Annotated in this window: 56 protein-coding genes, 7 tRNA genes and 1 other RNA gene (1 of these 64 running past the window's edge); 42 read left to right on the top strand and 22 right to left on the bottom strand. The window is 46.1% G+C overall.

What is annotated here, in order from left to right; genetic code table 11:
• The 5 genes from IT393_01250 to IT393_01230 all read left to right on the top strand — a co-directional run.
• Positions 1–185, top strand: the 3' portion of a protein-coding gene (locus tag IT393_01250) for a tyrosine recombinase XerC (protein ID MCC7201279.1). 796 nt of this gene lie to the left of the window's left edge; only the last 185 of its 981 coding nucleotides appear in the window; its start codon lies beyond the left edge, outside the window; it ends in the stop codon at positions 183–185.
• A gap of 63 nt (positions 186–248) precedes the next feature.
• A complete protein-coding gene (hslV, locus tag IT393_01245; protein MCC7201278.1) occupies positions 249–779 on the top strand; it encodes an ATP-dependent protease subunit HslV in 531 nt (176 codons plus the stop codon).
• Positions 780–922: 143 nt separating this feature from the next.
• On the top strand, positions 923–2,254 hold the full coding sequence (gene hslU, locus IT393_01240; GenBank protein MCC7201277.1) for an ATP-dependent protease ATPase subunit HslU: 1,332 nt from the start codon (positions 923–925) through the stop codon (positions 2,252–2,254).
• A gap of 12 nt (positions 2,255–2,266) precedes the next feature.
• Entirely contained in the window at positions 2,267–3,130 is an 864-nt protein-coding gene (gene argB, locus IT393_01235) for an acetylglutamate kinase (GenBank protein ID MCC7201276.1), read from the top strand.
• A 16-nt stretch (positions 3,131–3,146) separates the two neighbouring features.
• Complete coding sequence (locus IT393_01230; protein ID MCC7201275.1) at positions 3,147–3,437, top strand: PilZ domain-containing protein; 291 nt, start codon at positions 3,147–3,149, stop codon at positions 3,435–3,437.
• Here IT393_01230 and IT393_01225 read toward each other — a convergent pair whose 3' ends face one another.
• Positions 3,438–4,235, bottom strand: a complete 798-nt coding sequence (locus tag IT393_01225) for an undecaprenyl-diphosphate phosphatase (GenBank protein ID MCC7201274.1) — start codon at positions 4,233–4,235, stop codon at positions 3,438–3,440.
• A 106-nt stretch (positions 4,236–4,341) separates the two neighbouring features.
• On the opposite strand from IT393_01225, the gene IT393_01220 reads away from it, so the two are divergent.
• The 10 genes from IT393_01220 to glgB all read left to right on the top strand — a co-directional run bounded on the left by IT393_01220 (position 4,342) and on the right by glgB (position 15,510).
• A complete protein-coding gene (locus IT393_01220; GenBank protein ID MCC7201273.1) occupies positions 4,342–4,926 on the top strand; it encodes a MarC family protein in 585 nt (194 codons plus the stop codon).
• Positions 4,927–5,229: 303 nt separating this feature from the next.
• Positions 5,230–6,432, top strand: coding sequence for an alginate export family protein (locus tag IT393_01215; protein MCC7201272.1), 1,203 nt, complete (start codon positions 5,230–5,232; stop codon positions 6,430–6,432).
• A 344-nt stretch (positions 6,433–6,776) separates the two neighbouring features.
• Positions 6,777–6,986, top strand: a complete 210-nt coding sequence (locus IT393_01210; protein MCC7201271.1) for a hypothetical protein — start codon at positions 6,777–6,779, stop codon at positions 6,984–6,986.
• The gene (locus IT393_01205) at positions 6,964–7,710 is read left to right on the top strand and encodes a hypothetical protein (GenBank protein ID MCC7201270.1); all 747 of its coding nucleotides are present in this window, start codon (positions 6,964–6,966) and stop codon (positions 7,708–7,710) included. Before IT393_01210 ends, IT393_01205 begins: the two co-directional genes overlap by 23 nt.
• 57 nt (positions 7,711–7,767) lie before the next feature.
• The gene (locus tag IT393_01200) at positions 7,768–9,006 is read left to right on the top strand and encodes an ammonium transporter (GenBank protein ID MCC7201269.1); all 1,239 of its coding nucleotides are present in this window, start codon (positions 7,768–7,770) and stop codon (positions 9,004–9,006) included.
• A gap of 54 nt (positions 9,007–9,060) precedes the next feature.
• Entirely contained in the window at positions 9,061–9,399 is a 339-nt protein-coding gene (locus IT393_01195) for a P-II family nitrogen regulator (GenBank protein MCC7201268.1), read from the top strand.
• 11 nt (positions 9,400–9,410) lie between these two features.
• Positions 9,411–11,162: an NAD+ synthase gene (locus tag IT393_01190; GenBank protein MCC7201267.1), complete on the top strand. Its 1,752-nt coding sequence runs from the start codon at positions 9,411–9,413 to the stop codon at positions 11,160–11,162.
• A gap of 34 nt (positions 11,163–11,196) precedes the next feature.
• Positions 11,197–12,609 carry a type I glutamate--ammonia ligase gene (gene glnA, locus IT393_01185; protein MCC7201266.1) on the top strand — a complete coding sequence of 471 codons (1,413 nt, stop codon included), beginning with the start codon at positions 11,197–11,199 and terminating at the stop codon, positions 12,607–12,609.
• 221 nt (positions 12,610–12,830) lie between these two features.
• Positions 12,831–13,283 (top strand): RDD family protein, encoded by a 453-nt coding sequence (locus IT393_01180; GenBank protein MCC7201265.1) that lies wholly within the window; start codon positions 12,831–12,833, stop codon positions 13,281–13,283.
• A gap of 7 nt (positions 13,284–13,290) precedes the next feature.
• A complete protein-coding gene (gene glgB, locus IT393_01175; protein MCC7201264.1) occupies positions 13,291–15,510 on the top strand; it encodes a 1,4-alpha-glucan branching protein GlgB in 2,220 nt (739 codons plus the stop codon).
• A gap of 188 nt (positions 15,511–15,698) precedes the next feature.
• On the opposite strand, the gene IT393_01170 is transcribed toward glgB, so the two are convergent.
• Entirely contained in the window at positions 15,699–16,943 is a 1,245-nt protein-coding gene (locus IT393_01170; GenBank protein ID MCC7201263.1) for a DNA helicase UvrD, read from the bottom strand.
• A 55-nt stretch (positions 16,944–16,998) separates the two neighbouring features.
• Here IT393_01170 and IT393_01165 point away from each other — a divergent pair.
• The 3 genes from IT393_01165 (at position 16,999) to IT393_01155 (ending at position 18,885) form a co-directional block, all read left to right on the top strand.
• Positions 16,999–17,073 (top strand) — tRNA-Val (locus IT393_01165).
• A gap of 71 nt (positions 17,074–17,144) precedes the next feature.
• Entirely contained in the window at positions 17,145–18,308 is a 1,164-nt protein-coding gene (locus IT393_01160) for a class I SAM-dependent rRNA methyltransferase (GenBank protein ID MCC7201262.1), read from the top strand.
• A 34-nt stretch (positions 18,309–18,342) separates the two neighbouring features.
• Positions 18,343–18,885 carry a cytochrome c3 family protein gene (locus IT393_01155; protein ID MCC7201261.1) on the top strand — a complete coding sequence of 181 codons (543 nt, stop codon included), beginning with the start codon at positions 18,343–18,345 and terminating at the stop codon, positions 18,883–18,885.
• Between the two features lie 33 nt (positions 18,886–18,918).
• Here IT393_01155 and IT393_01150 read toward each other — a convergent pair whose 3' ends face one another.
• From IT393_01150 to smpB, 6 genes are all read right to left on the bottom strand, one after another.
• Positions 18,919–19,470: a hypothetical protein gene (locus IT393_01150; GenBank protein MCC7201260.1), complete on the bottom strand. Its 552-nt coding sequence runs from the start codon at positions 19,468–19,470 to the stop codon at positions 18,919–18,921.
• Complete coding sequence (locus IT393_01145; GenBank protein MCC7201259.1) at positions 19,446–19,634, bottom strand: hypothetical protein; 189 nt, start codon at positions 19,632–19,634, stop codon at positions 19,446–19,448. The genes IT393_01150 and IT393_01145 overlap by 25 nt, the downstream gene beginning before the upstream one ends.
• Before the next feature lie 461 nt (positions 19,635–20,095).
• The gene (locus IT393_01140) at positions 20,096–20,557 is read right to left on the bottom strand and encodes a hypothetical protein (protein MCC7201258.1); all 462 of its coding nucleotides are present in this window, start codon (positions 20,555–20,557) and stop codon (positions 20,096–20,098) included.
• Between the two features lie 440 nt (positions 20,558–20,997).
• Positions 20,998–21,332, bottom strand: a transfer-messenger RNA (tmRNA) gene (gene ssrA, locus IT393_01135).
• 177 nt (positions 21,333–21,509) lie between these two features.
• Positions 21,510–21,950 carry a hypothetical protein gene (locus IT393_01130; GenBank protein ID MCC7201257.1) on the bottom strand — a complete coding sequence of 147 codons (441 nt, stop codon included), beginning with the start codon at positions 21,948–21,950 and terminating at the stop codon, positions 21,510–21,512.
• Positions 21,951–22,241: 291 nt separating this feature from the next.
• Positions 22,242–22,694: an SsrA-binding protein SmpB gene (gene smpB / locus IT393_01125; protein MCC7201256.1), complete on the bottom strand. Its 453-nt coding sequence runs from the start codon at positions 22,692–22,694 to the stop codon at positions 22,242–22,244.
• A gap of 142 nt (positions 22,695–22,836) precedes the next feature.
• Here smpB and IT393_01120 point away from each other — a divergent pair.
• The 3 genes from IT393_01120 (at position 22,837) to IT393_01110 (ending at position 28,226) form a co-directional block, all read left to right on the top strand.
• A tRNA-Leu gene (locus tag IT393_01120) sits at positions 22,837–22,921 on the top strand.
• Positions 22,922–22,929: 8 nt separating this feature from the next.
• On the top strand, positions 22,930–25,602 hold the full coding sequence (gene glnD, locus IT393_01115) for a [protein-PII] uridylyltransferase (GenBank protein MCC7201255.1): 2,673 nt from the start codon (positions 22,930–22,932) through the stop codon (positions 25,600–25,602).
• 71 nt (positions 25,603–25,673) lie between these two features.
• Entirely contained in the window at positions 25,674–28,226 is a 2,553-nt protein-coding gene (locus IT393_01110; protein ID MCC7201254.1) for an EAL domain-containing protein, read from the top strand.
• 109 nt (positions 28,227–28,335) lie between these two features.
• Here IT393_01110 and IT393_01105 read toward each other — a convergent pair.
• Positions 28,336–28,412 (bottom strand) — tRNA-His (locus tag IT393_01105).
• Between the two features lie 120 nt (positions 28,413–28,532).
• A complete protein-coding gene (locus IT393_01100) occupies positions 28,533–29,936 on the bottom strand; it encodes an HD domain-containing protein (protein ID MCC7201253.1) in 1,404 nt (467 codons plus the stop codon).
• A gap of 174 nt (positions 29,937–30,110) precedes the next feature.
• On the opposite strand from IT393_01100, the gene recQ reads away from it, so the two are divergent.
• A complete protein-coding gene (gene recQ, locus IT393_01095) occupies positions 30,111–31,925 on the top strand; it encodes a DNA helicase RecQ (protein ID MCC7201252.1) in 1,815 nt (604 codons plus the stop codon).
• Between the two features lie 29 nt (positions 31,926–31,954).
• On the opposite strand, the gene IT393_01090 is transcribed toward recQ, so the two are convergent.
• The 5 genes from IT393_01090 to IT393_01070 all read right to left on the bottom strand — a co-directional run bounded on the left by IT393_01090 (position 31,955) and on the right by IT393_01070 (position 34,346).
• Entirely contained in the window at positions 31,955–32,608 is a 654-nt protein-coding gene (locus IT393_01090) for an HD domain-containing protein (GenBank protein MCC7201251.1), read from the bottom strand.
• Positions 32,609–32,680: 72 nt separating this feature from the next.
• Positions 32,681–32,757 (bottom strand) — tRNA-Arg (locus IT393_01085).
• Positions 32,758–32,825: 68 nt separating this feature from the next.
• Positions 32,826–32,902: transfer RNA gene (locus IT393_01080), tRNA-Pro, on the bottom strand.
• 149 nt (positions 32,903–33,051) lie between these two features.
• Complete coding sequence (locus IT393_01075) at positions 33,052–33,696, bottom strand: HAD-IB family hydrolase (GenBank protein MCC7201250.1); 645 nt, start codon at positions 33,694–33,696, stop codon at positions 33,052–33,054.
• The gene (locus tag IT393_01070) at positions 33,693–34,346 is read right to left on the bottom strand and encodes a CDP-alcohol phosphatidyltransferase family protein (GenBank protein ID MCC7201249.1); all 654 of its coding nucleotides are present in this window, start codon (positions 34,344–34,346) and stop codon (positions 33,693–33,695) included. The genes IT393_01075 and IT393_01070 overlap by 4 nt, the downstream gene beginning before the upstream one ends.
• Positions 34,347–34,418: 72 nt before the next feature.
• Between IT393_01070 and IT393_01065 the strand changes: the two genes are divergently transcribed.
• From IT393_01065 to IT393_01045, 5 genes are all read left to right on the top strand, one after another.
• Complete coding sequence (locus IT393_01065; protein ID MCC7201248.1) at positions 34,419–34,517, top strand: AURKAIP1/COX24 domain-containing protein; 99 nt, start codon at positions 34,419–34,421, stop codon at positions 34,515–34,517.
• Positions 34,518–34,531: 14 nt separating this feature from the next.
• Entirely contained in the window at positions 34,532–35,083 is a 552-nt protein-coding gene (locus tag IT393_01060; protein MCC7201247.1) for a hypothetical protein, read from the top strand.
• A 128-nt stretch (positions 35,084–35,211) separates the two neighbouring features.
• Positions 35,212–35,655 carry a bifunctional nuclease family protein gene (locus IT393_01055; GenBank protein ID MCC7201246.1) on the top strand — a complete coding sequence of 148 codons (444 nt, stop codon included), beginning with the start codon at positions 35,212–35,214 and terminating at the stop codon, positions 35,653–35,655.
• Positions 35,652–36,704, top strand: a complete 1,053-nt coding sequence (locus IT393_01050; GenBank protein ID MCC7201245.1) for a deoxyhypusine synthase — start codon at positions 35,652–35,654, stop codon at positions 36,702–36,704. Before IT393_01055 ends, IT393_01050 begins: the two co-directional genes overlap by 4 nt.
• Positions 36,705–36,761: 57 nt before the next feature.
• The gene (locus tag IT393_01045; GenBank protein MCC7201244.1) at positions 36,762–37,364 is read left to right on the top strand and encodes an arginine decarboxylase, pyruvoyl-dependent; all 603 of its coding nucleotides are present in this window, start codon (positions 36,762–36,764) and stop codon (positions 37,362–37,364) included.
• Here IT393_01045 and IT393_01040 read toward each other — a convergent pair.
• The 3 genes from IT393_01040 to ubiE form a co-directional block, all read right to left on the bottom strand.
• A complete protein-coding gene (locus IT393_01040) occupies positions 37,361–37,717 on the bottom strand; it encodes a response regulator (protein ID MCC7201243.1) in 357 nt (118 codons plus the stop codon). The genes IT393_01045 and IT393_01040 overlap by 4 nt on opposite strands.
• Before the next feature lie 87 nt (positions 37,718–37,804).
• Positions 37,805–39,283: a radical SAM protein gene (locus tag IT393_01035; protein MCC7201242.1), complete on the bottom strand. Its 1,479-nt coding sequence runs from the start codon at positions 39,281–39,283 to the stop codon at positions 37,805–37,807.
• Positions 39,284–39,295: 12 nt separating this feature from the next.
• Positions 39,296–40,018: a bifunctional demethylmenaquinone methyltransferase/2-methoxy-6-polyprenyl-1,4-benzoquinol methylase UbiE gene (gene ubiE, locus IT393_01030; protein MCC7201241.1), complete on the bottom strand. Its 723-nt coding sequence runs from the start codon at positions 40,016–40,018 to the stop codon at positions 39,296–39,298.
• 80 nt (positions 40,019–40,098) lie between these two features.
• On the opposite strand from ubiE, the gene IT393_01025 reads away from it, so the two are divergent.
• The 4 genes from IT393_01025 to IT393_01010 are packed head-to-tail and all read left to right on the top strand — an operon-like array spanning position 40,099 to position 43,794.
• Positions 40,099–41,085, top strand: a complete 987-nt coding sequence (locus IT393_01025; GenBank protein MCC7201240.1) for a polyprenyl synthetase family protein — start codon at positions 40,099–40,101, stop codon at positions 41,083–41,085.
• 14 nt (positions 41,086–41,099) lie between these two features.
• Complete coding sequence (gene amrA, locus IT393_01020; GenBank protein ID MCC7201239.1) at positions 41,100–41,618, top strand: AmmeMemoRadiSam system protein A; 519 nt, start codon at positions 41,100–41,102, stop codon at positions 41,616–41,618.
• Positions 41,619–41,629: 11 nt separating this feature from the next.
• The gene (locus tag IT393_01015; protein ID MCC7201238.1) at positions 41,630–42,946 is read left to right on the top strand and encodes a DUF1015 domain-containing protein; all 1,317 of its coding nucleotides are present in this window, start codon (positions 41,630–41,632) and stop codon (positions 42,944–42,946) included.
• Positions 42,940–43,794, top strand: a complete 855-nt coding sequence (locus IT393_01010; GenBank protein ID MCC7201237.1) for an aminotransferase class IV — start codon at positions 42,940–42,942, stop codon at positions 43,792–43,794. Before IT393_01015 ends, IT393_01010 begins: the two co-directional genes overlap by 7 nt.
• Before the next feature lie 199 nt (positions 43,795–43,993).
• On the opposite strand, the gene IT393_01005 is transcribed toward IT393_01010, so the two are convergent.
• The 3 genes from IT393_01005 to IT393_00995 form a co-directional block, all read right to left on the bottom strand.
• The gene (locus tag IT393_01005) at positions 43,994–45,337 is read right to left on the bottom strand and encodes an HlyC/CorC family transporter (GenBank protein ID MCC7201236.1); all 1,344 of its coding nucleotides are present in this window, start codon (positions 45,335–45,337) and stop codon (positions 43,994–43,996) included.
• A gap of 86 nt (positions 45,338–45,423) precedes the next feature.
• Positions 45,424–46,110, bottom strand: coding sequence for a TrkA family potassium uptake protein (locus tag IT393_01000; GenBank protein ID MCC7201235.1), 687 nt, complete (start codon positions 46,108–46,110; stop codon positions 45,424–45,426).
• A gap of 7 nt (positions 46,111–46,117) precedes the next feature.
• A complete protein-coding gene (locus IT393_00995; GenBank protein ID MCC7201234.1) occupies positions 46,118–47,473 on the bottom strand; it encodes a Trk family potassium uptake protein in 1,356 nt (451 codons plus the stop codon).
• A gap of 110 nt (positions 47,474–47,583) precedes the next feature.
• Between IT393_00995 and IT393_00990 the strand changes: the two genes are divergently transcribed.
• The 11 genes from IT393_00990 to IT393_00940 all read left to right on the top strand — a co-directional run bounded on the left by IT393_00990 (position 47,584) and on the right by IT393_00940 (position 57,313).
• Positions 47,584–47,868, top strand: a complete 285-nt coding sequence (locus tag IT393_00990; protein ID MCC7201233.1) for a hypothetical protein — start codon at positions 47,584–47,586, stop codon at positions 47,866–47,868.
• Between the two features lie 85 nt (positions 47,869–47,953).
• Complete coding sequence (locus IT393_00985) at positions 47,954–49,093, top strand: branched-chain amino acid ABC transporter substrate-binding protein (protein ID MCC7201232.1); 1,140 nt, start codon at positions 47,954–47,956, stop codon at positions 49,091–49,093.
• A 3-nt stretch (positions 49,094–49,096) separates the two neighbouring features.
• Positions 49,097–49,999, top strand: a complete 903-nt coding sequence (locus IT393_00980; GenBank protein MCC7201231.1) for a branched-chain amino acid ABC transporter permease — start codon at positions 49,097–49,099, stop codon at positions 49,997–49,999.
• Positions 49,999–51,162, top strand: a complete 1,164-nt coding sequence (locus IT393_00975; GenBank protein ID MCC7201230.1) for a branched-chain amino acid ABC transporter permease — start codon at positions 49,999–50,001, stop codon at positions 51,160–51,162. Before IT393_00980 ends, IT393_00975 begins: the two co-directional genes overlap by 1 nt.
• 10 nt (positions 51,163–51,172) lie before the next feature.
• Entirely contained in the window at positions 51,173–52,600 is a 1,428-nt protein-coding gene (gene pyk, locus IT393_00970; protein MCC7201229.1) for a pyruvate kinase, read from the top strand.
• The gene (locus tag IT393_00965; protein ID MCC7201228.1) at positions 52,597–53,634 is read left to right on the top strand and encodes an efflux RND transporter periplasmic adaptor subunit; all 1,038 of its coding nucleotides are present in this window, start codon (positions 52,597–52,599) and stop codon (positions 53,632–53,634) included. The genes pyk and IT393_00965 overlap by 4 nt, the downstream gene beginning before the upstream one ends.
• Positions 53,635–53,639: 5 nt before the next feature.
• Entirely contained in the window at positions 53,640–54,641 is a 1,002-nt protein-coding gene (locus IT393_00960; protein ID MCC7201227.1) for an ATP-binding cassette domain-containing protein, read from the top strand.
• Positions 54,642–54,651: 10 nt separating this feature from the next.
• The gene (locus IT393_00955; GenBank protein ID MCC7201226.1) at positions 54,652–55,773 is read left to right on the top strand and encodes an ABC transporter permease; all 1,122 of its coding nucleotides are present in this window, start codon (positions 54,652–54,654) and stop codon (positions 55,771–55,773) included.
• Positions 55,774–55,775: 2 nt separating this feature from the next.
• A complete protein-coding gene (locus IT393_00950) occupies positions 55,776–56,843 on the top strand; it encodes an FAD:protein FMN transferase (GenBank protein MCC7201225.1) in 1,068 nt (355 codons plus the stop codon).
• A gap of 153 nt (positions 56,844–56,996) precedes the next feature.
• Positions 56,997–57,072: transfer RNA gene (locus tag IT393_00945), tRNA-Arg, on the top strand.
• A 165-nt stretch (positions 57,073–57,237) separates the two neighbouring features.
• Positions 57,238–57,313 (top strand) — tRNA-Lys (locus tag IT393_00940).
• An 88-nt stretch (positions 57,314–57,401) separates the two neighbouring features.
• Here IT393_00940 and IT393_00935 read toward each other — a convergent pair.
• A partial coding sequence (locus tag IT393_00935; GenBank protein ID MCC7201224.1) for a hypothetical protein occupies positions 57,402–57,671 on the bottom strand: 270 nt, incomplete at its 5' end.

Here is a 57,671-nt window from a genome sequence, read left to right as displayed (position 1 = left end):
TGACACCGCACTCCCTTCGTCACTCCTTTGCAACACACATGCTCGAAGGAGGCGCTGACCTCCGTTCCGTGCAGGAAATGCTCGGCCACGCCAGCCTCTCGACAACTCAGAGATATACTCACGTCAGTATGGACAAACTGATGGAGGTATATGATAATGCACATCCGAGGGGAAAGAAGCAATGAGCAATGAGTATTGCAAGGGGGCTGAGTGGAAAGCAATGAGTGTGCAGGTTAAGGAGGTTGAAAATGATTAAGAGTACGACAATTCTCTGCGTGCGGCGAAATAACCAGGTTGCCATAGCCGGTGACGGCCAGGTAACACTGGGCAATACTGTCATGAAACATAATGCAAAAAAAATAAGAAGGATGTATAATGGCACAATTTTATCGGGCTTTGCCGGTGGGGCCGCCGACGCCCTGACCCTTTTTGAGAAATTCGAGGCCAGACTCGAACAGTATCACGGCAACCTGACGCGCTCTGCCGTTGAACTTGCCAAGGAATGGAGGACAGACCGGATATTGAGGAAACTCGAGGCGCTCATTGCAGTCGCTGACAGGAATTCCTCTTTAATTATCTCCGGCACAGGTGATATAATCGAACCAGATGATGGTCTTGCTGCCATAGGTTCCGGAGGACCCTACGCCCTTTCGGCTGCACGGGCGCTCATGAGGAACACAGACATGAGCGCAAGAGATATTGCAGAAGAGGCAATGAAGATAACTGCAGGTATTTGCATCTATACTAATAGCGAGATATTGATAGAGGAGCTTACATAAATCCCCCTTAGTCCCCCTTTTTCAAAGGGGGGAATATTTACACTCCTTTGGATGGAGGGAAGTCACCCCCCCTTTTTTAAAAGGGGGAAATCAGTACCCCCCTTCAGTAAAGGGGGGATGGGGATTTGAACGGAGAATTTCAGGTGAATTTTACACCTCAACAGATAGTATCAGAACTCGATAAATACGTAATTGGACAGTCTGCAGCCAAGCATGCTGTTGCCATCGCCCTGAGGACACGCTGGAGAAGGCAGCAGTTATCTGAAGACCTCCGTGATGAGGTTATGCCGAAGAATATAATCATGATCGGTCCCACAGGAGTCGGGAAGACAGAGATATCCAGGCGTCTCGCAAGACTGTCACAGGCGCCTTTTATTAAGGTTGAGGCATCAAAGTTTACAGAGGTAGGTTATGTCGGCCGTGACGTCGAGTCTATCGTACGGGACCTGACTCAGTTCGCTGTCAACATGTTAAAGGAAGAAAGGACGCACCTGGTACGGGAAAAGGCCGTTTATCAGGCTGAAGAGCGCCTGCTTGATCTCCTGCTTCCCCCGCCTCCTCCGAGACCTTCCTATGAGACTGCAGCAGAACCAAGGCCTACAGACACAAGGGAAAGACTCCGCACTCAATTAAAAGAGGGAAAGCTCGATGACCGTCAGGTAGAGCTCGACGTAAAAGAGAAGGTCATGCCTGTAGGGGTCATTTCAAATGTAGGTATGGAAGACCTTGAGATGAACCTCAAGGAGATGCTAAGCGGCATATTTCCCGGAAAAAATAAGAAGAGGAAGGTTAAAGTCAAAGATGCGATCAATATCCTTGCTGAGGAAGAGGTACAGAAACTCATAGACATAGATGATGTATATAAAGAGGCTGTTACAAGGGTTGAGCAGTCCGGCATTGTATTCCTTGATGAGATTGACAAGATTGCAAGCAGGGAAAAGGGGCACGGCCCTGATGTCTCCCGCGAAGGTGTCCAGAGAGACCTGCTGCCCATAGTAGAGGGGACTACTGTTACTACCAAGTATGGACCTGTGAGGACCGACCATATCCTGTTTATAGCAGCAGGCGCCTTTCATGTATCAAAACCTTCTGATCTCATACCCGAGCTTCAGGGACGCTTCCCAATCAGGGTCGAGCTGGACTCTCTCAAAGAGGGAGATTTTATAAGGATACTGACAGAACCGAGGAACGCACTTTTAAAACAATATACCGCCATGCTGAAAACAGAGGGGATTGACATAAAATTTACCGAAGATGCAATCAGCGAAATAGCATCAACCGCTGTGGCAGTGAACGAGCGCATGGAGAATATAGGGGCAAGGAGGCTGTTCACTATTATGGAAAAACTTTTGGATGATATATCATTTAATGCCCCTGATTCTGTCGAAAGGAGCTTTAACATAGATGCTGCATATGTCAATGACCGTCTTTCGGATATTATAAAGGACCAGGACCTTAGCAAATATATATTGTAAGAACTTTACCCTATGCAAAGAAATATAGAAAAAGCACAGTTGCTCATAGAAGCGCTTCCTTATATCCGCAATCTTTCCGGAAAGACCATTGTAATTAAATTTGGCGGCAATGCCATGGTTAATGAAAAACTCAAGGAGATGTTTGCCGAGGATGTCGTGCTTACCAAATACATCGGAATGAGCCCTGTTGTAGTTCATGGAGGAGGACCCCAGATAAATGAGGTAATGGACAAGATGGGAAAGAAGCCGGTGTTCATAGAAGGCATCAGGATAACAGACGGCGAGACCATGGACATTGTTGAGATGGTGCTGGGCGGAAAGATCAACAAGGAGCTTGTGAACAGGATCAATCAGCATGGAGGGAATGCCGTCGGCCTTACAGGCAAAGATGGCGGACTGATTTGCGCGCGAAAGATGCGGCGGCCGAGAAGGGGCACAGGTATTGACAGGGGTCTCGTTGGAGAGGTTGAGTCAATCTCACCGAATATAATACGTTCCCTTGAGCAGAACCGGTTCATACCTGTAATTGCCCCCATAGGAGTGGATAATAAGGGGAATACATACAATATTAATGCGGATACGGCGGCAGGAGCTATCGCGGCAACTCTTAAAGCAGAAAAACTCATATTCCTTACGGATGTCAAAGGGATTCTCGGCAGGGACGGCCGCCTTATCTCAACACTTACACGCAAGCAGGCCTTAAGCCTGATAAAAAGCGGCGTAATTACTTCAGGAATGCTGCCAAAAGTAAAGGCATGTTTAGAGGCCCTTGATGGCGGGGTCAAAAAGACGCATATCATTGACGGGAGGATCAATCACTCAATCCTCCTTGAGATATTTACAAAAAAAGGCATAGGAACAGAGATCGTGGCATAAAAGAAGGAGTTGCCGGATGAAAAGCAGGCGCAAAAACAGACGATTGACAATAATGGGTATGGGCTCTCTAAGGGTAGAGAATGACAAGAGGCCGCAGGAAGTCTACATCGCAAATATAAGCAAGGGCGGCGCAGGGATATACATCCACAAGGCGCTAAAAGTAGGGACAGTCGTATATCTTACTTTTACCCATCGGGACATAGACGGTGAACGGCGGTTTGAAGAACAGCCAGCCACAATAGCCTGGTGCTCAAGGTGCGGCTCAGTTTACGCCGCCGGCATAAGGTTCAATGACAACAACAGATAGTTACATAATCAGCAGGATCAGAATACCCACAATTATCCGGTAGTAGACAAATATATTAACCTTCTGCCTGCTCAGAAACAACAGCAGATATTTTATCGCCAGGAAACCAGACACTGAAGATGCCGCGAATCCACCTATGTATGGCCATAGCATATCATGGGGCAGGCCTTCCTTATACACATCAACGGCACTCAGTAAACCTCCGGCAAGGATAATAGGCGTACTAAGCAGAAAGGCAAACCTTGCCGCAGTTGCCCTCTCAAGATTCCTGAAAAGCCCTGCAGTAATGGTTATTCCTGATCTCGAAACACCGGGAATAAGCGCAAGCACCTGGGCAAGACCTATCACTACAGCGTCAACAACATTCATGTGCTCAGTCCGCCTCCTCTTCCTGCCGGCAGCCTCAGCCCACCAGAGTATAAGCCCGAAAATAATAAGTGTTACTGCGATAATACGCGGAGACCGCAATGATGTCTCTATCTGATCTTTCAGAAAGAACCCGGCTAAACCGGCCGGTACTGTGCCTATTATAATGTACCACCCCAGACGGCCTTCCATTCCGGAGATTTCAGCTCCTCTGGCCCGGAATGAAAACATCCCGGCAGCAATCTCATAGAAGTCCCTCCGGAAGTATGCAACTATCCCTGTCAGTGTCCCAAGGTGCAGGACAACATCAAAGGCAAGACCGGGGTCATTCCATCCAAATATCCATGGCGCCAATATGAGGTGGGCAGTACTGCTGACAGGAAGAAACTCAGTAAGCCCCTGTATTATGCCGAGTATTATTGCCTGAAACATCTTAGCGAAGTATCATATCAACACTTGGTTGTCTTGTCCATTTAATTCAGGATTATTACTTGAATAGCTCGTTGCACTGGTGTAACATTGGACAGGATTTAAGTATATGTTCACAAATTTTATAATGACATTCATACCGCTTTTTGTAGCCTTTGATGCCATAGGGGTCCTGCCTATCTACATGTCCCTGACTGAAGGGATGGAGACTGCCTTCAGAAAGAAGATCTTAAGTGAATCCATCATAACAGCATCAGTCCTGACTATATTATTCTTATTCGTCGGAAAGGGAATCTTTATCATACTTGGGATAACCATCTCAGACTTTCAGATTGCCGGCGGTCTGATATTGCTGATTATAGCCATAACAGACATCGTCTTTTCCGGACAAATGAGCAGGCGGCCTCAGCCGTCTGTAGGCACAGTGCCCATAGGCACCCCGTTAATCGCAGGGCCTGCATCACTCACGACATTAATAATGCTGAGCGACATATTCGGCATCTCCATGACACTGTTTTCTCTGATCGTTAATATTATTATTGTCTGGCTTGTATTTTCCTTTGCAGGACGTATTATATCCTTTCTCGGCGAAGGAGGGGCCAGGGCCACATCAAAAGTGGTCTCGCTCTTCCTTGCAGCCATAGCAGTAATGATAATAAGGAAGGGATTAGAGGGTACATTTAAGATTTTTTAGTTTTTAAGATTATTTATTTTTCTCTTGACTATTTTGTAGATTATTGTTACAAATATAACGCTAAAGGATTTACACATCTATGCTCTGCTTCTTTGGTATTTAGATCGGCTTCAATGATGCAGCACAGGCATTTATGTTTAGTGCTGCAACTCAGAAATCTATCATGCAGAATTTAAAGACTGTTGAAAGGAGGTGGTGTGATTTCGGATTCTGATCTTGTGTAATGCTTCGTGAGATCCAATTTATAAAGTAGAAAGACAGTAGCAGGTTGAATAATTTTAATAACAAGTATGGAGGGTAATGATGAAACGCAGATGGATGTTTACTTTACTAACAGCTTCATTAGTAGCAGGCATGGTTGGAACAAGCTATGCAGATGTAAAATTGTCAGGTGCTGAACTCAGGTTAAGGGGTATCATGGTTGATAATAAAGATGCCAATCAAGACGGAGGGGGCTTCGAGCAGAGGACCCGCCTGGGTGTAGATGCATCTGTAGACAATGTAAAGGGATATGTGCAGATACAGGACAGCAGGATGTGGGGAGACGAAAACACTACTACTGACACGGCTGAGTCATATCAGGCTTTAGATGTGGCTCAGGCATATGTTGACTTCGCAAATCTCGGTGGTGCACCTCTAAACCTGAGGATAGGCCGTCAGGCTTTGGCCTATGGTGACCAGAGACTCATCGGTTCACTCGAGTGGAACAACAGTTCAAGAAGGTTTGATGCAATCAAATTGACCTACAAACATAGCGCCGCAGATATTGATGTCTTTACCGCAAAAATATTCGATGACGGCGAAGACTGGGGTAATGATGAAAACTTAAACGGTATCTATGCATCACTTAAGAATATACCTCAGGTAAGCGCCCTGGACCTCTATCTGATCCAGAAGATACATGGAACTGATGAAACCAATTTCTATACACTTGGCGCCAGGGTGGCAGGTGCTGTATCCAGTATCAACCTTGATTATGGTGCTGAACTTGCGTTTCAGAGCGGTGATGCCACAAACACAGTTAATCAGGATGCAAATGCATTTGATATCAGGGCCGGATACACAATACCTAATGTGCTTGGCGGCTTAAGGCTTGGGATAGAATACGCTGCAGCTACCGGTCAGGATTCATCATCAGATTCAACCGCATTTGACAACCTCTATCCAACGAATCACTACCTCTATGGATTCACTGATGATGTCATCTGGTCAAATACTAACTCATGGTCCATCAATGCAAGCATGACACCGATTGACAAGTTAAAGCTTGCCATTGAATACTGGAACTATAAGCTGGCTGAAGATGTAGGCGGTAAGGATGATAATGGTTCAGAAATTAACATCAGGGCCAATCATGAGCTTAGCAAGAATGTGAATTGTGAGGCAGCCTATGTGATAAGGGATGCCGGTGATGTCACCACCGCAGCTTATGGCGGATACGGCACAATACCGGTTGACAAGAGCGCCACATTCGGCTACTTCATGATCAATGTGAAGTTTATGTAAGACCGGTTGTGGGGGATTGCCTCCACGCTGTAATGTAGTATCCTGAAAGGGTCAGCAGAACACTCTGCTGACCCTTTTTATTTGTGGGATACGCTTATTTAAATCCCCCCTGCCACCCTTCTATAAGGGGGGTCACTAATTTCCCCCTTTGAAAAAGGGGGATTAAGGGGGATTTTCATGTGGACTGCCTTCTTACAACTTTGTAGATATTAACCTATTATCACCACATTTTTGTAGAATCATTCCAATATCCAGACTGACTTCAATTCCAACTAATTCCTTTGATATCAAGAAGTTATATGTACCAGGCAAGAATGGCACACCCCTTGTAATATATCAGTACCATGACCCTATTAAAGGCAACCATAGCTGATGTTGAAAAGCGGCTCATTTTAGAGGCTCTTGAATCTACAGGCTGGGTTCAGGCAAAGGCTGCAAAGATACTTGGCACAACTCAGAGGATACTGGGTTACAAGATCAGGAAGTACGGGATAGAAGTAAAAACTAACAAAGGAGGATTACAAAATGTGGATGATAATCACAAGGATTATTAGCACGATGTTATTGACAGGGGTACTCGGCGCAGCAAGTGCATTTGCCACCCCATCAACCCACATCTGGGCGCCTTCAACTGACATACAGCCATACAAGGTTGTTCATTTGACAAATGACGTCTATGCGCCTGTCAAAAAGGATGTAAATGATGCTCGTGTCGCCCCTGCAATCAATCTTGGACTAACATCGGGCATTCTCCCTTTTGACAAGATTAATGCTGAGGCGGGATTTGATATCATACAGGCCGGTGTATCAGCAGACGCCAATCCTGTGTATTTCAATGTCAAGGTCGGGACACCGGAAGATAAATTGATGAAAGGTGTGCCAGCTATCGTTGTGGGCAGCTATCTTATTGGCACAAAAAGCGATGTCACTGACTATAACGTCATATATGGAAAGGCCGCCAGGACCTTCGGGCAAATCGGCAAATTATCACTCGGTTATTATACCGGTAATGACAAGCTCCTCCTCGATGAAAACGGCAAGAAGGCAAATGACGGTGTAATGCTCTGCTGGGAGAAAACTGTAAGTGAAATATCAGACAAGCTATGGGTGGCCGTAGATTACATGGGTGGGGACAACTTCCTTGGCACTCTCAATGTAGGCTTTGCCTGGTCATTTACTCCCAATATAAGCGTTCTCTTCGGGTACGACATGTTAAACAACCAGGATCTTCCCGGACTTGCAGATACGTTTACCACACAATTGGATATTAATTTTTAATGAATCCCGGGGATAACCCGTTAAAACGATTGTAACGTTTACAGGAGGGATTATACAATGGAAAGCCAAATCAACTCAGGAGATACAGCATTTATACTTATCTCTGCAGCGCTGGTAATGCTTATGACGATACCAGGTCTGGCGCTGTTCTATAGCGGACTGGTAAGAAGAAAAAATGTGCTCGGCACTATAATGCAGAGTTTTATCCTCGTTGGACTCATTACCATCCAGTGGGTAGTCATTGGCTACTCCCTGTCTTTTGGTCCGGACAGGATGGGGCTGATTGGCGGGTTGGAGTGGTTCGGTCTGCATGGTGTAGGGCTTGAGGCCAATCCTGACTATGCGGCTACCATACCGCATCAGGCCTTTATGATCTATCAGGCAATGTTTGCCATAATTACGCCCTGTCTTATAGCAGGGGCATTTGCAGAGAGGATGAAGTTTTCAGCATTTGTCATCTTCAGCCTCCTCTGGGCTACAATAGTCTATGACCCTCTTGCACACTGGGTGTGGGGTGTCGGCGGCTGGATAAGGAATATGGGCGCCCTTGATTTTGCAGGAGGCACGGTAGTACATATAAGCTCAGGGGTCTCTGCACTGGCTGCAGCCCTTGTAATTGGGAAGAGGATCGGATACAGGAGGGACCCCATGCCTCCTCACAATATGACGCTTGTAGTCATCGGGGCTTCTCTCCTCTGGTTCGGCTGGTTTGGCTTCAATGCTGGAAGCGCCCTCTCCTCAGGCGGACTGGCAACCAGTGCATTTGTCGTAACACACATAGCCACAGCAGCGGCCTCAGTTACATGGCCGTTTATTGAATGGATCCGTCACGGTAAGCCTACTATTCTTGGAGCAGCAAGCGGGGCTGTTGCCGGGCTTGTGGCAATTACTCCTGCTGCCGGCTTTGTCGGGCCGATCGCTGCCATATTGATAGGGATCAGCGCTGGCATTGTCTGTTTCCTTGCGGTTGTCGTGTTAAAAAACATACTGGGCTATGATGACTCACTTGACGCATTTGGAGTCCATGGGGTCGGAGGAACATTAGGTGCACTGGCAACCGGACTGTTTGCCTCAAAAGCCATTAATCCTGCCGGAGCAGATGGTTTCTTCTTCGGAAATTCCGGACAGCTTGGCATTCAGTTGGTTGCAACAGCAGCAAGCGCGGTATTCTCATTTGTTGCAACCCTTATAATCCTGAAGGTCATTGACCTTGTGATAGGCATCCGCATCCAGGAAGAGGATGAAATCATGGGGCTTGATTTAAGCCAGCATAACGAGACAGGATATACGTTTTAATCTCTTTACATTTTAACACCCATTTGTTAATCTGAAGCGGAACGGAGGCAATTTATGAAAAAGATTGAGGCCATAATAAAACCATTCAAGCTGGATGAAGTAAAGGACGCCCTTAGCCAGATAGGCATCAAGGGCAATACGGTAACAGAAGTGAAGGGGTTTGGACGCCAGAAAGGACACACAGAGCTATACAGAGGGGCGGAATATGTAGTGGATTTCCTTCCCAAGATAAAACTTGAAGTAGTGGTAGCGGATGATATGGTTGAAAAGGTGATTCAGACTATTGTAAATACTGCCCGTACAGGAAGGATAGGAGACGGCAAGATATTCGTGACAAACGTGGATGATGTAGTCAGGATAAGGACGGGAGAGCGCGGGGAGGACGCAATTTAAACAGGCTTGATATGTCTGCGTATGGCAAAATCCGTATCGGTTTAGCCCAGATAAATTCATGTGTCGGGGATTTGGATGGCAACACCAAAAAGATCCTGCGGTATGTGGAACAGGCATGTAAACTGGGTGTGGATATAATAGCATTCCCTGAGCTTGCAATCACAGGTTATCCACCGGAAGATCTGCTGCTAAAACCCGGATTCATAGATGACAATCTGGAATCGCTAAAACTCATCGCAAAAAAGACATCTTCTCTCGATATAGCAATAGTTGCCGGTTTCATTGACAGAAGCGATGACATATACAACTCGGCGGCAGTTATAAGCAAGGGGAAGATTGCCGGGGTTTATTACAAGAATTATCTTCCGAATTACGGCGTATTTGATGAGAAGCGTTATTTCAAGAGCGGAAGCGAGTGTACGCTTTTTGTAATATGGGGCGTCAGTGTCGGTATCAATGTGTGTGAAGATATATGGTATCCTGACGGGCCGTGCATGAATCAGGCGCTTTCAGGCGCACAGCTTATTATAAACATAAATTCATCACCGTATCACAGGGGCAAGAGGCAGTTCAGGGAACAAATGGTTTCAACAAGGGCATCAGATAATACGGTTTTCATTGCATATACGAACATGGTTGGCGGTCAGGATGAACTTGTCTTTGACGGAAACAGTATGATATTCAACCCGTCAGGCGAACTTATAGCGCAGGGTAAACAGTTTGAGGAAGACCTTATTGTGGAGGATCTTGATTTGAGGTCAGTTGAGCTTGCAAGACTGCACGATCCAAGGAGAAGGGCAAAGATATTCTCCCTGCATGATGCCTCACAGAGATCAGCCATACAGGTATCAGCTGCAAAGGTCAGCAGGAGAAAACCCAAAATCGGGAACCGGGATGTGACGCCTCTTGAACCGGTTGCAGAGGTATACAATGCCCTGCTCCTCGGCACCAGAGACTATGTGAAGAAAAACGGGTTTAAGGAGGTTGTAATTGGAATAAGCGGCGGTATAGATTCAGCCATCGTTGCAGCAATTGCCGTGGATGCCCTTGGCATGGAAAACGTTACCGGAGTATTCATGCCGTCTCAGTATACGATGACCGAAAGTGGAGAGGATGTAAAAATACTTTCAAAAAATCTCGGCATTAAACTGCTTACTATACCAATTAACAACATCTTCAAATCATATCTCGACATACTGTCAGGGACTTTTGAGGGCTGTAAGACTGATGTCACCGAGGAAAACCTTCAGGCAAGGATACGGGGAAATATCATTATGGCATTATCAAACAAGTTCGGATGGCTCGTACTTACTACAGGCAATAAGAGCGAGATGAGCGTCGGATACGCTACCCTCTATGGTGATATGGCCGGAGGATTTGCAGTTATAAAGGATGTGCCAAAGACCCTCGTTTACGAACTGTCCCGGTACAGAAACTCAATAAACGGAGCAGGAACTTCACTTATTCCCGAAAGAGTCCTTGTTAAAGAACCTACAGCAGAACTAAAGCCGGGGCAAAAGGACACGGATTCTCTGCCGCCATATGATGTACTTGACACGATTCTGCATTCTTATGTAGAGGATGACAGGTCATTCAATGAAATCGTTGAGGCCGGGTTCAGGGAAGAGATCGTTGCAAAGGTAATATCAATGGTTGACAGGAGTGAATACAAGAGAAGGCAGGCCCCCCCCGGAATCAAGATAACCGCAAGGGCATTTGGAAAGGACTGGAGGGTACCGATTACCAACCGGTACAAAATTTAATAACCATTTTTATTTAAAAGGAGGTTAGCAGAAGATGACACCACGTGAGGTACTGGATTTAGCAAAAAAAGGCAAGGCAGTAATGGTAGACCTGAGGTTTATGGACTTTCCGGGTCTCTGGCAGCATTTTTCAATCCCGATGACTGCTCTTAACGAATCATCATTTGAAGATGGCCTGGGATTTGACGGCTCAAGCATCCGCGGCTGGCAGGCAATACATAACAGCGACATGCTGGTGTTACCCGATCCAACTACAGCTATAATGGATCCCTTTACACAGCACCCTACCCTGAGCCTTATCTGTAATGTCATTGACCCTATAACAAGGGAACACTACAGCAGGGATCCACGCTTTATAGCCCAGAAGGCTGAGCAGTATCTTAAATCAACAAAGATTGCAGATACAACATATTTCGGCCCTGAGGCCGAGTTCTTCGTGTTTGATGACATCAGATATGCACAGAATGAGCATTGCGGATTTTACTATATAGATTCAATCGAAGGCCAGTGGAACACAGGCAGGGAAGAAGGACCGAACCTTGGATACAAGCCCCGCTATAAGGAAGGCTATTTCCCCGTGCCTCCAATGGATACGATGCAGGACCTGAGGACAGAGATGGTTCTTGAGATGCAGAAGTGCGGTATAGAGATCGAGGCCCAGCATCATGAAGTGGCAACTGCCGGTCAAAACGAAATAGACATGAGATTTGATACACTCACCCGTGTTGCGGACAAGCTCCTGCAATATAAGTATGTAGTGAAGATGGTTGCGAGGAGGCACAATAAGACTGTGACATTCATGCCTAAGCCGGTCTTCGGTGACAACGGGTCCGGAATGCATTGTCATCAAAGCCTCTGGAAGGGCGGCAAGCCATTATTTGCCGGGAGCGAATACGCAGGATTGAGTCAGATGGCGCTTTATTACATTGGCGGTATACTCAAACATGCGCCTGCACTGGCAGCCCTGACATCACCAACAACCAACTCCTACAGAAGGTTGGTTCCTGGTTTTGAGGCGCCGGTGAACCTCGCATACTCCAGCAGGAACAGGAGCGCATCCATAAGGATACCTATGTATTCAGCAAGTCCAAAGGCCAAGAGGGTTGAGGTAAGATTCCCTGATGCGTCATGCAATCCATATCTGGCATTCTCCGCCATGCTCATGGCAGGTCTTGACGGCATAGAAAACAAGATTGAGCCGGGCGCCCCGCTTGACAAGGATATCTATGACATGAAGCCGGAGGAGCTGACAGACATCCCGTCTCTTCCAGGCTCCCTGGACGAGGCTCTGGAACACCTCGACAATGACAAGGAGTTCCTGCTAAAAGGCGGCGTATTTACAGAAGACGTTATAGACACATGGATTAACTACAAGAGGACCAGGGAAATAGACGCAATGAGGCTCAGACCGCATCCTTATGAGTTCAATCTGTATTTTGATATTTAATAATTAAGGTAAGTAAAAAAAAGAGGGACAGCGACTATTTATTTTTTAATAAAAATAAATAGTCGCTGTCCCTCTTTTTTCCCCTAAAATAAATCTGCCCCCTTTTTTTATTTATGATAAAATAACGTCCTGATATGCGATGCACGAAATGCGGATATACAACAGAATACGATTTTGTGTCATGTCCTATGTGCATGACCAGCCCTGATTCAGGAATGAGTATGAATAATACAGCAACTGAGAAAGGCGGGTTCTGGATTCGGCTTGTTGCATTTATTGTTGATAATATCGTTATTTTCTTTGCCACTGCATTTTTTGCATTTGTTGCAGGCCTTGCAACCGGACTCGGGGGCTTAACCTCCGGTCTGTCCACTGAAAAGGTAGAGCATCTATCCACAATCTTCGGCTTCTTTATTGGAACGTTGCTGGGACCATTCTATTATACGTTCTTTACCGGATGGGAGGGACAGACCCCCGGAAAGAGGCTGATGGGATTGCGCGTTGTTACAAAATCAGGAGGGCCTGTCAGCTATGGCAGGGCATTATTGAGATATATAGGATATTTTGTTTCCTTCTTTTTCCTTGGCCTTGGCTTTATTATGATAGCATTTGACAGGAATAAGCGGGGTTTTCACGATTTTATTGCAGGGACATGTGTAATTAAGGTAGAATAAATCCCATATGGAAGCAGACAATTTAAATAAAGATCTGGAGCTTATCCTACGCGCAGAGCATCATGACCCATTCTCATACCTCGGCATGCATCCAGTATGGTTTCAGGGCAAGTCTGTTATAGTGGTAAGGGCCTTTCTGCCTGAAGCAGAAGAGGTCTCTGTCATTGACGCTGGACGGCCTGACATATCCTATCCTATGAACAGGCGCCACAGTGATGGAATATTCGAGGCAATAATAGGCAACAGGGACAAGGTTTTTCCATACAGGCTGAGGCTCAGGGAATCATCCGGCAACACACAGGAGTTCAGTGACCCCTACTCCTTTCTCCCAATAATGAGCAGTTATGACCTCCATCTCTTTTCAGAAGGGAAAAACTTCTTCATGTACAGGAAGATGGGTGCGCATGTCCTGACACATAACGACGTTACCGGCGTGTATTTCACTGTCTGGGCGCCTAATGCAGTGCGCGTAAGTGTAGTTGGCAATTTCAACAGATGGGACGGAAGAAGACACCCTATGCGGGTACTTGGCGGGTCAGGCGTCTGGGAGCTCTTCATTCCGGGATTATCCGAGGGAGAGACATACAAGTATGAGATAAAGACCATGGACAGCCTGGTCCTTCTGAAAAGCGACCCGTACGGTTTCTATTCTGAAATGCGTCCTAATACCGCCTCCATCGTCTGTAACACAGACCGCTACAATTGGAGCGATGCAGAATGGCTGACAGCGCGTCAGCATAAAGACCTGCATCAGGCGCCGGTTTCAATCTATGAAGTCCACCTCGGTTCATGGAGAAGGAAGTGCGAAGAGGGCAACAGGTTTCTGACATACAGAGAGCTTGCCCATGAACTGGTAGATTACGTCAAAGACATGGGTTTCACACACATAGAACTCCTTCCTGTTGCAGAACACCCCCTCGATGTCTCCTGGGGTTACCAGGTTACAGGATATTTCGCACCCACGAGCCGCTACGGGACCCCGGAAGACTTCATGTACTTTGTAGATCACTGCCATCAGAACGGGATAGGCGTGATACTCGACTGGGTGCCGGGGCATTTCCCAAAGGATGCCCATGGCCTTGCATGGTTTGACGGGACGGCACTGTACGAACACCTTGACCCAAGGATTGGGGAGCATAAGGAATGGGGGACACTCGTCTTTAACTATGGACGGAATGAGGTAAAGAATTTTCTGATCTCAAATGCGCTCTTCTGGTTTGACAAATACCATATAGACGGCTTACGCGTGGATGCTGTTGCCTCTATGCTCTATCTGGACTACTCGCGCGAGGGTGGTGACTGGCTCCCGAACAAATACGGCGGGAGGGAGAATCTTGAGGCAATAGATTTCATAAGGGAATTCAACGAGGTGGTCTATAAATACTTCCCAGGCATTATGACTATCGCTGAAGAATCTACTGCATGGCCGCTCGTATCAAAACCTACCTATCTTGGCGGCCTTGGCTTTGGCTTCAAATGGAATATGGGATGGATGCATGATACCCTGGAATATTTCACCAAAGAATCCATCCACAGAAAGTATCATCAGGGAAGCCTCACATTCTCACTATTATATGCATTCCATGAGAACTTCATCCTTCCGCTGTCTCACGATGAGGTTGTGCACGGCAAGAGGTCGCTCCTTGACAAAATGACAGGATATTTACACGACAGATTCGCAAACCTCAGACTGCTTTATGGATATATGTACGGACACCCCGGCAAGAAACTCCTCTTCATGGGAGGAGAAATAGGCCAGTGGTGGGAGTGGAATTGCGATGTAAGCCTTGACTGGCATCTGCTGCAATACTATGAACACCAGACCTTGCAGAGGTTTGTCAGAGACCTGAATCACCTTTACAGAACTGAACCAGCCCTTTGCGAGATAGATTTTGAGTACACGGGTTTTGAATGGATTGACTTTCATGACGCTGACAACAGCATAGTCTCATTTTTGAGGAAGGGAAAGAACCCGGATGATATGCTGATCTTTGTGTGCAATTTTACACCAGTGCAGCGCGGAGGATACAGGATAGGCGTGCCGCGGGCCGGATACTACAAAGAAATCCTCAACAGCGATTCAGAGGTCTACGGCGGCGGCAATAGAGGAAATGCCGGCGGCGTATGGTCCATGCCAATACCCTGGCAGGGAAAACATCAGCTACTGGAACTGACACTGCCCCCTCTCGGGCTGATAGTCCTGAAACCACAGAGTCAGTTCATCTGAAAATACTCCTATTCATCCGTCATTCCCACGTAAGTGGGAATCCAGAATCATGCCCACGATCTGGATTCCAGCACCCGGCTTAAACCCTGCTGGGACAGGTTCCGCGGGAATGACGTTTTCATGACCCATTGTAAACCCTGAGCTGTGAGCTTGTCGAACAGCCTAACAGTCGAAGTGCTCACGACGGCTCACCCGAAAATCCTGATTGTCCCGAACTCGCCGTCATATCCAGGTTCTATGTGGACATCTCCGCTTCTAACGCGCTGGATAGCTTCAGCCAGGACTGGACCTCCTGTTTCTGCAATATCAGAAACAGGAACTTCGCACAGGATTGACAACTCGTTTCCCAATGAACCAATCAGCCTGTTATACGAATTTTCAACGGCCTTACTGTTCACACCTGTGCCGCACGCCTCTGAGATAATCTCGTGAAGCGGTATCATCCTTCTAAACGGGATAACCGCCGCCTGCGTGTCATTTTCCTTTCTGTCTGCAAGGGTATCTACACGGCTCATGACACCCACCGTAACCCTGCCGCCGCACTTGGGACACAATCCATTGTTCTGCCTTGTCCCTTCCGGAGTCATCCTCTGCCTGCATGATCTGTGACCATCGTAATGATACTTTCCCTCTTCAGGGTAAAACTCTATTGTGCCAGTAAACCTGGCACTGTCTCCATCACGTATGGCATCATAAATTCCTTTGTAAGACAGGTCTGTATCAAATATGTTTGCCTCCCGTGCAAGCTTCTTTGGCGAGTGGGCATCGGAATTTGATATCAGGGTGATCCTGTCGAGGGCAGACAACCTCCGGTTCATTTGAGGATCAGATGACAGTCCTGTCTCAATTGCATAAATATGCGGGGTCAGGTCTTCAAAACACTCTTCCAGAGAGTCAAACCCTGACTTTGATCCAAATACGGAGAAATGGGGAGTCCAGGCATGGGCCGGGATTAACATGACATCAGGGGACGCATCGAGTGCAATCTTTAACAGCGCCTTGCTGTCAAGCCCCAGAATAGGCCGTCCATCAGACCTCAGGTTTCCGATCTTTGACAAGGATTCGCTGATCCGCTGTACTGCTTCAAACGAAGGGACAAACAGCAGGTTATGCACCTTGCGGGTTTTGCCATTCTTACTGTATATACAACTTATCTCGGCTGAAAGGATAAAACGGACCTCAGCACGGCATGATTGCGGCACATCATTTTCAACAACTGAACTGTATTTGTCTTTGAGTCTGAACAGGCCAGGCTCCGCCTCCTCCAACCTCTCCCGGAGGTTTGAAAACCACTTAGGATGGGTAAAATCCCCTGTACCGGTGACACCGAGACCCTTTATGCAGGACCATTTGAAGAGAGATTCAAGTTCCATATCCTTACTGGTGGCACGCGAGTATGGCGAGTGTATATGAAGGTCTGCTATAAAACGCACAATACCCTTGCACTCCTTTGCACAGACATGATAGAATTAGCAGTCATTTCCCAGTAGGCGCGTAGCTCAGTGGGAGAGCGCTTTCCTGACGCGGAAGAAGTCGGGGGTTCAATCCCCCCCGCGCCTACCATTATTTACAGGAAAATACCCTCCCGTCTTAAGATGCCGTTTGCCCTAATCATGATAGAATAACACAATGCAATGGAAAAGGTAATAGTAAAGAAGACAAGCAGGATACTCGGCGGCCATCTTTGGATATTCTCAAATGAACTCATGGGCAGCCCAAATAATTATGCACCTGGTTCACTTATAGAGGCATATGACAAACAGAATAATTTTTTGGGCATTGGCTATATAAATCCAAATTCTCTTATTTCCATCAGGCTCCTGACACGGAGATATGAAAAGGCAGATGCCGATTTTTTCAGAAGGCGCATTCTTGATGCCATAGTTTACAGAAAAAGCCTTTATCAGGACATCCATTCCTGCAGGATTATTTTTAGCGAGGGAGACTTCCTCCCCGGTTTGATAGTTGACAAATATAATGACTGTATAGTCGTACAATTTCTGACTCTCGGTATCAATAACATTGGTGATATGATTCTCAATCTGCTTGACGAGATATTCTCCCCGTCAGCGATAGTTTTGAGAAACGACAGTCAGAGCAGACTGCTCGAAGGACTGACAATGGAGAAGAAGGTTGCCAAAGGGTCTCTTGAATCATTGCCTGTTATAAATGAAGATGGGATAGCCATTGAGATTGATCCTATGAGGGGGCAGAAGACAGGATTCTTCCTCGACCAGAGAGAGAACAGGATAGCCCTCAGCAGGTATATTAAAGGTGGAAAGGGGCTTGACCTTTTCTGCTACTCCGGGGCATGGGGTATGCATCTGGCCAAAGCAGGGGCATCCGTTACATTTGTGGATGAATCCGAAACAGCCCTGTCTGCAGCAGGGAGGAATGCGCAGTTGAATAACCTTGAGGATAGGTGCGGATTTATAAAAAAAGATGTGTTCAGCTATCTGAATGAGGAGTCAAAGGCAGGAAGTTCCTGTGATTTCATTGTGCTTGACCCGCCTGCATTTGTCAAAAGCAGGGCAAAAATCCGGGAGGCTGTAAGGGGTTACAGGGAAATAAATGCAGATGCAATGAGATTGATAAGAAAAGGGGGCATCCTTGCCACATCATCATGCTCTCACCACATTGACCGGTCTCTGTTCCTTGAAATACTCCGGGACTCTGCAAGGGATGCAGGCAGGAATGCACGGCTGATCGAATACCGCTACCAGGGCAGAGACCACCCTATACTGCTGTCTGTTCCCGAGACTGAGTATCTGAAATGTGCCTTTCTTGAGGTAATTTGACTTTGCCGGCAAGTCTCATGTAAACTTATACGATATGAGAACAGGCCATGGGAAATTCCTGACATTATACCTTATTGTGATAATCGTCGTTTCTGTATCAATTGCATGGCCTCCTCAGCCTGCAAACAGTGTTGTGCCTTCAGAAATTTGCCCAAAACATGACTTCTCAACAGGGGAATACACATCATGCTACTACTGCCACAATGCCGAGTCAGAGGGCGAGGCTGGGTTTATCATAGATACAGACAGTCAGAATTGTCTGAGCTGTCATGACGGAACAACTGTAGATGCATTTGCCTATACCACACTTGGCAGCGCTGCCTCACGCATTGCCGGACGCGCAGCTATAGGCCACATGAATGGCGTTAACCACCCCTTTTCAGTAAGTTACACTGATGCCAAAAACGTAAGCCCTACCCTCAAATTACGTATAGCCCCTGCAACTGGCACTGTGCCACTCTTTAACGATAAGGTCGAATGCGCAAGCTGCCACGACCCGCATAGCTGTAACAACCCCCTCTTCCTGCGCATTTCAAATGACCGCAGCGCCTTGTGCCTGGCATGTCATGATATGTAGACAAACAGAATGGAAGAAACACCTGACAGGCATTCATCCCAGCCCTAACTTTTCCATCAGCCGTCCAAGCATTTTATCGGCTCTTGCCCTCTTTGCCAGTTTGCGCAATCTTTGCAGATCATATTCCGCTTCAACAAGGAGTTTAGATGCATCGGCAACATCCTGAAAGCTGCCGGCCTTCAGCTTAAGTACTATCAAGCCCTCCGGCCTGACAAGAGGAATGGACAAACCCTTTAATACCTCAACAACCATGCCTTCTTCTACTATTTCCGCTTCCCATTTCCGGCTGGCAAATATTATGTCAACAGGTACATTCTCTCCTGACAATACTTTTATGCAAAACTTTATCTCATCTTCCAGTGCGCCTGTTTCGAGGCTTCCCTTGAAGCCGGCTATTAATAGCTTCTTCAGCAAATCTTCGATGGCAGCGCGAGTCGTTACCGATAAATCCGCTAATATATCTATGTCTCTGGTTGCCCTCGGAGTAACCCATCCGCCAACAGCGAGGCCGCCAATAAGCGCATAAGCCTTAATATTTCCTGCATGTTCAAGAATCCTTATTATCTCTTTGAGGGTTTTTTCCATATTATTTCTTCTGAAAGCCGGATGGTTTCTCTTAACCTTTCGGCGACTGTTTTAGGGGTAACAGACCTCAACAGGGGATCAATCCTTACTGCCGTTTTACCAGGGAACAATTCATCATAGAGATTCATGATCTCATCAAAACTTATAACCTTATTTTTCCCCATGTTTAAACCTTGGCTTAATTCCTCAATCCATTTGATATATTGCCAATTTCGGTGAGCCATGCCATCCAAACTTTGAAGCGAGTATATTATCTTTTTAAATTAATGTAAAGGTGTACACCGGAATCGGGTTAATGGAAGAGCAGCAATTTCAGAGACATATATTACTAACCCTATTTTTTGTCATTATTGTAAGGCAAATAACAGCATAACTGACTATAGCTGGTTATGCTGTTATTCCAGAAATCCATGGATGTGGTACAACTGTGGTTGTTCATATGATGACACTGGTTTTTACGCAGGTTATCATATTGAAATTCCAAGCAACTTACAGGTTGCCTCCCTACCCTATGAGCCTGCACCCTCCTTCAACTCCTGCATCTATTCCTTCTCCGGCCCCAGAACCAACAATGGTGCTTTCTAACTTTTGGTTATTGATGATGGCTATTATTAGGAAGGGTCTATTATTTTATTTCTAATGGGGAAATGCCAAAAAACATTTCAATAAAAGCCTCTCGTTCTGAACGCAGAACTGCTGAATATCGGCCATTCCGTGGTGTTACCCTGACATATTGATCCAGAACTATAGCAGCCCTATCTGCCTTATAAGATTTTAGATAGGGAGCAGTTTGCTTTAAGAGGTCCAATGCCTGGCGGTTGGAAATTTGATACGTTTTACTTGGTGTGTGATTGTTGCTATAAGTTCGTTTGCCTGTGATACGTCCGGCTCCCACGCTATTTTGGACGTAATTCAAGAGGTTATCCTCTGTACTACTAATACTGACAACAAGCTGGCGATTTTCATTGCGGTGTCTTCGAGATAATGTGATTGTCCCTTCTCCATCTATAAGACCTGCAATGTATGAAGCCTCAACAGCAGTAAGTGTTTTTACTTTCCTATAAGCTGTATGCCTTACTCCTATCATATTTCAAATCGTAGAACAATTTCTTAAAAAAAATAAAGCCCCTGATAATGAATCAGTCAGGGGCTTTTTACCAAATTGGTGGAGGCGGCGGGACAGCGTTTCCACTTCTTTCGAAGTGGGCTGGACTATGCCTTCATCCAAATCCCCCTATCCCCCTTTAGAAAAGGGGGTAAAGAAGATCTGGATGCGGGGCATCTTATCCGCAGTCTATGCGGATCTTAGTATTCGCTCATCTTTTCCATGAAAATAAGACCAGCGAAGCTATAAGTCTCTACAGGGCAGCCCTGGAGTTTGCCCCCTTGCTACCCCTCGGCGTTGCCATGACATCCCTGCCCCCTCACCCTAACCTTCAGAGTGGATAGGCAGATTGCCGGGATGCCGTCAGGTTTCACCGATGTGAGCCCCGTTTTCATTTGGGGATTTCTCCCCAACGCGACCATTGATCGAACCCGCGTCCGGAAATGTTCTGCATCAGGACATCTACATGCTTAGCCGTGCGTATTAAGGTTTCGCAGTCCCCCATGCCCGCAGGCAGGCTCAAAGGAACCGCTATCCCGCTGTAGTCTCACCCGCCTCCTGCAGGAGGAAAAGGCAGGCCAGCCTGTAATTATGACACCCTTACCTGCGGCACAGGCAGCCTCAGGCAGGGCATCGCTGCTTAATTAGGCAGCGAGTGCAAAATCTGCGTTAGCAGTTGTGTTTTTCCCGTTTGTTTTATGAGGCCAACGGGACCTCAGCATGCAATCCTGGCCTCACGATCCCCGTCGAAGCCAGTCGCCCCCAGTCTACGGGCGAAATAAATGTCTTTATACGGCGTTGGACTCCTCAGGGAATCCTCAACGTACTAAAAAGTACGCCTCCGGTTCCCTTCGTCGTCCGCCTTGTCTAAAGCCATTTCTTACGCCCTTTGTTATGCTATATTATCAAAGAACAAAGTTTCTGCTTAATGCTGTCAGTGAGGCTCGTAGAACTCGCTGTCTATTGCGGCCCTTATATCTTTTATGCTGTGCCCCTTGTCATGCAGCTCTTTCGCACGAATAGCCTCCATCATGCATATATCGCATCCTGAGCCGTGACCATCTGTAAAGCATGTCCTGAGGCTTCTATGACCATGCTCCTCTGCACAGTAACAGTAACAGTATAGCTGGTCAAGCACCTCGGGTATTTCTGCCGCTGCTGCATAGGCCTCCCTGATCTGACCTGTAAAATAGACTGTGGGCACTATAGCGCCCATTTCTCCGCCACGCCAGTCAGGGTTGTTTTTATACGCTAAATAGACCCTGGGCTGACTGCTGTCAGGTGACTGCGTATTTATTTCAGCAGCCTGTTTCTGACAACCTGCAAGTAAGAAGACTGATGCTAAGAATACTACTATTAAGTTGCCTCTGTTCATTTGAAAATGCTCCTGCGTACCTGTCATTCCCACAGAACTTGTCCCCGCATGATTTAAGCGGGGAGTGGGAATCCAGCATCAGGCCCCGGTCTGGATTCCCGCTTACGCGGGAATGACGTTTTCATGATCCGTTGTGAGCCCCGGCACATGATGGTTCACTCGAAAATCCCCGTTCAAATCCCCCCTATCCCCCCTTTACTAAAGGGGGGAACTGATTCCCTCTTTTATATTACTTTCCCCCTTTGTAAAGGGGGACTAAGGGGGATTTTCATCATCATTTGTTACTCCTCGCTACTTCTGCCTCTCCCTGAATGCCTGTGCCACCTCTCTGCCGGCATCCCTCTTCCTGATGTCTTCCCTTTTATCGTAGAGCTTCTTACCCTTTGCCACACCTATCTCCACCTTTGCAATCCCCCTCTTGAAATATACCTTCAGGGGGACCAGGTTATACCCCCTCTGCTGAATCTTACCGAATATCCTGGATATCTCTTCCCTGTGGAGCAGAAGCTTGCGCCTTCTCCCCTGCTCATGATTATTTATATTGCCCGCCTTATAGGGACTGATATTGCAGTAGAGAAACACCTCTCCCCCCTCAACCCTTGCATGACCGTCTTTGAGACTTACCCCGCCATCACGCATGGATTTGATCTCAGTACCCAGCAACTGTATACCCGCCTCATAGGTATCTTCAATAAAATAATCGTGATACGCCTTCTTATTTGTTGCTGCAACGCCCTCATCCATAACTCTATAACCCTTTAAATAATCTGATAAATATTTGAATCTGCTGTCAGATTATGATAACATAACAGTCAGTCAATGGCAAACGCAGTATGATTTTTGTATTGACAAGCCCTTATTAGTTTTTTATGCTTTAGCATTCAGTGCCGAAGTGGTGGAATTGGCAGACACGCATGTTTGAGGGGCATGTGGGGTTTCCCGTGGGGGTTCAAGTCCCCCCTTCGGCACCAAATTCAAAATGACCGTTCTACGTCAAATCCTCTCTGACACTTCGGACAGGGCAGTCCTCGTTGACAACCTTAAAAACTATCTGTCAAAGAAACGTCAGGAAATTCTTGATCTCCACAAAGGCGGGGCATCCGGACTGTATATTGCAGCCCGCATCGCCAGCCTCACAGACGAGATAATTACCGAACTTTACAACTATGAATTTAACAGATATGAGTCATCTCATAATCTCCCTGTTAAAGACAGATGCAGTGTTATCGCTGTAGGCGGCTACGGACGAGGCGAGCTAAACCCCTTCTCAGACATAGATATTATGTTCCTTTACTCTGAAGATGCAAAGGACGCGGTCGAAACCATATCAGCAGGCATACTCTACCTTTTGTGGGATCTGAAATACAACATAGGGCACAGTCTCAGGACCATAGAGGATTGCATAAAGATAAGCGGAACAGACTTCACTGCAAGGACTGCCCTTATGGAGTCAAGGCTGATCACAGGCAGTGAACTGCTGTTTAATGAATTTCACAAGACATTTATGGAAAAGGTCATTACAAGAAACGTACGCGCCTACATAGATGAGCGCATGAAAAATATGCAGGACAGATACAGACAATTTGGCACCTCCGTCTATCTCGTCGAACCAAATGTAAAAGAGGGGAAGGGGGGCCTTAGGGACATACACTGCCTCAGATGGGTAACCATTGCCCGTTACAGAATAGATTCACTGGCTGAATTTCACAAGCAGGGATACATAACGAAGGTAGGATACCAGGAGCTCACAGACGCAAAGGATTTTATGCTCAGGGTCAGAAATGAACTCCACTTCCATGCAAACAAGGCCGCAGACGTGCTTACGGTTGAGGATCAGTGGAGGATTTCAAAACTCTTCGGTTATACGGATGAGACGCACCGCCTCGGTGTCGAGACATTCATGAAAGATTATTACATGCATGCCTCTCATATCCACGACATATCTGTAAGGGCGATAGAAAAGGCCCTTCCTGTCCAGAAGTGGAAAAAAGGGATGGAATCCATAACATCGAGATTTGTCAAACCATGTTATGTACTTACAAGGGATACTATTCATGTTCCTGAGCGTTATCAGGAAGTCTTATTACGTGATGGCAAGAATGCCGTATATCTCTTTTATCTCTCACTGATCCATAACCTCAGGATATCAACGCATACCATGAGTATGCTTTACAGAAATTCCGCCTCCATACCGGACGATCTCAATCAGTCTCCTGAAGTAAACAAGATATTCCGGATGATCCTGTCCTGGCCACAGGGCATGGCAGATACAGCACGTGAGATGCACAAGGTAAAACTCCTTCAAAAAATAATTCCTGAGTTTGGGAAAATATCATGTTATGCATCTTACGACTATTATCACAAATATACAGTAGATGAACACAGTTTCCTTGCCGTACAGATGGCTGAGGAACTATTGATATCCAACAACTATATCTCAAAGGTCTACAGGGAGATTAAACGAAAAGACCTGCTTCACCTTGCCCTGCTTTTGCATGATGCCGGCAAAGGGAGCGGTGAAGACCACTCAATAAGGGGGGAGCTGATAGCCACAAGGGTGGCTCAGCAGCTGGGCTTTAATGAAGATGAAACGGCCATCCTTGCCCTTCTTGTCAGGCATCACCTTGTAATGCCAAACATAGCCTTCAGAAGGGATCTGAGTGATACCAAGGTTATCCTCCTCATTGCACGGCTTGTGGCAAAACCAGAAGTGTTGAAAAAACTCTTTATCCTGAGTTATGCAGATATCAATGCAGTAGGTCCTGACACATGGAATGAATGGAAGGAAAACCTCCTGAGCGAGCTCTATATTAAGGTACTGGAAGAATTAACCGGGACACGGGTGACATATTCAGAAGAAGAGCTGATTGCGAGGATAAAGAAGAATATCGGAGAGAAGCTCTGTTTGATCTACCCTCCTGACTGGCTTGATGAACAATTGCACTGTATGGAAACGCGTTATCTCCTGATCACACCGCCTGAAAAGATAATGAATCACCTTCAGATGATCAATCAACTGAGAAAGGATACAGATGCCAGGGTGCTCGTTGATGTGATCCTCGACAGGGGTATTGCTGAGTTTACCATATATACATACGACAACATCACCCCCGGGATCTTTTCAAAGATTGCAGGAGTCCTTGCCGCAGCAGGATATAACATCCTCGACGTCCAGATCTATACCACAAAAAGGGGGATCGTTATAGATACGTTCCGTGCCCGGGACCCGTATCCGGAAGGTGTGTCTTCACAACTACGGCAGACCACTGTTAGAAAACACATATATGAAGTGCTTACAGGAGCTGCAACAGTTGAAAATATGTTCCTTAAATACTCAGGCAAATTGCCGCGAAAAAAGACTATACCGGTAACAGCTCAGACTCAGGTTGAAATAGACAACGAATCTTCAGATGACTTTACCATCATAGACATATTTGCTGCAGACAAGCAGGGACTCCTTTACGTAATCACAAGGACCATATTTGAACTCGGACTCTTGGTGTTTTCATCCAAAATAGCCACCCACGTTGAACAGATAGTTGATGTGTTCTATGTAAAAGACCTGTCAGGAAACAAAATAGCAGAGCCGGAAAGGATTGCGGAAATAAAGCACATTCTGCTCAATGCGATTGAGATGTACCAGAGGTCATGACTTATTGACTCCATCCATCAGGGTCATTATAAATCCTTTCCCATTTCCTGCCGATATATAGCACCTATACAATGCTCAACTTTATAAACTCAAACCCGGACGTAGTGTCCTTCATATATGGACTGGTCTTAGTAGTCATGGGACTTTCCATATTCTTCAAACCCAGGAACGAAAGCGAATTCAGGATAGGCAGGATATTGTGGTTTCTTGCCGGATTTGGCATCATACATGGGTTAACCGAATGGCTTGAGATGTGGGCCATCATAAAAGGCAGAGGCCAGCTGCTCGATCTGGTACACTGGTCCTGTCTAGCCGTCTCTTACTGTTTTTTGTTTGAGTTTGGCCGCCGGATGTTGATGGTACAGCCTGAAGGGACATCCGGCTTGCAAAGATCAGCAGTACGTTATTTAAAATGGTATACCTCGCCACTTATAGTGCTTTTGATATTTTCAGCATCTTTAAAATCAGACGACTTTTGGATGACCAGCTCAACGCTGACAAGATACTTTATGGGCTTTCCTGGTTCTTTATTAACCGGAATTTGTATCCTTTTATATTACTGGGAACAGAAAGGGAGATTAAGGCCGCTCAATGTGGGAAGAAACTTCCTGGGATTATGCATATCTTTTATCATATATGGCCTTTTAGGAGGATTGATCACCCCCCCGGGATCTTTCTTTCCTGCAAATATACTTAATACAGAGGTGTTCCTCCTGACTGTTGGAGTTCCAGCAGAGGTATTCAAGGCAGCTGTTGCAGTCTCTGCCGCATATCATTTGGTCAGCATTTTGAGGATATTCAACCTGAATTTTATCGGCAGACTTGAATGCGCCGCAGAAGAGTCAAGGGCTGCACGTAAACAATTAGAGACAATAGTCAGGGAAAAGACAGAGGAATTGAATAGTACGAATACACACCTTCAGCAGGCAAAAACACAACTTGATCTCCTCTTAGAGTCTGTGCCCATGATAATTTACCGTTGCAGAATTGAGGGGGGCCGCTTTATACCTGTCTATGTAAGTTCCACATCAAATGATTTCTTTACACCCGATACAAATGAATATTTAGATAACCCGGACTGGTGGCCTGAAAGGCTGCATCCAGAGGACCGGGACAAGGTATTCTCAAGATTCCCAAACCAATTATTCAGAGACGGCTTTGTTATTCACGAATACCGCTTACGTAACAGGAACGGGACATACAGATGGCTGCACGACCATGTCAAATTAATACAGGATGAGCAGGGACAACCGGCCGGGATCGTGGGTTCATGGCTCGATATCACTGAACGAAAGGACCAGGAAGGCCTTATCTCACACATGGCCTACCACGATATACTTACAGGCCTTCCCAACAAGAATATGCTTATTGACCGGTTTAACCAGATACTCCCCCTCATGAAGAGGCGCAAGCAGCGTACTGCCATATTGTTTATTGACCTCAATCGCTTCAAGTTAATAAACGATACGCTTGGTCACTCTATGGGAGACAAGGTACTTAAAGAGGTAGCATCCAGACTTTTAGAATGTATCAGAAGCAGTGACACGGTGGCCCGCCTTGGAGGCGATGAGTTTGTGATGGTCTTCCCCGAAATCAGCAGGATAGAAGATGTCTCCATGCTGGTAGACAGGGTATTTACTGCGCTGGAACCACCACTGATATTAAAGGAACATGAATTTACGATTACCGCATCTATAGGTGCAAGCATATGCCCTGACGATGGTGAACATCTGGAAACACTGCTTAACAGGGCTGATTCTGCCATGTACAAGGCAAAAGAAGAAAAACAAAACTGCTATAAATTCTACACAATGGATATGAGAAGGCACGATGTGGAGAGACTTAAACTTGAAGAAAAATTAAGAAAGGCCTTTGAGAATAATGAGTTCTTACTCCATTATCAGCCCCAGGTAGATGTCCTGAAGGAAGAGATAGTCGGGATTGAGGCCCTTGTCCGTTGGAAAAACCCTGACATGGGACTTATTCCCCCTGGAAAGTTTATTCCACTCGCCGAGGATACGGGACTTATCATCCCATTAGGGGAATGGATAGCAAAGATCGCATGCAAACAGAACAGGGGTTGGCAGGAGAATGGTCATAATCATGTAAAAATGGCTATTAATGTCTCGAAGCTGCAGTTCAAGCAAAAGGACTACGTAAAGACCATCAGACGGATCCTGAGTGAGACCGGTCATGACCCCAATCTGCTGGAGATTGAGATCACCGAATCAATAATAATGGACGATTTCGATGCCACAATCAGGCTGCTCAATGAAATAAGGGCCCTGGGAATAAGGATCGCCATAGATGATTTTGGCATCGGTTACTCATCACTTGGATATCTGAAAAACATGCCTGTAGACATACTCAAGATAGACCAGTCATTCATCAATAATATTACCGTTGATGAAGATGCCAGGGCAATTTGCCATGCCATCATATCAATGGCCCATAGCCTCAATATAGATGTCATTGCAGAGGGGGTAGAAACAATTGAACAACTGACACTCCTGAAGGAACTAAACTGCAGAAAAATACAGGGATATTTCATTTCAAGACCTGTACCGTCCAATGATATTGAGGACCTTCTCATAAAAGAGTGGCAATTCACAGCCATTCAATAATCTTCCATGAAGTTTAGTCTCAGTGCCGGTCAGGTCCTTTTAGATGCGGCTGGCCCCTGAATATCAAAATTAAGTATTTGCTGAAGCAGTGGATTCTGAAGATAAGTAATGGGGTGAGCGAGGGGACTTGAACCCCCAACCTCTGGAGCCACAGTCCAGAGCTCTAACCAATTGAGCTACGCCCACCATAGGCATTATAGGGGTCAGGTCTTGCATTCGAGCATACAATCCTGATTGCGTCTGAGTTAATGGCAATAGATGCTTGAATGCAAGACCTGACCCCTTGTCTCTTTGATTTTAACTTTATTAATAACCGGATGTCAATAACTCCCTTGCCATGGCGAGCGCCTCTCCATGGCTGTTTACCTCTCCTGTGTCCTGTGCGCTTCGTACCTCCGCAAGTATACGTCCCATCTCAGGTCCAGGCTCCATCCCAAGGGCAATCAGGTCTCTGCCGGTAATGAGATCTCTCTTCCCGATCCTTTTCTTAATAACCTCATAATAGTCCCTGACTGTATCCATTGACCACCGGAGGAATTCCTCCCTCTCCTCTGGCCTTGAATCAGGGCCTGATGTGCTTTTTGCATCTGCCATACCGACAATAACGGACGGAACTGCATCATCTTTCATCTTCCGGAACCACCTCATCTTTGTGGAGGGCTTCACTCCATGCCGTGCAAGGTCAAAGAGCCGGATATGCTCAGCAACAAGCAGGGCAAGAAAGTCCCTGTCCCTGTTCGACATCCGAAGCCTGTGTGCAATCTCATAAATTAATTCCGCCCCCTTCTCATCATGACCGTAAAATGTGATACGGCCGGTGTCAGGATTAAGTCCCCTGCATGCGGGTTTCCCGATGTCATGAAAGAGTGCGGCCAGCTTGGTAAGTGAACGCCTGTTATCTCTCTCAAGGTTTGCTGCAACTTCTCCTGTAAACAGACTGCTTATGTCTTTTAGGATACCCTCGCAGTTCTCCATTGTAAGCATTGAGTGCTCCCACACATCCTTATGGTGAAACGCATTCTGGGTGCTACCCTTCATTTCCCTGATCTCAGGAAATATTACCTCTAAAATCCCAAGCTGATCCATTTTGATAAAATAAGAGGCGCTGTCAGTCGTTTCAAGTATCAATAATAATTCAGATAAGATCCGTTCACCTGATACTGTCTTTAGTAAATCAACAGATGCCTTAATCCGGCTGAGGGTGTCAGGAAAGATACTGAAATTTAATAGTGCAGAGAAGCGGAATGCCCTCAATATCCTGAGGGGGTCAGACTCAAAAGCGCCATGTCCGGTCACCCGTATTATCTTTTCCCTGATGTCCTCAGCACCATTCAGAGGATCAATAACCCCGGCAACACCTCCTCCCCTGTTAACCTCAATTGCTATGGCATTGATGGTAAAGTCCCTCTGCATAAGGTCATCATTTATGGTCTCCCCTCTCATTTCTGCAATGTCAATGTAATTGCTGCTATCCTCTCTTTCCACTATGCGGTAACACGGGGTTTCCGGTTTTTTCTCCATCGGCACGATTGCGGCATTATGGTATACTGCCAGATTATATGCAAAATCTCCTGCCCCCCTGCATGTAAGGTCTACGTCCTTTGGCGGCATTTTTAACAACATGTCACGGACAGTCCCGCCGATCAGAAACAACTGTGGGACATCTCCTGGATATTTATGCAGCCATTTTTTAAGTGATGTTATATTCATATCAGGTTTTCATTGACAGTTGTAAGGCTTAACTGATACATTTACTTTGTTAACTGTACATTCTGTACAAAAGCTTCCGGAAATGCAAATCTTTCCGCTGCCTGATCACGGCACGTATCTTTAAATCATATAATACATGTGCATACCACAACGCACAGTAAGGGGCAGGTAATCATGCTTGAAACATTACAAAAATACTTTGGCTATAAGAGTTTTTACCCCCTTCAGGAGGATATTATCAGGGAGGTCTTAAGTCAAAACGATGTCTTTGTCCTTATGCCTACAGGCGGCGGCAAGTCTCTGTGCTATCAACTCCCTGCCCTGCTCTTTGACGGTCTGACAATAGTCATCTCGCCGCTGATCGCCTTAATGAAGGACCAGGTTGACGGTCTGCTTGCCGATGGCATATCCGCGGCCTTCATTAACAGTTCACTTAATTACCTTGAGATCGAGGCACGGAAACAGGACCTGACAGCCAACAGAATAAAGATCCTCTATATCGCTCCTGAGCGCCTGCTTATGCCGGAGTTCCTGCAGTTTATACAGCGGCTTGACGTATCGCTGTTCGCCATAGATGAATCCCACTGCATCTCAGAATGGGGGCATGATTTCAGACCTGAATACAGGCAATTGAGTATGCTGAAAGAGAAATTTCCGGGTGTGCCTGTTATGGCGCTGACGGCTACGGCCACTCCTAACGTCCGCAGAGACATTGTTTCACAGTTAAGGCTGAATAATTGCAGGGTATTCAATGCAAGTTTCAACAGGGATAACCTGTACTATCAGATCAGGCAAAAGGATAATCCCTTTAAACAATTACTGCACTATCTGGGAGGGCGGAAAAGAGATTCCGGGATTATCTATTGCCAGAGCCGCAAGAGTGTGGAAGAACTTGCTGAGAGGCTTCAGGATAAAGGATTCCGGGCCCTTCCATATCATGCAGGCCTTACTTCTGAAATCAGGTCCGGGAATCAGGAGCGCTTCATTCATGATGATGCAGAAATCATCGTAGCAACCATCGCATTCGGCATGGGTATTGACAAACCCAATGTCCGGTACGTCATACATTATGACCTGCCCAGGAGTATCGAAGGGTACTATCAGGAAACAGGACGTGCAGGAAGGGATGGCTTGAAGAGTGAATGCATCCTGTTTTTCAGTTATGCCGACAAATTCAAGATTGAACACTTCATTGAAAACAAAACTGATGAGAGAGAAAAACTGTCTGCATACAGGCAGTTACGGGAGATAATCGCCTACTGTGAAAGCAATGTCTGCCGGAGACGGGTCTTACTGGCATATTTTGGTGAGGATTTCGATAAACCAGGCTGCGGCAACTGCGATATCTGCCTGGAACCAAGAGAGCAGTTCGACGGGACCATCGCTGCACAAAAGATATTATCATGCGTCTACAGGACAGGTGAACGGTTTGGGATAACTTATGTTACAGACGTCCTGACAGGCTCCAGGAATCAAAAGGTATTGGAAAATGGTCATGATAAAATAAAAACATATGGCGTGGGTACGGAATATCCCAGGGCTCAATGGCAATCTTTTACCCGTGAATTGATTCAGTTGGAATACCTTAAACTGGATGGCGATAAATATCCTGTCCTCAAATTAAATGAAAAGAGCCGCCCGGTTTTATTTAATAATGAAAAGGTATACCTGACAAAACCTGAAGAACGGCTCCACGCAGCTGAAGATAAGAGAACCCGTGAAAATCCCAGGGACAAAAGATCCAAAGATGAGGGAATGGATTATGACCACACATTATTTGAGCGCCTGAGGACCCTGAGAAAGACGCTCGCTGACAATGAAAAAACACCTCCATACGTCATCTTCCACGATACTGCATTAAAAGAAATGTCTGCTTATTTACCCAAAAACCTGGATGATTTCCGGAAGATCAGGGGGGTCGGGGAACAAAAATTAAAAAAATACGGCGAGGTATTTATAAGCGAAATTTCCGGCTACCTGGGGAGCTGAAAAGAAAATATATCTGTCCCCTTTTTTCTCTACAGGTCGCCTTCCCACTCCTTGTAGAACCTGTCAAGATATTCCTCCATGTACCTGTGGCGGTCATCTGCCATCTTCCTGGCGATCTTTGTATTCATCCTGTCCTTTAATAGCAGCAATTTCTCATAAAAATGATTAATACTCGGCCCTGTACTCTTAAAATAAGAGTCCTTGCTCTGATGGAGCACAGGCTCTTCCCCAGGCACATGAATAGGACGGTTCTTATGCCCGCCATACGCAAAGCACCTCGCTATGCCGACAGCCCCGATCGCGTCAAGACGGTCTGCATCCTGCACAACCTTTCCCTCAAGCGTGCGCATCTCAGTCGCCACACCGGCCCCCTTGTACGACATAGTCGCGATAATGTCGCAGACATGATCAATAACGTCATCCGGCAGCTTATACCCTGACAGGATATCGCGGGCTACCTTTGGCCCGACTGTATCATCGCCGTTGTGAAACTTGTGATCCGCTATGTCGTGCAGGAGGGCAGCAAGCTCCACCAAAAACATATCAGCCCCCTCTTCACGCCCTATATGCTGAGCCATCTTCCAGACACGGTAGACATGCCACCAGTCATGGCCGGAACCCTCGCCTTCAAAGCGCCTTTTTACATCTTCTGCAATACTCCCGATGACAGCCGTATCATTCATGATAACAAACCTCCTGTAGATATGTATAATAACATTCCTGATATTATTCGGTAAACCATGGGGAGAATCTTATGGCGCGGCTGGCAGGAGTCGAACCTGCGACCTAGTGATTAGAAGTCACTTGCTCTATCCAGCTGAGCTACAGCCGCATTGATTAAATAGGGACAGCGACTATTTATTATAATAAATAGTCGCTGTCCCTATTTAATCTCAAATCTGGTCGGGGCGAGAGGATTCGAACCTCCGACACCCTGCTCCCAAAGCAGGTGCGCTACCAGGCTGCGCTACGCCCCGAAAGTTTACGTTCAAAAACACCCTGTTGTTGATGATGAAAAATGTCCATTTGTGCACTTCCCTGCATCTGAACATTTTTGAGCATCAACTAAAGCTATAAAGAAGAATAGTTCCTTATATTAATTGAGTGCGGTTTTGTTGTCAACAGCTTACCAGTTTGTCTGACTCCATCCGCACTTATTTGCAATTGCGCGTAATCTCCTGCCCGGATTCACAACAGATGGATTGCCGACACTCCGGAACAAGGCGCTATCAGCCATGCTGTCACCGTAGGCAAAGCACTCCTTAAGGTCAAGAGAGTGTTCCTTCGCATATCCGACGGCAATATCGCGCTTCAGGTCTGCATAGGGGACCGGCGGTTTAATATCGCCTGTAAAATATTCACTCTCCCTTATTGTTTTACATGCAATGAAGTGGTCCGCCCTGACAAACCGTGATAACTCATCAGCGAGTATATCAAGCGTGCCTGACAATAACACAATGCTGTGTCCTGCATTCCGGTGCTCTTTGATCCTGGCCAGCGCCTTTTCAGAGATTTGCGGTACGATCTTTTCTTTGAAGCACTGTCCGGCCAGGGACTTCATTGGTGTTACTGACTTGCCCTTCAGATAAGGACGTTTTGAACGGATTGCTATTCCGGATTTGTCATTAATATTCCTGAATATGAAGGAAGCAGTTCGCAGGACATCCATTATCGTAATGCCCCCATGGGTGAACAGGTACTTAATGAATATACGCTCCATAGAAGTACCGCGCACTATCGTGTGATCAATGTCAAAAAAGGCGGTAATCATTTAGCTCCCCTTACATACTTAAATCCATCCGTAATTACAGGGACTGCCCTGACTAAACACAAAAAGACCGTTAAATAAACGAGCACCATGCCGGCCCCATAAAACATGGCCTGCCACTCGGCACTGAATAAGGGCGGGGACTGCTTCAAGCCTTCAGAATAAGCTATATAGAGTATGAGGTAGCAAAATGTCACTACTTTTGCAGTACCATATAGGGCTCGGCTAAACCTCGATGATACAATGAACCTCCCAACGGCAGTACATATCATGGTTTTCTCTCCAAAAGGGGTTTTACCATGGGCGAGGGCTAAGGATCTTAGGCTGTCAGTTACGATGCCGCGCACGATCACGACTATTGGAACCCACACAGGGATCAATCTCAAATGCGCAAAGACGATCCAGAGACTACTTTCAACTATCCTGTCACCCATGATGTCCAGCACAGCCCCAAGATGTGTTGCAGTCCCTCTTTTTCTTGCAATGGCGCCGTCTACCCAATCCATGACAATGACAAATATCACTATCAAAAAGGCCAGGGCTTCGCCATATATCTTGTGGCTATATATGAAACCTATCCCAACAAATAGTAGTATTACACGCACTATGGTTATTATGTTTGCCATAATAATACAGGATATTATACACGACATAAAAAATCATTGAAACTTTCTGGCCATTATGTATAATGATTTCTTCAATAAAAAAAAGGGGGAGGTGAAAATTTGGGTAGTGTAGTCAAGAAGCGTAAAAAGAAGATGAGAAAACACAAGCATAAGAAATTGCTTAAAAAGACCAGGATAGAAAGAAGAAAGAGAAAGTAGGCGGCGGCATCAGGATGAGTGTTAAAAAGGGAAATACAGAAGTATTCCTTAGCGAGAATGTCTTTGTAGGCCTAATACTGTCCTCTGTTGAAGTCTATAAGAAAGAGTGCTTCGGCCTGCTGCTTGGTTACAAGACCCCTCAAAAATATATTGTAGAGCATGCGATACCTTATCAAAGCGCAAGAAGAGGACACAAGTGGATTGAGCTGAGGGGTGATAAGTGGAAGATCATTCAGGAGGTCGTCCATCACTTTCCCAAACTGGACATGCTCGGCGACTTCCACTCTCATACTATGTACAGGGATGTACGGGCAGACGTAGTACTGAGCGAAGAAGATGTTATTGACATGTACCCGAATGAACTCCAGATAGTCCTTGCCGTCAATGAATATAAGCGTTCCATGCCATGGACATCCAATCCTGATCAAACCATATCAGGCACCATCAACGGATTCCATTTCAAGATAGCTGCATATTACCTCCCTGCAGAAGGAAAAGATGAAGATTCCAAAACCCCAAAGGGGCTTTACAGCGCCAAAATTAACTGTCCATTCTTTATAGGGTAAACTCAGCAATCCCATGCTTAACGTCTGAAATATCATCAGATACATTCTGAAATATATTGCGTAGAAAAATTCGATATGTTATAGTTTTATCGTCTCAGATTGCAGCAGGAGGACATCACGTGTATCTCATGAAAGTACGTGGGCTGGTCTTTGACCCGCACACAAACATGTACATCGTAATCCTGAATGATGAAGAAAACAAAGAGGTCCTGCCTATATGGATAGGCAAATTCGAGGCTAATTCAATATGCTTCATGCTTGAAGGGATTACTCCTCCACGGCCTATGACGCATGATCTTACTAAAAGCATCCTCGACACTCTTGATATCAAGATTATCAGTATCGTGATAAACAATCTCAAGGATAATACATATTATGCAAAGATACACCTCTCATCTCAGGGCTCAGAGGTGGTGATTGATTCAAGACCGAGTGATGCAATAGCGCTTGCCCTCAGATCCAGCGCGCCGATTTTTGTATCTGAAGATGTTCTTGAGAAAAGAAACTCTGAAAATTTAGACCAGTGGTTAAAGAACCTTAAACCGGAGGACTTCGGGAAATACATGACATGAAACATTCAAAATTTCTTAAACATCCAACCAGACCATTTGAAGTAAACGAAAAAAGCACAGTAGCAGATGCATTGACAGCAATGTCTCAAACTGCCTTTCAGGGTAAAAATCTTGCTGTGGCAGCAGACGTATGGGGCTCAATGCTCAAAGGCAATGTCACCATATTCTTCGGACTGGCCGGGGCAATGGTGCCGGCAGGCATGAGAAACATCGTCTCATATCTGATAAAGAACCGCCTTATAGATTGTCTCGTATCCACCGGTGCAAACCTCTTCCACGATATCCATGAAACCCTGGGAAGACACCACTATCAGGGAGACGCCAATACCAATGACGTCCTGCTTCAAACTGAGGGTGTTGACAGGATGTATGATGTGTTTGCATCTGAACCTGAGTTCCGCAGACTTGACAGCTACATAACTCGTTTTGCCGATACCATGGATTTAAACCGCCCTTATACCACCAGGGAATTTCTCTACCTGCTGGGACAGCATCTGGCGAAACAGACTGACACAGACGGCATTGTAACTTCTGCCTATAAGGCAGGAGTCCCCATTTATTGCCCTGCCATTGGAGACTCTTCTATCGGTATTGGGTTAGCCGCACGGACAAAGGGGAAAAAGGTGCTTTTCGATGTTATAGCGGACGTTCAGGAAACCGCTTTATTGTCACTCAAGGCCAAAGAGACCGGGGTCATTTACCTCGGCGGAGGGACGCCAAAGAACTTTATTCAGCAGATGGAAGTAACGGCTCATCTCTGGAGCGATAAAGTTGTGGGCCATGAGTATGCTATTCAGGTAACAGCAGATGCACCCCACTGGGGCGGACTGAGCGGCTGTACTTTTGAAGAGGCCAAGTCATGGGGCAAGATCAAACAGGATGCAAAGATGGTCACTGTTCACTGCGATTCAACTATAGCCCTTCCACTTATAACCACTGCAGTAGCCCAGAAATACAAAGATACCATCAGGAAGAGGAAAAGCCCTGACCTCTTTATGACCCTCAAAAAAAACAGGATAGAAGACCTCAAAAGAATTCTTGACAACTAACAGCCATTGTGATAGTTTTCACCCCGAATTTACGCAGAAAAGAAAGGATAACAATCCATGAGCGCTAAATCAAAGGGTGTCGCTTCAAAAAGTTCACTTGGTGAGGAAGAGCGGAATAAGTTGTTCGTGCCGAAGAAGGTCTTCTTCACAAAAGGCGTGGGTACTCACAAGGAAGAGCTTCGGTCATTCGAGCTTGCCCTGCGTGATGCAAAGATTGAAAAGTGCAACCTTGTCCAGGTTTCGAGCATACTCCCTCCTCAATGCAAGATAGTTTCCATAAACGAAGGCATAAAAGAACTCCTTGCCGGCGCCATTACCTTTGTTGTAATGAGCCGCTGTGCAAGCAACGAACCGCACCGGCTTATCGCATCATCCGTAGGCTGCGCCATACCTACTGACAAAAATGCCTACGGATACCTCAGCGAGCATCACGCTTATGGACAGTCTGACAAGGTAGCCGGTGATTATGCAGAAGACCTTGCAGCAGCCATGCTTGCATCCACCCTTGGAATAGAATTTGACGAGGATAAAAGCTGGGACCAGAAAAAAGAGGTCTACAGGATCAGTGACCGGATAGTCAAGACCACGAACATTACGCAGTCTGCAATTGTAAAAAATGGCTATACAACGGTAGTGGCCGCTGCAGTGTTTCTTTTTTAGCTCTTCAGGATTGTTGAAATCAGAGACTTAAGTTCCGACAGGTTTGCTGATTTTACGAAGTAGGCATCCGACGCCCACGTTCCAAAATCATGTTTGTAGTCTTCGTATGCGCTTATAAAGATAATAGGCACATCTTTTCTCATATCCTTGATCTTCCTTGCAAGTGTAATTCCATCCATCCCCGGCATTTTTATGTCAAGGGTTATGAGGTCAGGGGTCCCCTCCCCTACCTTCGTCAGGGCATCTTCGCCGCTGCCGGCCAATACAACGATATAACCTTCCTCCTCAAATTCTTCTTTGTAGAGAAGCCTTATATGTTCCTCATCATCCACAACCAGAATAGTCTTTTTCATTCAAGCCTCCATATACCATTAATCAGCGTCATTTACTGCGATATTAATAATCTAACATAAAGCACGAAAAAGAAAAAGGGGACAGATTTATTTCCTGCCAAGCCTCTTTTCAAGGTTGTACAGTATCTTCTCTCCGCTATCAGCGCCATCTTTCCAGGCATCAAGGCATGACCGTGCTATAACCCTGTCCAGGGGAGGCGGGTTATACAACAGTTTCCTTATAGAAAATGGATTCAGTGAAATAGGGTCGTAATTGCTGCCAAGATACCCGTTTTCAATCAACCTGCTTTCAAGTCCTGTATGGGGCTGGACACCAAGGAAGAATATAACACACTGTACCTGCTCACTTCCCATGATCTTTGCAATGGCTTTATAAGAATTGATTGATTCAAGGAGTGTCTCTTCTGTCTCTCCCGGGGCATTTATAGAGTAATTGAGTATTATCCTGCCGCGATATCCGGCTTTTTTCAGATACCTGCAGCCTTCATAGAGATTGTCAAGCCTGAATCCCATGCTCATCTCATTCAGAACGGCCTGAGAACCGGATGTGACAGAAACCTCAAGGTCCCCGACACCGGATGAGACCATAAGTTCTGCAAGGTCCGGCGTTATAAGGCTCGTACGGATATAACCACTCCACTCAATCCTTAGATTACTCCTTATTATCCCTTCAAGTAATGCAGCGCAATGGGGTAGGGAGTGGCTGCCGGGGATAAACTGGGCATCGGCAAACCATATCTTACGGACCTTCCACCTGGAATATAAATAGTTCATCTCATCTATTATCCTCGCCGGGTCCCTGTACCGGACTTCATGTCCTTCAATAAATGAGTAAAGACAAAACTCACAATGAAACGGACACCCCCGTTTTGTCTGTATGCCTATGGTTTCTCCAAAATAAGATGGGGCCTGCGGGAATATGGATTCAATATATTGGTAGTCAACAGTAAGATCTGATACCGGGACTGGCCGCTGCCCTCTACCCGTAAAAACCTCTCCGCACTTTTTATACGAAACTCTGCAGCCTGTAACGTCAGTTTCGTCAATAAGTGAGACAAGGACATCTTCCCCCTCTCCAATTACCCCAATTACTCCCTCAGGCAGGCTCTTAATTATCTCTTTATGGAATACGCTAAAGGCGCCTCCGCCAACAACACAGGTCTTGCCCGGAAATTTTTTGATGGTCTTATTAATCAGCTTTAATTTCTCTTTCAGATGATTTTCATATGTAAACACCATACTGATACCCCTGATACCTGCGAGCAGTTTCTTAAAGATGTTTGGGGAGTAGTAAAAATTAAAGGCAAGTTCAAGTGAATCATCCTGACCGTGCGGGGCGTAAATCTGGATATCACGCCATGAAAAGGCTATAATATCGGGTTTAAACTCCTCAACCGTATCACTTATCGCCCCGAGGCGTTCGTTCTTCTTGATCAGGGAAAGGTCTAACAGCCGTTGCCGTACATTTGGGCGTTTCTGATGGACATAGGCCGCAAGTGAGGCAGGCCCTGCCGGAAACACCTTCCTGCAGGGAAGCCAGATGTATAACACAGAGTTTTTACTCATTTTCCTTTTGGCTTATTTTATACCTACATGCACTGCAACGATACCGCCTGACAAGGTATGATAAAACACATTCGAAAATCCAACTTTTAACATCCGCCTGCGCAGGTCTTCTGCCGGCGGGAATTTTCGTATTGAATCAGGAAGATACTGGTATATGCCTGTCTGATCTTTTGATATTAAAGTACCAATAGCCGGAAGAAGGGTAAATGAATAGAAATCATAAATATATCTGAAAAACGGACTGGCCGGTTGTGTAAATTCGAGGCAGACAACCCGGCCACCTGGTTTTGTAACCCTCAGCATCTCGGAAAATGCATTCTCGATGTTTGTCACATTTCTTACGCCGAATCCAACTGTTACTGCATCAAACCTGTCATCCCGGAATTGAAGCGCTTCCGCATTCCCGATAACACAACTGATGACGCCATTCAAGCCCTCTTCCTGAACCTTTCTCTGTCCTATCCTCAGCATTTCAGGATTAAGGTCTGCGGCTACGACACTGCCTGACGGACCTACCTTCTTCGCAAGCAAAATGGCCATGTCTGCAGTGCCTGAACAGACATCCAGCACACAATCCCCATTTTTAACACCTGCCTGGTCAATGGTAAAACGTTTCCAGTAATGATGCTGACCTAAACTAAGGACCGTGTTATTGATATCATACTTTTTCGCAGCAGAGGAAAACATCCTCTGCACCATCTGTTCTTTATTCATGCCACTCCCCCTTTGATTCATGCTGATTATAATATGAAATTAAACACTTGACAATCACCTTCCTTCTGCCATACTATAACCCCGTGAAAACTGCTACTCCAGTGAACTCGCACATCAGTATGACGGAGGTATGGGACCTTTGCAGGGAAGACCTCCAGAGGGTAGAAGATCAGATCCATGCGGACCTTAAATCCAATCTATCCCTGATAAGCATCATGGGGTCTCACCTTATCAATAGTGGTGGAAAGCGCTTTCGCCCATTACTTATGATCCTCACATCGAGGCTTGCCGGATACACAGGCAAATCGCATACAGAGCTTGCAAGTGTCATAGAACTCATACATGCGGCAACCCTCTTTCATGATGATGTAATAGATGAGGCATCTACCCGCCGAGGGAACAAGACCGCAAGGATGTTGTGGGGAAATCAGGCAAGCATACTTGTGGGCGACTACCTGTACGCCAAGGCGCAGTGCACTATAGTATCTTTCCATAATCATGACCTGAATGAAACAGTTACAGAGGCAACAAGGAAGATGGCAAAAGGAGAGCTCGCCCAACTGGCATTCAACGGCGACCTCAGCATAACAGAAGAAGACTACCTTGAGATAATCGGCAACAAGACAGCCTCATTAATGGCAGCTGCATGCCGCATAGGCGCCATACTTGGCGAATGTCCTGCCGAAATCAGGAATGACTTCGAGTCATTCGGATGGAATCTTGGAATGGCATTTCAACTAGCTGATGACACTCTGGACTACATAGCCAATAAGGCCAAGCTCGGTAAATCTGTAGGAAAAGACCTTGAGGAAGGCAAAATTACCCTCCCCCTCCTCGCACTCCTGAAGAGGTGCAGTCAGGATGACGCAGAAAAGACAGAAAGGGTCATTTCTAATTCTGAGCTCACAGAAGAAAACCTGAATTATATCCTGAATCTTATGAAGGAATATGGCGTCATTGAATACTCGCTGGAAATTGCGAGGTCTTATGTTGAAAAGGCTAAAAAGAGCTTGCCGCTGTTTGAGGACACCATCCCATTACAGGCGCTGCTTACCGTAGCTGACTATGTAGTGGAACGGGAACAATAACACAAAAAACCATAATGGAAGAGTCGCATCACCCGCTTGTGCAGTTGGCAAGGGAGGCTATTAAGAAGTATCTTGAAGATGGCGCGGTGCTTAAAACACCGGAGTACCTGACGCCGGAGATGAAGGCACGTCATGGTGTATTCGTATCTTTGAAAATTCGCGGAATGCTCAGGGGATGTATCGGAACCTTTGAACCCTCGGCCTCCTGTGTCGCTGAAGAGCTAATTTATAACGCAATAAGCTCCGCTACAAAAGACCCGAGGTTCATGCCGGTAACCCAGGCTGAACTGGCTGACATCGTCATATCAGTAGACGTGCTTTCTGCGCCGGAATCCGTAACATCAGTCAGTGAACTTGATCCCGGCAGATATGGTGTGATTGTAAAATCGGGTTATAAGCGGGGGCTTCTGCTCCCGGACATAGAAGGGGTGGATACGGCAGAAGATCAGATAGAAATTGCAAAGAGAAAGGCAGGTATCGGCGGCCGCGAACCTGTTGAACTTTTCAGATTTGAAGTAAAAAGATACAAATAGGAGAAATTACAATGGCTGACATAATACCATTCAAAGGAATCAGGTATAACAGGGAAAAGGTCAAAGACTTTAACAGGGTTATGACCCCTCCATATGATATCATCTCCCCTGTCCAGCAGGATATGTACTACAGCAGGGATGAATACAATATGATTAAACTTGACCTGGTAAAAGAATTTCCATCTGATACAGAAAAGGACAACCGTTATACAAGGGCATCAAATACCTTTAACCAGTGGTTGTCAAACCGCATTTTAACGGGCGAGGATAGACCTTCAATATATTTTTACGAGGTCTCATACACAAAATACGGACCAGAGAAAACAATGAAGGGGTTTATAGCGCTCTGCAGGCTTGAGGAATTCGGAAAAGGGAGTGTTGTTCCTCACGAATATACCCTGTCAAAGCCCAAATCCGACAGGCTCAACCTTTTAAGGTCATGTCAGGCCAATTTCAGCCTTATTTTTTCACTTTACTCATCTCCGGACAGAAAGATAAACAGTATAATTGAAGAAAGCATAAAGGGCGCTCCCCCTGATACGGATGTAGTAGATGACAACGGCGACAGGCACAGGCTCTGGGTAGTCAGCGACGCGGCGATAATTGAAAGCGTTCAGAAGGAGCTAAAAGGGAAGACCGTATATATTGCTGACGGCCATCACCGTTATGAGGCATCGCTTAACTACAGGAATGAGGCAAGGCAGAAGACCGGAGAAGGCGCTTATGATTATATTATGATGTTCTTTGCCAATATGGATGAACCCGGACTTACAGTACTCCCAACACACAGGCTCGTATACGGGGTTACTGATGACAGGATTAACAGCCTGTATAATACGCTGGAGAAATATTTCATTGTCAAAGATTTTGACTTTGCCAATGGCGGTGAGCAGGAAGCAAGAAAGAAATTGCTCAGTGCCATGAAGGATGCGGGTCCACAGGACCACTTCTTCGGTCTGTACATAAAAGGAGAAGATAAATATTCACTGCTTATGCTCAGGGGAGAAGACCTGCTTTTAAATATACAATCTGCAAGGCCGTTCTCCTGGAGACGGCTTGATGTATCCATACTTCAGAGCCTTGTACTCGAAGACATCCTTGGATTTACAGAAGAGAGCATCAGCCGGCAGGAGAACCTGTTCTATGTGAAGGATTTCAATGATTCAATTGAGAAGGTCAGTGATGGAGAATACCAGGCGGCATTTCTTCTAAATGCCACAAAGATAGAAGAGATAAAGGACGTGACTGAGACAGGGGAGCGTATGCCGCAGAAATCCACTTACTTCTACCCCAAATGTCTGACAGGACTTGTTATTAACAAATTCTGATGTTAATTTTTTTAAACGGCTCTCTCGTCCCGCAGGAAGAAGCAAGGGTTTCTGTACTGGACCGTGGATTCCTGTATGGAGATGGCGTATTTGAAACCCTCAGGGCCTACTCAGGAAAGATATTCCGGCCCGGGGATCATTTAAACAGGCTATTCTGTTCTGCAAAATCCCTGCTCATCAAACATGATTTTACCTCTGACTATCTTGAGGATGCCCTGTATAAGACACTCCGTGAGAATAATCTTGCTGATGCATACCTGAGACTGACAATCACGCGGGGACAATCAGGTCCCGGACCTGATATTGAAGACTGTTCCGGGCCAACCCTGACAATAACAGCCAGAGAATTCCGCGGGTATCCTGAAGACACCTATCAACGGGGGATAAGCGCCGTCATAGTAAACACAATACGAATACCTGCATCTGCATTGAATCCCCAGATAAAATCCCTTAATTTTCTCAATAATATAATGGCGAGGATTGAGGCAAAAGGGGCCGGAGCCTCAGAGGCCTTTATGCTCAACACAGACGGTTATGTTGCAGAAGGGACAGTCAGCAACATATTTATTGTCAAAGATGGAATAGCACTGACCGCTCCGTTGAGCATCGGAATCCTGGATGGGGTAACCAGGTCTCAAGTAACAGCTCTTGCACAAAAGAACAATATCAGATTAATGGAATATCCTTTCCGGCCTGAAGAAATTCTTTCAGCAGATGAATGCTTTATTACGAGTACGCTCTATGAAGTTATGCCAGTCACATCCGTAAATCACAAACAAATTGGAAACGGCAACCCCGGAAATATCACCCTGACATTACTCGGCTTATATCGCACCACTATATATTGATACACCGTTAAGCGTGCCTGTTTTTTAGGCAACAACGCATTTTTCAATGGGTTATGCGTCTTTCTGCAGGGAATACAGAAAGGGTAAGACAGGTTTATCCACATATATGTGAATTGGAGAAATTTATCTGATAAAACAGGAGGTTATAATATCACTCTATGACGCCAGCCATGCTCAGGCACTACCATATATTGTGAATTCATTGAAATTTGTCCTGCAGCTTATCTCCAACAACATCAGGTGCAGTTGCAACCTTCTCAAGCTTAACCTTTGAAATGCGCTTTCCCTCAATATCAACTATCGTGATCTTATAGTCCCCGTATTTCACGATCTCGCCCCCTCTTGGCATTCTCTGAAGCTGAGATAAAACAAGGCCTGCAATTGTCTCATACTCTTCAGAAACCTCCAGGGACAGATTGTGCTGGTCTATCAGGTCCCGGATCGGCAGAGATGCATCTATGATCATTGACCCGTCTTTCAGAATCTTCACCGGTCTGTCTTCAAAATCATATTCGTCCTCTATCTCACCGACGATCTCTTCAATAACATCCTCCATTGTTACAAGGCCCTCGGCATTTCCATACTCATTAATAACGATGGCCATATGCAACCTGCGCCGCTGTAATTCTTTAAGCAGCGCATCTATCTTCTTGGTCTCAGGAACAAAATATACAGGCCTGAGAAGGTCTTTTAATTTTATTTCCTTAAGCCTGTCCCTTATTCCGAGCAGGTCTTTTTCATAGAGGATCCCCCTGATATCATCTAGTCCCCCATCATACACGGGAAATCTTGAGAATCCGGACTCAACTACGGTCTCTATAACCTTATCCAGAGGTGTATCAATGGCAATAGCCTTGATCTTGGGACGCGGGACCATTATCTCTTTTGCAGTCGTAGTAACAAACTCAAATACACTGTGAATCAACTCCTGCTCAGTCCTTTCAAAAATACCCTTTTCGCCGCCCTCTTTAAGGAATATCTTTATCTCTTCTTCAGTCACAAAAGAACCTTCAGGAGGAGGCATCTTCCCAAACGGACGGAGAAATACATTTGTAGACCTTGTAAGAATCCTTACAAGGATGAATGAAAACCTGGACAGATAATGAATTGGTTTGCCGACAAATAATGCTATAGGCTCTGCAAACCTTAGTGCAAGTGACTTGGGAACAAGCTCTCCCAGGATCAGAGACAGGTATGAAATTACAATAACTACCAGTGCAATGGCAATAGCCTCACTCCACCTGCTGATAATATCTACCGGGACATATTGCAGAATGGGCTTAATGGCTTGTATGGCTGCAGCGCCTCCGATAGCGCCTGCAAGCATGCTGACCACAGTAATGCCAACCTGGACAGTGGCAAGAAACTTGTCAGGTTCACTCTGAAGCCTGTGAACAACTTCAGCCTTTTTGTTGCCGCTATCCATCAAATGCTTAATGCGGCTCTTCCTGGCAGATATTATGGCTATTTCAGAGCAGGCAAAGAAACCATTGGCAAGGATCAGAAGCAGTATCAGAATTACTTCAATCCAGAATTCAGTCATGGACTATATTATAACATAAAGGGGAAATAAATGTAATTAGGCTGAAGACCGAAGGTAGGAGACCATTGTCTTCAGTCTTCCTATTACTAAAGTCTACTTAGCTTCTCAATATCATCCTCGCGTCCCAGGAATACAAGGATATCCCCCTCCATTACGACATCATCTCCGGCCGGTGCAACATTAACAACCTCTTTTACCACGCTCTTTCCCTTTTGCATTTCAGTCGTCCGCCTTTTTATGGCAATTATGTTAACCTTGTGCATAGTCCTTATATTCGTGTCTTTCAGCATCTTGCCGATAAAACTTCTCGGCGCCGGTATTTCACTAATACAATATTCGGGAGAAAGGATAAGGCTGTCAATAATATTGGGCGTTACTATATGGGTTGCAACACGTATTGCCATATCACGCTCCGGATACACAACCTGTGTTGCTCCAAGCTTTTCAAGTATCTTTGTATGAAGAGGTGTAACAGCCTTGGCAATGATCTCTTTAACGCCAAGTTCCTTAAGCGCCATGACAATCAGGACACTCGCCTCAACATCTTCTCCTATACTGACAATGGCCACATCCATGTTCTGGACACCAAGCTCTTTCAGTGTCCGGATGTCAGTGGCATCACACTGTACTGCATGAGTTGCATGTTCGGTAATCGCCTTGACGTTCTCCTCATTTACATCCATGGCAAGGATCTCACACCCCTTTTGGGCAAGGGTTTCCACTACGCTGGATCCAAATCTCCCCAAACCGATAACAACCACCTGTATAGCCATTTTATTTTTACCCTATTACAATTTTACCTTCAGGATACCTGTAACGCTGAGGATAATGCCCCTTGACAATCGCAATACTCAATAACAAAGGTCCAAGACGGCCTGCATACATAGTAATTGAGATAATAATCTTTCCTGCCGCAGAAAAAACACCTGACAGACTAAGGACACCGCCGTCCCCTGTTGAAAGACCTGCTGTCCCAAATGCCGAGGACACTTCAAACAACGTCTGGATAAAGCTTCTGTTTTCTGTCAAGAGCAATAAAGTAGTAGCGGTTATTATGATTATCGTAACCATGGTTGTCAAGAGAAATGCCTTTGCCACAAGTTCAACCGATATCCTTCTCCTGAATACAGTAACATCCTGCCTTCCACGGATGGCTGACCACAGGGCAACCATCATTATTGCATAAGTAGTTGTCTTAATCCCGCCGCCGGTACTGCCGGGGGAGGCGCCTATTATCATAAGGATTATTAATACAAACAGGGAGTCGTTGGCCATATCACCAATGTTCACTGTATTAAATCCTGCTGTCCTTGCACTGACTGACTGAAATAACGATACAAGCACCTTATCCCCCAATGACGCCCCCTGTACCGTTTTAGTCGAACCGGAACTCTCGAATATAAATATAAGGACTGCACCAGCCAGTATGAGCAGAAACGTGGTTGTAATGGTCAGTTTGGTATGGAGAGAGAGATTTTGTATCTCTTTCTTAAAGAATCTGTATAGGTCACTGAATATTATGAATCCTATCCCGCCTAATATTATATTTGACATAATTACAGAATTCACCACAATGTCATCCCTGTATACCATTAAATTACCGGGAAAGAGGGAAAAACCGGCATTATTAAAAGACGTTACGGAATGGAACACACCAAAATACAAGGCCTTGAGAAACGGATAATCACCGGCAAACCTGATTGAGAGTATAAGAGCGGCAACTCCTTCAATTATAAGGGTGATAAATAAAACACCCTTTGTAAACCGGACCAGCCCTTCCATTGAAAGGACATTCAGGCTCTCCCTCATGATAAGCCTTTCAGCAAGGCCAATCCGCTTTCCTGCAATGAGGTAGATTACACTGGCAGACGTCATATATCCAAGACCGCCTGCCTGCACGAGCAGCATTATTATGACCTGTCCGAAGAGCGAGAAGTCTGCCGGCGTATCTTTAACAATCAGGCCTGTAACACAGACAGATGAGACTGATGTAAAAAAGGCGTCAAGTAAACCAATACTTTCTCCACTGGATGATGAAAACGGGAGGGCAAGAAATAGCGTGCCAACTAAAATAAGCGCAAAAAAGCCGCCAGCCAGTATCTGAGACGGCGTCCAGTTCTTAAAAGGGCTCTTCATTTGAGGCTGCCACCATACTATATAAGATAAGCCTGTGAGTCAAGGCTAAAAAGGGACAGCGCCTGTTTAACCAATTGACTATATTTAAGCAACATGCTAATTATGGGAATATGCAAGATAATATTGTCAGAGGAAAGAGCCTGGCTGCTGTTGCTTCTGACATTGCAGAGGGTTATTTATACCTGAACCCACTTATCCTCAAAGACTTCCCGGCAGACACCTACAAGGATTTATTCACTCAGATGCGGAGACTGCAGACCAATATACGCGCTGAGAAATTTCCCCTTCATGACCAGACAGCCATGCGCAACCGAAACATGAGGCTTCAGCGCCTTCACCAGGCCATTGTTGTTTTGCAAAATTCAGCACGTACAAAGAAAATCATGCTAAGTTGACAATCCGTCCCCTTTTTCTTGACATTAAATAATGATATGTGTAATTTAGGAAAAACAGCAGGTTACGATAGAATAGGAGAGTTCAATGGAAAAAAGATTTACAGCCTTTGGTAAACTAATCCTTGTTTTGGCGCTATCACTGTTTACAATTAACAGTTGCTCCAAAAAAGAGGCTGCTGTCAGGATAGGAGTCGTTGGTCCTATGACCGGAGACCAGAGCAAGATGGGGTTGGATGTCAAACACGGGGTGGAACTGGCGGTAAAAGAGTGGAATGACAGGGGCGGGGTGCTTGGCAAAAAGATAGAACTCCTTGCAGAGGATGACCAGCATGACCCCAAGCAGGCAGTTTTGGTCGCCAACAAGCTGGTAAACGCCGGTGTAGCAGGTGTAATAGGACACTTCAACAGCAGCGCATCAATACCGGCATCTGCAGTTTACAACAAATCAAAAGTTCCCATGATTACCCCTGCATCAACCAACCCCCGGTTGACAGAACAGGGCTTTGAATATGTATTCCGCGTCTGCGGCAGGGACGACCAGCAGGGCCTTATTGCTGCCATTTTTGTCTCAGACGTCCTAAAACTCAAAAAAGTTGCAGTAATACATGATAAGACCACATACGGCCAGGGGCTCGCAGACGAGTTTAAAAAGGCCCTTGGAAATAAGGTTGAGGTTGTTTATTATACGGGGATTATTCAGGGCGACAAGGACTTCAGATCTGTCCTGACAACCATGAGGGATAAGAAGCCCCAGTTACTCTATTTCGGAGGAATCTATCCTGAGGGGGGCCTGCTGATAAAACAGGCCAGAGAACTTGGCATCAATGTCCCCTTCATGAGCGGAGATGGATCAATAGATCAGAAACTCATAGACATTGCAGGGACATCCTCAGAAGGCAGTTATCTTACATTCAGCCCTGACCCTGCAAATATTAAAAGCGCCAAAAACTTCCTCAGCTCTTACAGTGCCGCATATGGGGAAACCGGCCCATATTCTATTTATGCCTATGATGCTGCAAACATACTGTTGCAGGCTATTGCAGGGACCCGGGGCATTGACGGGGAAAAGATCAGCAGGGCGATTCACAACATGAAACACTCAGGCGCCCTTGGTGAACTTCAGTGGGATGTAAAAGGCGACGTCCTGAGGGCTCCTTACATAGTTTGGGTGATAAAAAACGGCAAATTTGCAGAGCATTGGAAACCATCGGAGAATGCAAGATAAGAAATGCTTCTGCAGCAGCTAATCAACGGCATCACACTTGGCGCTGTCTATGCCCTGATTGCACTCGGCTACACAATGGTGTATGGGATACTTGAACTAATCAACTTTGCCCATGGCGAGATATATATGCTGGGGGCTTATGCAGCAATAGTTACCCTGTCATTTCTTACATTTACGGGATTTACAGCAACGAGCCTTCTCCTTTCCCTTGTAATAGCAGGCATTGTAACTATTATATACTGCGCCGCATACGGGCTTACACTTGAGAAGATTGCTTATCGTCCGCTCCGCCATGCGCCGAGATTATCCTCGCTTATTTCCGCGATAGGCATGTCCATCTTCCTGCAGAATTATGTAATGCTGAGCCAGGGTTCTGCTGACAGGATTTTCCCTAATGTTTTTCCTTCAGGGAGCTTGACTATCGGTTCATCAGTTCTTACGTATCTGCAGGGTTTTATCATAATATCATCAGTAATACTAATGGTCGCGCTTCAGGCGTTCATGAAAAAAACCAGGCTCGGCATGGCGATGCGCGCAACGGCACAGGATAAGAAAATGGCGTCTCTCCTCGGGATGGACATAGATGCGGTTATCGTTGTGACTTTTATAACCGGCTCAGTACTCGCTGCATCGGCAGGCATAATGGTCGCCATGTACTACGGCCTTATTAATTTCTACATGGGCTATGTGGCCGGCATCAAGGCATTTACAGCAGCCGTATTAGGCGGAATCGGGAATATACAGGGGGCAGTACTCGGGGGATTTCTTCTGGGTATTCTGGAAAGCCTTGGGGCTGCATATATATCAAGCGAATATAAGGATGCATTTGCATTCATTGTGCTTATCCTGATCCTTATCTTCAGGCCAACAGGCCTGCTTGGAGAGCGTATTCCGGAGAAGGTATAATGATAAATTATAAAAGAACACTGATCATACCTGTATGGTCTGCCTTCCTGATGCTCCCGTTTATGGGGATAACGAAGGCAGTAATCGGCGGCTGCATCATTCTTGCCGGGTTTATCCTCTTCTCTGTAATAAATAATTATGTAAAATCTGACAAAGGCAGGCGTATCTCGTCTGATATTCAGCGCAGCACAAACAACATTCACTCGTTTGCCGGCAGACCGCAAATAAAAACAGGGGCAACCTTACTGGTTCTCTTATTGTTTATTGTCATGCCGCTGTTCATGAATAATTACTATATAGATGTGCTGACAATTGCCGGAATATACACGGTTCTCGCCCTTGGCCTCAATATAGTCGTGGGCATTGCCGGACTTCTTGACCTTGGCTATATTGCCTTTTATGCCGTGGGCGCATACTCCTACGGCATTTTGAATACACAACTTGGAATACCCTTCTGGCCGGCCTTAATAACAGGGGCGCTGCTGTCGGCCCTGTGCGGAACAGTCCTCGGCATTATTACGCTCCGCCTGAGGGGGGACTATCTCGCTATCGTAACCCTAGGATTCCTCATGATAGTTCACCTGGTACTAAACAACTGGGACGGACTTACCAACGGGCCCAACGGCATACTTGGCATAGAACCCCCATCTATCGGAAGCTTCACGTTTTCAAGTCCGGCACACTTCTATTATCTGATAATATTCATTGCAGCGCTGGCTGTTTTTGTAATAAACCGCATCAATAATTCACGGATAGGGCGCGCATGGATAGCCATGAGGGAAGATGAAACAGCCGCATCTGCCATGGGGATAAATGTAACGTATATGAAGATACTGGCCTTTACCCTTGGTGCATCCTGGGCAGGCCTGGCAGGCGTCTTCTTTGCCGGCAGATACTCATTCATTTCTCCGGAGAGTTTCACCTTTTTTGAAACAGTGCTTGTCCTCTCAATGGTAGTCCTTGGTGGAATGGGCAGCATAACCGGTGTTATAATTGGTGTCGCACTGCTCATTATATTACCTGAGGTATTCAGGGGATTTCATGATTACCGCATGCTCGCCTTTGGAGGTGCAATGACGCTGATGATGATTTTCAGACCACAGGGTTTAATAGGCAATCCGAGAAGAAAAATAGAATTGATGCCTTCCGAAGAAAGGACATGAGGTTAAAGACATGGACTGCAGAACAAAGATAGTTGCAACACTGGGACCGGCAAGCAATACAACCGAGACTATAGAACAACTGATCAGGGCAGGCATGGATATTGCGCGCCTTAACTTTTCACATGGCACTACGGAAGATCACCACAGCCTGATTTCCAATGTTAACATAGCATCTTATAAGGCAGGCAAAGACATCGGCATCCTGCTTGACTTACAAGGCCCCAAGATTCGCATAGGCAAACTGGATAAGGATGCCGTATATCTTGAGGAAGGCTCAACTTTCACCATTACCACAAGGGATATCACAGGAAATGAACGCGAGGTATCCACTAACTACACCCCTCTCCCGCAGGAAATTTCAGCAGGATCCCGCATCCTGCTGGATGACGGACTCCTTGAGCTCGAGGTGCAGAAAACCACCAAAACGGATATCATATGCAACATTATAAGGGGCGGGCGGCTAACGGAAAAAAAGGGGATCAATGTCCCGGGGGCACAACTTTCAGTACCAAGCCTTACAGACAAAGACAGGGATGACCTGCTGACAGGCATACGGGAGGGGGTGGATTATGTCGCCATCTCATTTATCAGGAACGCAGATGATGTTGCCTCCGTAAAAAACATCCTGAAAAGGGAAGGCGCATCAATACCGGTAATCGCCAAGATTGAAAAGCCTGAGGCTGTTGATAACCTGGATCAGATATTAAAGGTTGCAGACGGCGTAATGGTAGCAAGGGGCGACCTCGGTGTCGAACTGCCTCCTGAAGAGGTCCCTATCATACAAAAAGAGATTATACGCAGATGCAATGAAGAAGGCATTCCTGTAATTACTGCCACACAGATGCTTGAATCCATGATACACAACCCGAGACCAACAAGGGCTGAGGCGTCAGACGTTGCCAATGCCATCGTTGACGGCACAGACGCAATAATGTTGTCCGGAGAGACGGCTGTCGGTAAATATCCGGTTGAAGCCGTCTCAATGATGAACCGGATTGCAGCCGCCACTGAAGTCCGGCTCTTTAAAAATCTGAAGACAGTGCCTGAGGAGGTCAAGGTATGGGGAGATTCAGAACACGCTATAGCCCATGCAGTTTATTATACAGCCCTTGACATAAATGCAACGGCAATCGTCGCTTTCACAAAATCAGGCGGGACTGCACGAATCATATCAAAATACAGGCCCCGCATCCCTATAATCGGCGTTACGCACACACCGCCGATCCTTAAACGATTCTCTCTCTACTGGGGAGTAAGGGGCGTCCTTGTGGAACTCAGGGAAAACACTGATGCCATGATTAACGGCGTTGAGCAAAAACTCCTGGAGACAGGACTCGCAAAGCGCGGGGACACGGTCATTATAACGCTTGGGGTGCCATGGGGTGTTGCAGGTTCAACCAATATGCTGATGATACATCAGATTAGACAGGACGAATGAAAAAGAAATTAATCATTCTTGCATTAATCATTGTATTCATCATCGTTGTCCTGTTGTACAACCTGCAAAACAGCGTGAACAGGACCAATTCATCACTAATGGCCACAGGCATCATTGAGGCAACAGAGGTTGACATCAGTCCGGAAATTCAGGAAAAGATTGAATGGCTCTGCTGCGAAGAAGGTGCTGCAGTGAAGAAGGGTAACATCCTGGCAAGGCTTTATGACCGTGAACTTGCTGCAAGAACCAGTGAAGGACGGGCCGTTGTGGCAGGGGCAGTGGCAAGACATGAAGAGGCGCGTGCCAATCTCGAGAATTCCATGGCCAGGGTTGAAAGCGCGAAGGCAGCGGTTCGTGCGGCACAATCGGAAATTGACAGTACCACGGCAATAAATGAGGATGCTAAGGAAAACTTTAACCGCATCAATCAACTGTTCCGTGACGGATATGCGGCAAAAAAGGATCTCGATTCCATAAAGACACTTTTTGACTCAACAACAGCGCAGGTCAGCGCTGCCGTATCGGGAAAGGCCAGCGAGGAAGCAGCCCTTTCAACCGCAATGGCTGGTGTTAAAAGTGCAAAGGCACAGGTATCATCAGCAAAGGCATCCATAAATGAGGCAGAGGCAAGACTTCATCTGGCAGAGACCCTGTTAAAGAAATCCATCATTTCATCCCCTGTCAGCGGCGTAATAACATACAAGGCATTTGAGACAGGGGAATCTGCCACACCGGGAAAGACCATTTACACAATCCATGATATGCAGAAGATCTGGGCAAGGGCGGATGTGGAGGAAACGGACATCGGCAGGATAAGGCTCGGCAGCAACGCCGTTGTCAGCACAGAGGCACTGCCGGATAAGACATTTGACGGTAAGGTGGCAGAGATAGGCAGAGAGGCAGGGTTCGCCACACAGCGTGATGTCTCAAGGGGGAGGCAGGACATACAGACCTTCCGGATAAAGGTCGGAATTATAAAGCCTGACGGACTCCTGAAGCCTGGAATGACGGTGGCTGTAAAGTTCCTGCCATAAATATAATGAAAGCAATCAAAGTAACTGAACTCGTAAAAAAGTTCGGCACTATCACTGCACTTGACAGCGCATCCTTCACTATAGAAGAAGGAGAGGTATTCGGACTCCTCGGGCCCAACGGTGCAGGGAAAACCACCCTGATAAGGATACTTACCACTCTTATGAACCCGACTTCAGGCAGGGCACAGGTATTGGGCAGGGATGTGGAGCGGGAAAAGGTCGCTGTCAGAAAATTAATAGGCGTGGTCCCCCAGGCCATGACCAGTGATTTGGACCTTACAGGCCTTGAGAATATGGATATATATGCAAGATTCTACGATATGCCGCGAAAGGAGAGGGGTGAGAGGACAGGCTACCTTCTCGAGCTCGTCGGATTGAAAGAGCGAATGAACGACCTTGTTGCCACATACTCGGGAGGGATGAGGAGAAGGCTTGAAATAGCAAAGGGACTCGTTCATAAACCATCCATTCTCATATTGGATGAACCCACCATAGGCCTGGACCCGCAGAGCAGGCATGTCGTGTGGGAGCTTCTCGGGAAATTCCGCAGTGAAGACAGCCTCACCATCCTCCTTACCACGCACTACATGGAAGAGGCTGAGCTGCTCTGTGAACGCATAGCAATAATAGATTCCGGGAAGATAGTGGCCATAGACACGATTCCAGGCCTCAAGAGACAATTACCGGACAAGGATATCATAGAGATTACTGTTGCGGAACTTGAGAGCACAAAGGCTATAGATGAGATAAAGACCCTTGGCTTTGTGCATTCAGCCGCAGCTTCTGAAGGAGCCCTGCGGATATCCGTTGATAACGGAGCCCGGGCAATCCCCCTGCTTGTCAGTAAAATAGCAGATGCCGGCGGCCGTGTAATGTCTGTTCTCCTTAAACAACAGACATTGGAAGATGTATTTATCCATTACACCGGAAGACCCATCAGGGAAGAAGAGGCACGCAGGGTTAGTTTTCTGATAGGGGCCGGGGTGCCGCAAAAATGGGGAAGATAGGAACGATTGAATGATTCCACTGCTTGCAGTTGTAGAAAGAGATCTCAGAAGGTTTATTCGAAATCCCCTGGTTGTGCTTTCAAGCATACTAATGCCTACCCTGTATCTCGTAATACTTGGCAACTCATTCCAGGGTCAGTTAAAAAACCTGTCGCTCGCCGTAGTGGACATGGATAAGGGGCCATATGCAAGACGCATGACAGAGCTGCTTCAGGCCGTGGAATCAGGTCCCCGAACCATCAGAGTAACATATGAGGTCGATCAGGGAAATGCCTTAAAAGGGATTAAAGACGGCAGATACAAGGGGGTACTTATTCTGCCGCCTGACTTCAGCAGAAATGCCGTAAAAGGGGGGAGAAGTGAGGTCGGGTTGTTCCTTGATAATACAGAAACAATTGCATCAGAAACACTGAGGGCTGCAATCATGTCTGCGACAGCAGGCATTGATGCCAGGTTTATTACGGTCAGAGAAAAGAGTGATCAGGTCATTATCAGGAATGTAGAGCTCTACCGTAAGGTTGACTATGACCAGAGTCTTATCCCCGGTGTGGTAATAATGGCTATTTTCCTTGGCACTATCACAACGGGGGCATTCAACACAGTAATGGACAAATTCCTCGGCATTGAGGAGAGCTACCTTCTGACTCCCCTTACAAAGCGCGATATCGTAATCGGTCTCGTGACGAGCGGAGTGATTATCACAACTGCAATTGCGGTCCTTGTACTTTTTTTTGGCACCCTCATTTCAGGTGTATATCTCTGGAAGATCCTTACGCTCTACTCTTTTCTTTCGATTTTACTGATCATTATTCTTACCACGCTTGGCCTGCTGGGGCTGATGTTCGTTATACTGGGGCGGGCAAACCATCCGCGCATAGTAGGTGTTTTGGGAGGTTTTCTGAACGTCATCTTTTTTTTCCCAAGCGGCGCCATATACCCGGTAGAGAGTTTCCCGGGATGGCTTAAGACTTTCTCACTGATAAACCCGGAGACATACTCCGTCCATGCCTTGAAATCCCTGCTCTTCAAGGGGGTTACTTTCAGGGGAATTGAAACAGACTTTGTATTTCTTGCCATCTTTGCCGTTTCCACACTGACAATAGCAACACTGACATACAAGAGGGAATTGTAGACATGAATAATCTCTGTTCATCTGCCAAGTCAAAACTTCTGACTTCAAAGCTCAGGCTGCAATCCGTAATTTTAATCGTTTTCCTGCTTCTGCTCCAGATGGCCGGCCCTGGCTGCAATCCCACACTCCATATCTACAAACGCTCACAGCTCCTGATGGGTACAGTCGTAGAGATTACGGTCGCTGCAAGAGACGAAAAGACAGCAGATGAAGCCATCTCTGCGGCGTTCAATGAGATCCGCAGGCTTGAAACCATCATGAGCACATACATGCCTGAGTCGGACATCTCAAAGGTTAATGCCGCAGCAGGCCTTCACCCTGTTAAAGTGCATAACGACCTCATACTGGCTGTAAACAGATCGCTTGAATTTGCTGAAGCCTCAGGCGGCGCATTCAATATAGCAATTGGACCTGTGATAGACTTATGGAATGTAACTGAATCACATAAAATACCAGCGCCTGAAGAATTAGCCGCCGCAAGACCACTGATAGATTATCATAATGTCAGGTTAGATGTAACGAGCGGGACAATCTTTCTGACAAGGAAAGGGATGCGGATAAATCTGGGCGGCATAGGGAAAGGCATTGCTGCTGACTACGCACATAATATTTTAAGTGCACATGGCATACACTCAGGAATAATTGCAGTCGCAGGAGATCTTCATGCCATTGGGAAGAAGCCGGATGGCAGCAAATGGACAATAGGGATAATACATCCCCGAAAGAAAGATAGTACGATTGCCAGTGTCCATCTTTCTGACATGTCAATATCAACATCAGGGGATTATGAGAGGTATTTCATAAAAAATGGCGTCCGGTATCACCATATCCTGTCACCTGAAACGCTCTATCCTTCGGAGGGATTTCAGAGCGTGTCAATCATCGCAAAGGACTCCACCACTACAGATGCCCTGTCCACAGCCATTTTTGCAATGGGACCGGCTGCAGGAATAAAGATGATCGAAAGGCTGAAAGGTGTGGAAGCGGTAATAGTACGCGAGGACGGCAGCATCTGGCTGTCACCCGGCCTCAAAGATAATCCTGATATAAAGATTGAGCTTGCAAAATGATATATCTTGAAATTATATGAGGCTTTATTGTATTATATCAGCTGCCAGGAATCTGCCTGCGGCAGATTCACTAATAGCATACAGCATATAGCTAATAGCTGCGATAGGCTATATGCCACAAGTGAACAAATTGAAGCACAATTTTTTCTTAGGGCGCCTGTAGCTCAACGGATAGAGCAACGGCCTCCGGAGCCGTGTGTTGGAGGTTCAATTCCTCTCAGGCGCGCCAGGGATTTGCCTAAGGCAAATCCACCTGTAGCTTAAAGCAAATGGCTAATAGCTGCAGGGCTTAATTTGTGTAAACTAACAAGTGTCATGACTATAATAGCTTATAGCTACAAGCTATTGGCTATAATCTATAAGTGAAAAAAATTGCGCAGCAATTTTTTTCTTGGGGCCGTTAGCTCAGTTGGTAGAGCAGCTGACTCTTAATCAGCGGGTCGGAGGTTCGATCCCTCCACGGCCCACCAGAATTATCAAGGGGTTGGGTGGTATCTCCCTGCCCTTTTTCTTGAATATGCAAACATTTGCAAACATAAGAAAAATTGTCACACTAAATCATACATTATAATACGGTATCTTCCTTGCCACTCCAGCAATAATCACGTTGACAAAACCAGCCGGATTGGACGGCAACGTCTGGCTACCTGCCGTGGCGCTCGTGGAAGTGCCTCCACCGATTACGCCTGTCCCTATATCCCGGTCTATCTTACGGAGTGCATTCGTTATCCAGTCTGCGGCGTCAGCATCGCCCTGCGCAAGCTCCGGGTATCCCCTGTAAGGCGTAAAGTCGGTTGTGATCTGATAGCCAAGGCCGCTTCCGGTTGT

This window comes from Nitrospirota bacterium (genome assembly GCA_020851375.1).
Taxonomy (GTDB): Bacteria; Nitrospirota; 9FT-COMBO-42-15; order HDB-SIOI813; family HDB-SIOI813; genus RBG-16-43-11.
This window is presented reverse-complemented; position numbering and strand designations above follow the sequence as displayed.

What these genes read in the sequence shown, in the direction of transcription:
- hslV (MCC7201278.1), top strand. Translation starts at nt 249, where the DNA reads ATGATTAAGAGTACGACAATTCTCTGCGTGCGGCGAAATAACCAGGTT.
- argB (MCC7201276.1), top strand. Translation starts at nt 2,267, where the DNA reads ATGCAAAGAAATATAGAAAAAGCACAGTTGCTCATAGAAGCGCTTCCT.
- IT393_01230 (MCC7201275.1), top strand. Translation starts at nt 3,147, where the DNA reads ATGAAAAGCAGGCGCAAAAACAGACGATTGACAATAATGGGTATGGGC.
- IT393_01225 (MCC7201274.1), bottom strand. Translation starts at nt 4,235, where the DNA reads ATGTTTCAGGCAATAATACTCGGCATAATACAGGGGCTTACTGAGTTT.
- IT393_01220 (MCC7201273.1), top strand. Translation starts at nt 4,342, where the DNA reads ATGTTCACAAATTTTATAATGACATTCATACCGCTTTTTGTAGCCTTT.
- IT393_01215 (MCC7201272.1), top strand. Translation starts at nt 5,230, where the DNA reads ATGAAACGCAGATGGATGTTTACTTTACTAACAGCTTCATTAGTAGCA.
- IT393_01210 (MCC7201271.1), top strand. Translation starts at nt 6,777, where the DNA reads ATGACCCTATTAAAGGCAACCATAGCTGATGTTGAAAAGCGGCTCATT.
- IT393_01205 (MCC7201270.1), top strand. Translation starts at nt 6,964, where the DNA reads ATGATAATCACAAGGATTATTAGCACGATGTTATTGACAGGGGTACTC.
- IT393_01200 (MCC7201269.1), top strand. Translation starts at nt 7,768, where the DNA reads ATGGAAAGCCAAATCAACTCAGGAGATACAGCATTTATACTTATCTCT.
- IT393_01195 (MCC7201268.1), top strand. Translation starts at nt 9,061, where the DNA reads ATGAAAAAGATTGAGGCCATAATAAAACCATTCAAGCTGGATGAAGTA.
- IT393_01190 (MCC7201267.1), top strand. Translation starts at nt 9,411, where the DNA reads ATGTCTGCGTATGGCAAAATCCGTATCGGTTTAGCCCAGATAAATTCA.
- glnA (MCC7201266.1), top strand. Translation starts at nt 11,197, where the DNA reads ATGACACCACGTGAGGTACTGGATTTAGCAAAAAAAGGCAAGGCAGTA.
- IT393_01180 (MCC7201265.1), top strand. Translation starts at nt 12,831, where the DNA reads ATGAATAATACAGCAACTGAGAAAGGCGGGTTCTGGATTCGGCTTGTT.
- glgB (MCC7201264.1), top strand. Translation starts at nt 13,291, where the DNA reads ATGGAAGCAGACAATTTAAATAAAGATCTGGAGCTTATCCTACGCGCA.
- IT393_01160 (MCC7201262.1), top strand. Translation starts at nt 17,145, where the DNA reads ATGGAAAAGGTAATAGTAAAGAAGACAAGCAGGATACTCGGCGGCCAT.
- IT393_01155 (MCC7201261.1), top strand. Translation starts at nt 18,343, where the DNA reads ATGAGAACAGGCCATGGGAAATTCCTGACATTATACCTTATTGTGATA.
- IT393_01150 (MCC7201260.1), bottom strand. Translation starts at nt 19,470, where the DNA reads ATGGAAAAAACCCTCAAAGAGATAATAAGGATTCTTGAACATGCAGGA.
- IT393_01145 (MCC7201259.1), bottom strand. Translation starts at nt 19,634, where the DNA reads ATGGGGAAAAATAAGGTTATAAGTTTTGATGAGATCATGAATCTCTAT.
- IT393_01140 (MCC7201258.1), bottom strand. Translation starts at nt 20,557, where the DNA reads ATGATAGGAGTAAGGCATACAGCTTATAGGAAAGTAAAAACACTTACT.
- IT393_01130 (MCC7201257.1), bottom strand. Translation starts at nt 21,950, where the DNA reads ATGAACAGAGGCAACTTAATAGTAGTATTCTTAGCATCAGTCTTCTTA.
- smpB (MCC7201256.1), bottom strand. Translation starts at nt 22,694, where the DNA reads ATGGATGAGGGCGTTGCAGCAACAAATAAGAAGGCGTATCACGATTAT.
- glnD (MCC7201255.1), top strand. Translation starts at nt 22,930, where the DNA reads ATGACCGTTCTACGTCAAATCCTCTCTGACACTTCGGACAGGGCAGTC.
- IT393_01110 (MCC7201254.1), top strand. Translation starts at nt 25,674, where the DNA reads ATGCTCAACTTTATAAACTCAAACCCGGACGTAGTGTCCTTCATATAT.
- IT393_01100 (MCC7201253.1), bottom strand. Translation starts at nt 29,936, where the DNA reads ATGAATATAACATCACTTAAAAAATGGCTGCATAAATATCCAGGAGAT.
- recQ (MCC7201252.1), top strand. Translation starts at nt 30,111, where the DNA reads ATGCTTGAAACATTACAAAAATACTTTGGCTATAAGAGTTTTTACCCC.
- IT393_01090 (MCC7201251.1), bottom strand. Translation starts at nt 32,608, where the DNA reads ATGAATGATACGGCTGTCATCGGGAGTATTGCAGAAGATGTAAAAAGG.
- IT393_01075 (MCC7201250.1), bottom strand. Translation starts at nt 33,696, where the DNA reads ATGATTACCGCCTTTTTTGACATTGATCACACGATAGTGCGCGGTACT.
- IT393_01070 (MCC7201249.1), bottom strand. Translation starts at nt 34,346, where the DNA reads ATGTCGTGTATAATATCCTGTATTATTATGGCAAACATAATAACCATA.
- IT393_01060 (MCC7201247.1), top strand. Translation starts at nt 34,532, where the DNA reads ATGAGTGTTAAAAAGGGAAATACAGAAGTATTCCTTAGCGAGAATGTC.
- IT393_01055 (MCC7201246.1), top strand. Translation starts at nt 35,212, where the DNA reads ATGAAAGTACGTGGGCTGGTCTTTGACCCGCACACAAACATGTACATC.
- IT393_01050 (MCC7201245.1), top strand. Translation starts at nt 35,652, where the DNA reads ATGAAACATTCAAAATTTCTTAAACATCCAACCAGACCATTTGAAGTA.
- IT393_01045 (MCC7201244.1), top strand. Translation starts at nt 36,762, where the DNA reads ATGAGCGCTAAATCAAAGGGTGTCGCTTCAAAAAGTTCACTTGGTGAG.
- IT393_01040 (MCC7201243.1), bottom strand. Translation starts at nt 37,717, where the DNA reads ATGAAAAAGACTATTCTGGTTGTGGATGATGAGGAACATATAAGGCTT.
- IT393_01035 (MCC7201242.1), bottom strand. Translation starts at nt 39,283, where the DNA reads ATGAGTAAAAACTCTGTGTTATACATCTGGCTTCCCTGCAGGAAGGTG.
- ubiE (MCC7201241.1), bottom strand. Translation starts at nt 40,018, where the DNA reads ATGAATCAAAGGGGGAGTGGCATGAATAAAGAACAGATGGTGCAGAGG.
- amrA (MCC7201239.1), top strand. Translation starts at nt 41,100, where the DNA reads ATGGAAGAGTCGCATCACCCGCTTGTGCAGTTGGCAAGGGAGGCTATT.
- IT393_01015 (MCC7201238.1), top strand. Translation starts at nt 41,630, where the DNA reads ATGGCTGACATAATACCATTCAAAGGAATCAGGTATAACAGGGAAAAG.
- IT393_01005 (MCC7201236.1), bottom strand. Translation starts at nt 45,337, where the DNA reads ATGACTGAATTCTGGATTGAAGTAATTCTGATACTGCTTCTGATCCTT.
- IT393_01000 (MCC7201235.1), bottom strand. Translation starts at nt 46,110, where the DNA reads ATGGCTATACAGGTGGTTGTTATCGGTTTGGGGAGATTTGGATCCAGC.
- IT393_00995 (MCC7201234.1), bottom strand. Translation starts at nt 47,473, where the DNA reads ATGAAGAGCCCTTTTAAGAACTGGACGCCGTCTCAGATACTGGCTGGC.
- IT393_00990 (MCC7201233.1), top strand. Translation starts at nt 47,584, where the DNA reads ATGCAAGATAATATTGTCAGAGGAAAGAGCCTGGCTGCTGTTGCTTCT.
- IT393_00985 (MCC7201232.1), top strand. Translation starts at nt 47,954, where the DNA reads ATGGAAAAAAGATTTACAGCCTTTGGTAAACTAATCCTTGTTTTGGCG.
- IT393_00980 (MCC7201231.1), top strand. Translation starts at nt 49,097, where the DNA reads ATGCTTCTGCAGCAGCTAATCAACGGCATCACACTTGGCGCTGTCTAT.
- IT393_00975 (MCC7201230.1), top strand. Translation starts at nt 49,999, where the DNA reads ATGATAAATTATAAAAGAACACTGATCATACCTGTATGGTCTGCCTTC.
- pyk (MCC7201229.1), top strand. Translation starts at nt 51,173, where the DNA reads ATGGACTGCAGAACAAAGATAGTTGCAACACTGGGACCGGCAAGCAAT.
- IT393_00965 (MCC7201228.1), top strand. Translation starts at nt 52,597, where the DNA reads ATGAAAAAGAAATTAATCATTCTTGCATTAATCATTGTATTCATCATC.
- IT393_00960 (MCC7201227.1), top strand. Translation starts at nt 53,640, where the DNA reads ATGAAAGCAATCAAAGTAACTGAACTCGTAAAAAAGTTCGGCACTATC.
- IT393_00955 (MCC7201226.1), top strand. Translation starts at nt 54,652, where the DNA reads ATGATTCCACTGCTTGCAGTTGTAGAAAGAGATCTCAGAAGGTTTATT.
- IT393_00950 (MCC7201225.1), top strand. Translation starts at nt 55,776, where the DNA reads ATGAATAATCTCTGTTCATCTGCCAAGTCAAAACTTCTGACTTCAAAG.